General features: G+C 61.9%; 43 protein-coding genes and 1 riboswitch (1 of these 44 cut by a window edge). Of the genes, 22 read left to right on the top strand and 21 right to left on the bottom strand.

Translation table 11 applies throughout. The features are described 5' to 3' along the window. The 3 genes from G4923_RS05250 to G4923_RS05240 all read right to left on the bottom strand — a co-directional run. Positions 1–272, bottom strand: a 272-nt coding sequence (locus G4923_RS05250; protein WP_240455259.1) for an Arm DNA-binding domain-containing protein, incomplete at its 3' end; no start/stop codon positions are given. 154 nt (positions 273–426) lie between these two features. Next, positions 427–603, bottom strand: coding sequence for a hypothetical protein (locus tag G4923_RS05245; protein WP_005326732.1), 177 nt, complete (start codon positions 601–603; stop codon positions 427–429). 451 nt (positions 604–1,054) lie between these two features. After that, the gene (locus tag G4923_RS05240) at positions 1,055–2,332 is read right to left on the bottom strand and encodes a cation:proton antiporter (RefSeq protein WP_106885175.1); all 1,278 of its coding nucleotides are present in this window, start codon (positions 2,330–2,332) and stop codon (positions 1,055–1,057) included. 202 nt (positions 2,333–2,534) lie between these two features. On the opposite strand from G4923_RS05240, the gene metH reads away from it, so the two are divergent. The 3 genes from metH to rimK all read left to right on the top strand — a co-directional run bounded on the left by metH (position 2,535) and on the right by rimK (position 8,341). Next, a complete protein-coding gene (gene metH, locus G4923_RS05235) occupies positions 2,535–6,230 on the top strand; it encodes a methionine synthase (protein WP_163135879.1) in 3,696 nt (1,231 codons plus the stop codon). 34 nt (positions 6,231–6,264) lie between these two features. Continuing rightward, the gene (locus G4923_RS05230; RefSeq protein WP_163135871.1) at positions 6,265–7,329 is read left to right on the top strand and encodes a Gfo/Idh/MocA family oxidoreductase; all 1,065 of its coding nucleotides are present in this window, start codon (positions 6,265–6,267) and stop codon (positions 7,327–7,329) included. Between the two features lie 115 nt (positions 7,330–7,444). Further along, the gene (gene rimK / locus G4923_RS05225; RefSeq protein WP_025325466.1) at positions 7,445–8,341 is read left to right on the top strand and encodes a 30S ribosomal protein S6--L-glutamate ligase; all 897 of its coding nucleotides are present in this window, start codon (positions 7,445–7,447) and stop codon (positions 8,339–8,341) included. Positions 8,342–8,472: 131 nt separating this feature from the next. Here rimK and G4923_RS05220 read toward each other — a convergent pair whose 3' ends face one another. Together G4923_RS05220 and G4923_RS05215 are read right to left on the bottom strand one after the other, a co-directional pair. Continuing rightward, positions 8,473–9,702, bottom strand: coding sequence for a sensor histidine kinase (locus G4923_RS05220; RefSeq protein WP_111910745.1), 1,230 nt, complete (start codon positions 9,700–9,702; stop codon positions 8,473–8,475). Positions 9,703–9,731: 29 nt separating this feature from the next. Continuing rightward, a complete protein-coding gene (locus tag G4923_RS05215) occupies positions 9,732–10,400 on the bottom strand; it encodes a response regulator transcription factor (protein ID WP_106885170.1) in 669 nt (222 codons plus the stop codon). A 90-nt stretch (positions 10,401–10,490) separates the two neighbouring features. On the opposite strand from G4923_RS05215, the gene G4923_RS05210 reads away from it, so the two are divergent. After that, on the top strand, positions 10,491–10,907 hold the full coding sequence (locus tag G4923_RS05210; RefSeq protein WP_163135869.1) for a hypothetical protein: 417 nt from the start codon (positions 10,491–10,493) through the stop codon (positions 10,905–10,907). An 85-nt stretch (positions 10,908–10,992) separates the two neighbouring features. Then, a complete protein-coding gene (locus tag G4923_RS05205) occupies positions 10,993–11,463 on the top strand; it encodes a hypothetical protein (RefSeq protein WP_163135867.1) in 471 nt (156 codons plus the stop codon). A gap of 34 nt (positions 11,464–11,497) precedes the next feature. Here G4923_RS05205 and G4923_RS05200 read toward each other — a convergent pair whose 3' ends face one another. After that, on the bottom strand, positions 11,498–13,030 hold the full coding sequence (locus tag G4923_RS05200; RefSeq protein ID WP_163135865.1) for an aryl-sulfate sulfotransferase: 1,533 nt from the start codon (positions 13,028–13,030) through the stop codon (positions 11,498–11,500). An 87-nt stretch (positions 13,031–13,117) separates the two neighbouring features. After that, positions 13,118–13,231: riboswitch (TPP riboswitch) on the top strand. 267 nt (positions 13,232–13,498) lie between these two features. On the opposite strand from G4923_RS05200, the gene thiC reads away from it, so the two are divergent. From thiC to thiH, 6 genes are all read left to right on the top strand, one after another. Beyond that, positions 13,499–15,493: a phosphomethylpyrimidine synthase ThiC gene (gene thiC, locus G4923_RS05195; RefSeq protein WP_163135863.1), complete on the top strand. Its 1,995-nt coding sequence runs from the start codon at positions 13,499–13,501 to the stop codon at positions 15,491–15,493. Continuing rightward, positions 15,490–17,049, top strand: coding sequence for a thiamine phosphate synthase (gene thiE, locus G4923_RS05190; RefSeq protein WP_163135860.1), 1,560 nt, complete (start codon positions 15,490–15,492; stop codon positions 17,047–17,049). Before thiC ends, thiE begins: the two co-directional genes overlap by 4 nt. After that, entirely contained in the window at positions 17,039–17,812 is a 774-nt protein-coding gene (locus G4923_RS05185; protein ID WP_163135858.1) for a HesA/MoeB/ThiF family protein, read from the top strand. The genes thiE and G4923_RS05185 overlap by 11 nt, the downstream gene beginning before the upstream one ends. After that, positions 17,809–18,009, top strand: a complete 201-nt coding sequence (gene thiS, locus G4923_RS05180; RefSeq protein WP_163135856.1) for a sulfur carrier protein ThiS — start codon at positions 17,809–17,811, stop codon at positions 18,007–18,009. Before G4923_RS05185 ends, thiS begins: the two co-directional genes overlap by 4 nt. A gap of 1 nt (position 18,010) precedes the next feature. After that, entirely contained in the window at positions 18,011–18,778 is a 768-nt protein-coding gene (locus G4923_RS05175) for a thiazole synthase (RefSeq protein ID WP_111910738.1), read from the top strand. Between the two features lie 113 nt (positions 18,779–18,891). After that, positions 18,892–20,031 (top strand): 2-iminoacetate synthase ThiH, encoded by a 1,140-nt coding sequence (gene thiH / locus G4923_RS05170; RefSeq protein WP_338120437.1) that lies wholly within the window; start codon positions 18,892–18,894, stop codon positions 20,029–20,031. A 553-nt stretch (positions 20,032–20,584) separates the two neighbouring features. Here thiH and G4923_RS05165 read toward each other — a convergent pair. Both G4923_RS05165 and G4923_RS05160 read right to left on the bottom strand, forming a co-directional pair. After that, on the bottom strand, positions 20,585–22,318 hold the full coding sequence (locus tag G4923_RS05165; protein ID WP_163135852.1) for an ATP-dependent nuclease: 1,734 nt from the start codon (positions 22,316–22,318) through the stop codon (positions 20,585–20,587). A 410-nt stretch (positions 22,319–22,728) separates the two neighbouring features. Beyond that, positions 22,729–23,364: a Vat family streptogramin A O-acetyltransferase gene (locus G4923_RS05160; protein ID WP_163135850.1), complete on the bottom strand. Its 636-nt coding sequence runs from the start codon at positions 23,362–23,364 to the stop codon at positions 22,729–22,731. A 224-nt stretch (positions 23,365–23,588) separates the two neighbouring features. On the opposite strand from G4923_RS05160, the gene G4923_RS05155 reads away from it, so the two are divergent. Further along, positions 23,589–24,176, top strand: a complete 588-nt coding sequence (locus G4923_RS05155) for a penicillin-binding protein activator LpoB (protein ID WP_163135848.1) — start codon at positions 23,589–23,591, stop codon at positions 24,174–24,176. Between the two features lie 121 nt (positions 24,177–24,297). On the opposite strand, the gene G4923_RS05150 is transcribed toward G4923_RS05155, so the two are convergent. Beyond that, on the bottom strand, positions 24,298–24,714 hold the full coding sequence (locus G4923_RS05150; RefSeq protein ID WP_163135846.1) for a GNAT family N-acetyltransferase: 417 nt from the start codon (positions 24,712–24,714) through the stop codon (positions 24,298–24,300). Positions 24,715–24,877: 163 nt separating this feature from the next. On the opposite strand from G4923_RS05150, the gene G4923_RS05145 reads away from it, so the two are divergent. Beyond that, a complete protein-coding gene (locus tag G4923_RS05145) occupies positions 24,878–25,768 on the top strand; it encodes a sensor domain-containing diguanylate cyclase (protein WP_139746187.1) in 891 nt (296 codons plus the stop codon). 109 nt (positions 25,769–25,877) lie between these two features. Here the strand turns inward: G4923_RS05145 and G4923_RS05140 are convergent, their stop codons facing one another. After that, on the bottom strand, positions 25,878–26,516 hold the full coding sequence (locus tag G4923_RS05140) for an exopolysaccharide biosynthesis protein (RefSeq protein ID WP_106885159.1): 639 nt from the start codon (positions 26,514–26,516) through the stop codon (positions 25,878–25,880). Between the two features lie 244 nt (positions 26,517–26,760). Between G4923_RS05140 and G4923_RS05135 the strand changes: the two genes are divergently transcribed. Both G4923_RS05135 and G4923_RS05130 read left to right on the top strand, forming a co-directional pair. After that, positions 26,761–27,357 carry an outer membrane beta-barrel protein gene (locus tag G4923_RS05135; RefSeq protein WP_205597055.1) on the top strand — a complete coding sequence of 199 codons (597 nt, stop codon included), beginning with the start codon at positions 26,761–26,763 and terminating at the stop codon, positions 27,355–27,357. A 45-nt stretch (positions 27,358–27,402) separates the two neighbouring features. Beyond that, positions 27,403–27,942 (top strand): GNAT family N-acetyltransferase, encoded by a 540-nt coding sequence (locus G4923_RS05130; protein WP_163135842.1) that lies wholly within the window; start codon positions 27,403–27,405, stop codon positions 27,940–27,942. Here G4923_RS05130 and G4923_RS05125 read toward each other — a convergent pair. After that, entirely contained in the window at positions 27,923–28,228 is a 306-nt protein-coding gene (locus G4923_RS05125; RefSeq protein ID WP_163135840.1) for a monooxygenase, read from the bottom strand. The two genes, G4923_RS05130 and G4923_RS05125, sit on opposite strands and share 20 nt — an antisense overlap. A 119-nt stretch (positions 28,229–28,347) precedes the next feature. Here G4923_RS05125 and G4923_RS05120 point away from each other — a divergent pair, with 119 nt between their 5' ends. Further along, the gene (locus G4923_RS05120; protein ID WP_163135838.1) at positions 28,348–28,725 is read left to right on the top strand and encodes a winged helix-turn-helix transcriptional regulator; all 378 of its coding nucleotides are present in this window, start codon (positions 28,348–28,350) and stop codon (positions 28,723–28,725) included. Here the strand turns inward: G4923_RS05120 and G4923_RS05115 are convergent. The 3 genes from G4923_RS05115 to G4923_RS05105 all read right to left on the bottom strand — a co-directional run bounded on the left by G4923_RS05115 (position 28,697) and on the right by G4923_RS05105 (position 32,633). After that, positions 28,697–29,731: an acyltransferase family protein gene (locus tag G4923_RS05115; RefSeq protein WP_163135836.1), complete on the bottom strand. Its 1,035-nt coding sequence runs from the start codon at positions 29,729–29,731 to the stop codon at positions 28,697–28,699. The two genes, G4923_RS05120 and G4923_RS05115, sit on opposite strands and share 29 nt — an antisense overlap. 173 nt (positions 29,732–29,904) lie before the next feature. Beyond that, positions 29,905–30,528: a PepSY-associated TM helix domain-containing protein gene (locus G4923_RS05110; RefSeq protein ID WP_106885156.1), complete on the bottom strand. Its 624-nt coding sequence runs from the start codon at positions 30,526–30,528 to the stop codon at positions 29,905–29,907. A gap of 62 nt (positions 30,529–30,590) precedes the next feature. Further along, positions 30,591–32,633: a TonB-dependent receptor gene (locus G4923_RS05105; RefSeq protein WP_163135834.1), complete on the bottom strand. Its 2,043-nt coding sequence runs from the start codon at positions 32,631–32,633 to the stop codon at positions 30,591–30,593. Positions 32,634–32,895: 262 nt separating this feature from the next. On the opposite strand from G4923_RS05105, the gene G4923_RS05100 reads away from it, so the two are divergent. Beyond that, a complete protein-coding gene (locus tag G4923_RS05100) occupies positions 32,896–33,375 on the top strand; it encodes a GNAT family N-acetyltransferase (RefSeq protein WP_163135832.1) in 480 nt (159 codons plus the stop codon). An 86-nt stretch (positions 33,376–33,461) separates the two neighbouring features. Here G4923_RS05100 and G4923_RS05095 read toward each other — a convergent pair whose 3' ends face one another. After that, positions 33,462–34,520: a porin gene (locus G4923_RS05095; RefSeq protein WP_163135830.1), complete on the bottom strand. Its 1,059-nt coding sequence runs from the start codon at positions 34,518–34,520 to the stop codon at positions 33,462–33,464. Between the two features lie 218 nt (positions 34,521–34,738). Here G4923_RS05095 and glpX point away from each other — a divergent pair, with 218 nt between their 5' ends. Beyond that, on the top strand, positions 34,739–35,749 hold the full coding sequence (glpX, locus tag G4923_RS05090; protein WP_041206766.1) for a class II fructose-bisphosphatase: 1,011 nt from the start codon (positions 34,739–34,741) through the stop codon (positions 35,747–35,749). A gap of 162 nt (positions 35,750–35,911) precedes the next feature. Then, the gene (locus G4923_RS05085) at positions 35,912–36,163 is read left to right on the top strand and encodes a YkgJ family cysteine cluster protein (protein ID WP_025325492.1); all 252 of its coding nucleotides are present in this window, start codon (positions 35,912–35,914) and stop codon (positions 36,161–36,163) included. A gap of 202 nt (positions 36,164–36,365) precedes the next feature. Here G4923_RS05085 and G4923_RS05080 read toward each other — a convergent pair whose 3' ends face one another. Genes G4923_RS05080 through hemC form a run of 4 tightly spaced genes read right to left on the bottom strand, consistent with a single transcriptional unit; the run spans position 36,366 to position 40,323 of the window. After that, complete coding sequence (locus G4923_RS05080; RefSeq protein ID WP_163135828.1) at positions 36,366–37,529, bottom strand: heme biosynthesis HemY N-terminal domain-containing protein; 1,164 nt, start codon at positions 37,527–37,529, stop codon at positions 36,366–36,368. A 10-nt stretch (positions 37,530–37,539) separates the two neighbouring features. Further along, positions 37,540–38,616, bottom strand: a complete 1,077-nt coding sequence (locus tag G4923_RS05075) for a uroporphyrinogen-III C-methyltransferase (protein ID WP_163135826.1) — start codon at positions 38,614–38,616, stop codon at positions 37,540–37,542. After that, complete coding sequence (locus G4923_RS05070; protein WP_163135900.1) at positions 38,613–39,347, bottom strand: uroporphyrinogen-III synthase; 735 nt, start codon at positions 39,345–39,347, stop codon at positions 38,613–38,615. The genes G4923_RS05075 and G4923_RS05070 overlap by 4 nt, the downstream gene beginning before the upstream one ends. Positions 39,348–39,393: 46 nt before the next feature. Continuing rightward, the gene (hemC, locus tag G4923_RS05065; protein ID WP_163135824.1) at positions 39,394–40,323 is read right to left on the bottom strand and encodes a hydroxymethylbilane synthase; all 930 of its coding nucleotides are present in this window, start codon (positions 40,321–40,323) and stop codon (positions 39,394–39,396) included. A 322-nt stretch (positions 40,324–40,645) separates the two neighbouring features. Between hemC and G4923_RS05060 the strand changes: the two genes are divergently transcribed. Beyond that, positions 40,646–43,165, top strand: a complete 2,520-nt coding sequence (locus G4923_RS05060; protein WP_106885148.1) for a class I adenylate cyclase — start codon at positions 40,646–40,648, stop codon at positions 43,163–43,165. Positions 43,166–43,257: 92 nt separating this feature from the next. On the opposite strand, the gene G4923_RS05055 is transcribed toward G4923_RS05060, so the two are convergent. Together G4923_RS05055 and cyaY are read right to left on the bottom strand one after the other, a co-directional pair. Further along, on the bottom strand, positions 43,258–43,911 hold the full coding sequence (locus tag G4923_RS05055) for an alpha/beta hydrolase (protein ID WP_163135822.1): 654 nt from the start codon (positions 43,909–43,911) through the stop codon (positions 43,258–43,260). Positions 43,912–43,925: 14 nt separating this feature from the next. Next, positions 43,926–44,240 (bottom strand): iron donor protein CyaY, encoded by a 315-nt coding sequence (gene cyaY / locus G4923_RS05050; protein ID WP_106885146.1) that lies wholly within the window; start codon positions 44,238–44,240, stop codon positions 43,926–43,928. Between the two features lie 73 nt (positions 44,241–44,313). Here cyaY and lptM point away from each other — a divergent pair, with 73 nt between their 5' ends. Both lptM and lysA read left to right on the top strand, forming a co-directional pair. Then, positions 44,314–44,520: an LPS translocon maturation chaperone LptM gene (gene lptM, locus G4923_RS05045; RefSeq protein ID WP_139746205.1), complete on the top strand. Its 207-nt coding sequence runs from the start codon at positions 44,314–44,316 to the stop codon at positions 44,518–44,520. A 20-nt stretch (positions 44,521–44,540) separates the two neighbouring features. Continuing rightward, positions 44,541–45,049: the 5' end (the start) of a diaminopimelate decarboxylase gene (gene lysA / locus G4923_RS05040; RefSeq protein ID WP_042649014.1), read on the top strand. 742 nt of this gene lie beyond the right edge of the window; only the first 509 of its 1,251 coding nucleotides appear in the window; it begins with the start codon at positions 44,541–44,543; its stop codon lies off the right edge, out of view.

Genomic DNA, 45,049 nt, shown 5'->3' with positions numbered 1-45,049 from the left:
GGATTTAGTTGACCACTACATAGCCATCCTTTGCACTGTTCTGTCTTTCGACGAGCTTCTTCAAGGTCGATCCCTGCGTTGTTGTTGGTGAACTTCCCCAGGGTGACTTCCAGATTTTTGCCATCGAAGCGATAGCGAAAGACAAAGCTTACCTTTCCGCTCGGATGCCAGAACGCATTCAACCCATTTCCGCGGTCAACCTTCCGGATCGGCTTGGAGCCATCATGCTTGGTGCCAAGCATTTTTCTGAGCGAGGTGATCCCTAGTGCCATTTTAAAACCCCACTAAACCCCATAAAAAACCCCACATATGTATCCCTAACTGATATCACAACCAATCACAAGATAGGACGATGATTCTCACTGGGCCTTATATATCATGGGGCTTTAGGAGGCAAGGCGGGTTTTCTTTGGACGAGGCGAAACGTCAGTTGAGCTCTTCGATGGAGAACTCGCCAGGGATACCATCACAGGAGATGGCGAAGCCACCGCTGGAGCGGGTGCTGAACTGGATCAGAAACGCATCATAGTCATGCTCTTGCACGGGCAGGTTGATGGGTTTGCTGCGACGCAGGGGTTTGTGTGTCTGTACGGCTTTCATCATGGTATTTCTCTATATAAATTAAATAGTTGCTCCTTGTTTGGCAAATGTTAGGTCAATAGACGCGGTCAGAATCCGCGCAGGAATACCCAGCCCGAATCACGGGCGTCTGCACTATCAAGGAATATGCGGATGCATAGTTCAAATTGGGTGGGCAGATCGGGTCTGCACCGTGAGAGCCGGGCAACGCAGGCAGACAGCCTGACGGTTCTCAAGGCGAGTAAATCAGAGGAAGGTTATGTGGGTACTGGCAGGATTCATCTAACGTTGAAGCATTGCGAACATAAACAGGGCTGATTAACTAGCCGGCGCGCATTCTCTCCTCGAAATGAATAAAAAGCAAACACTAATTGTGTGATGTCGTGACGGTGGCGCATTTTTCACTGCCACGCCGCCAACGAAAAGGGCTCCCGAGGGAGCCCTTCTGCTTTGCCAGTCACGGCCTGCGGTTGACTCAGTAGTCGCCGCTGGCCTTCTTGGCGGCGGTGATCATGGGGGTGATGGTCATGCCCTGTACCACTATGGAGAACATCACCACAGAGTAGGTCATCACCAGGATCACCTCCCGCAGATCGACGCCGTGCTCCGGCAGCACCATGACGCCCGAGGGCAGCGCCAGTGCCATGGCCATGGCCAGACCGCCGCGCAGGCCGCCCCAGGTGAGGATGCGTACCGAGAAGCGGTTGTAGCTGCGGAACTTGCGGAAGGCCACATAGGGCAGGGAGACGCTGATGAAGCGGGCGGCCAGGCAGAGCGGCACCGCGATGACCAGCAGGATCCAGTCTTGCCAGGCGAGGTCCAGCAGCACCAGGGCCAGGCCGATCAGCAGGAACAGCAGGGCGTTGAGGAACTGATCCATCAACTCCCAGAAGTGATCCAGGTGGTGGCGGCTCTGCTCGGAGAAGCCGGACTGGCGGGTCCAGTTGCCTATCATGATGCCGGTGACCACCATGGCCAGGGCGCCGGAGACGCCTATCATGTTGGCAAAGGCGAAGCCTGCGGTCGGGATGCAGAGGGTCAGCAGCAGCTCCAGGGAGCCGTCGTCTGTGGCGCTGATCATCACGTGGGCGATGAGGCCCAGCACGGCGCCGAACAAGATGCCGCCGAGGGCCTCATGCAGGAACAGGCCGGCCACGCTGGTGAAGGTGGGCTCGACACCGCCAAAGGCCACGGCGAAGACGGTGGCGAAGATCACCAGGCCGACCCCGTCGTTGAACAGGGACTCCCCTTCGATCTGGATGGCGATCTGGGGCGGCGCCTTCATCTTCTTGACGATGGCGAGCACGGCAATGGGGTCGGTGGGGGAGATCAGGGCACCGAACAGCATGCAATAGACCAGCGGCAGCTCCCAGCCCAGCAGCTTGGCGATGAACCAGAAGCCATAGCCGATGATGAAGGTGGAGAGCAGGGTCGCCGCTATGGAGAGAATGGTGATCTCCCACTTCTGGCTGCGCAATGCCTTCAGATTGATGCCGAGACCGCCGGCAAACAGCAGGAATCCGAGGATCCCCTTCAGCAGGAAGTTCTGGAAGTCGATGCTTTCCATGGTCTCGACGGCCAGAGGTTCCAGATTGAACCAACCCAACTTACCAAACAGCACCATCAGGGCGGAGATCAGCATGGATCCAGCTGTGATGGCGATGGTGGTCTGGATCTTCACGACATACTGGTTGGCAAAGGCGATGAAGATCGCCAAGGCTGCCAAGAAACAGAGTGTGTAGTAGACGCTCATAGTTATTTTTCTCTTTAGTAAACAGCAAGCACGTATCCCCGTTGAGGACGGGCATAGGGTACTCTCGGGCCACATCTTACTCATTACCCATTTGTGAGTATATGCTCGAGATTTCGGACAGATAGACGGCTAGATTTCCATTTGATTTTTTTGCTGCTAGGATGGAGCTCACGCAGTTGCATGGATGTAAGGGGTAGAAGCGGTGTCGAGCATAGAGTCGAGCAAGAAGTCGGACGTAACAAAGAAACTGGAAGCCTGTCTCAAGGAGCGGATCCTGATCATCGACGGTGCCATGGGCACCATGATCCAGGGTTACAGGCTCGGTGAATCGGATTACCGCGGCGAGCGCTTCGCCGACTGGCATACCGACATCAAGGGCAACAACGATCTGCTGGTGCTGACCCGGCCGGCGGTGATCCGCGAGATCCACGATCAATACTGTGCCGCCGGGGCCGACATCCTCGAGACCAACACCTTCAACGCCACTCGCATCGCCATGGCCGATTACGAGATGGAAGCCTTCTCCGCCGAGATCAACCGCGAGGCGGCCCGTCTGGCCCGCGCCGTGGCGGACGAATGGACGGCCAAGGATCCCGCCAGGCCGCGCTTCGTGGCAGGCGTCCTGGGCCCCACCAACCGCACCTGCTCCATCTCGCCGGACGTCAACGATCCGGGCAAGCGCAACGTCACCTATGACCAGCTGGTGGCCGCCTACACCGAATCCACCCACGCCCTGATCGAGGGGGGCGCCGACCTCATCCTCATCGAGACCATCTTCGATACCCTGAACGCCAAGGCGGCTGCCTTCGCGGTGGATCTGGTGTTCGAGGAGCTGGGCTACAGCCTGCCGGTGATGATCTCAGGCACCATTACCGACGCCTCGGGCCGCACCCTCTCCGGCCAGACCACGGAAGCCTTCTATCACTCCCTGCGTCACGTCAAACCCGTGTCGTTCGGCCTCAACTGTGCGCTGGGCCCGGACGAGCTGCGCCAGTACGTGGAGGAGCTGTCGCGCATCAGCGAGACCTTTGTGAGCGCCCACCCCAACGCCGGCCTGCCCAACGCCTTCGGCGAGTACGATCTCGATGCGGGTGAGATGGCAGAGCATATCCGCGAGTGGGCCCAAAGCGGCTTCCTCAACCTGGTGGGGGGCTGCTGCGGTACCACCCCGACCCATATTCGTGCCATGGCGGACGCTGTGGCGGGCATCAAGCCGCGCCCCCTGCCCGAGCTGCCGGTGGCCTGCCGGCTGTCCGGCCTCGAGCCCCTCATCATCACGGCGGAGTCCATGTTCGTGAACGTGGGGGAGCGCACCAACGTCACCGGCTCGGCCAAGTTCAAGCGCCTCATCAAGGAGGGGCTCTACGACGAGGCGCTGGATGTGGCCAAGCAGCAGGTGGAGAGCGGCGCCCAGATCATCGACATCAACATGGACGAGGGCATGCTGGACGCCGAGGCGGCCATGGTGCGCTTCTTGAACCTCATCGCCGGCGAGCCGGATATAGCCCGCGTGCCCGTGATGATCGACTCCTCCAAGTGGGAGGTGCTGGAGGCGGGCCTCAAGTGCGTGCAGGGCAAGCCGGTGGTCAACTCCATCTCCATGAAGGAGGGGGAGGCCAAGTTCATCGAACAGGCCAAACTGCTGCGTCGCTACGGCGCCGCCGTCATCGTGATGGCGTTCGACGAGGTGGGACAGGCCGATACCCGCGCCCGCAAGTTCGAGATCTGCCAGCGCGCCTACCGGATCCTGGTAGATCAGGTGGGTTTCCCGCCGGAAGACATCATCTTCGACCCCAACATCTTCGCGGTGGCGACCGGCATCGACGAGCACAACAACTACGCGGTGGACTTCATCGAGGCGGTGAAGGACATCAAGGAGCACCTGCCCCACGCCATGATCTCCGGCGGTGTCTCCAACGTCTCCTTCTCCTTCCGGGGCAACGAGCCGGTGCGGGAAGCGATTCACGCCGTCTTCCTCTACCACGCCATCCAGAACGGCATGGACATGGGGATAGTCAACGCCGGTCAGCTCGCCATCTACGAAGACATACCGGCGGAGCTGAAGGCCAAGGTCGAGGCCGTGGTGCTCAACTTGAGTGACAGCGCCACCGAGGATCTGCTGGCCATCGCCGAGAAGTATCGCGGCGCCGGCGCCCAGGCCGAAGATCCCCGGGATCAGGAGTGGCGCAGTTGGCCCGTGGGCAAGCGGCTGGAGCATGCCCTGGTCAAAGGGATCACCGACTTCATCGAAGAGGACACCGAAGAGGCGCGGGCCGGGGCCGAGAAGCCGCTGCACGTGATCGAAGGGCCGCTGATGGACGGCATGAACGTGGTGGGCGACCTGTTCGGCGCCGGCAAGATGTTCCTGCCCCAGGTGGTGAAGTCGGCGCGGGTGATGAAGCGGGCGGTCGCCTACCTGCAACCCTACATAGAGGCGGAGAAGTCCGGCGGCTCCAGCAACGGCAAGATAGTGATGGCCACCGTCAAGGGGGACGTGCACGACATCGGCAAGAACATCGTCGGCGTGGTGCTGCAGTGCAACAACTACGAGATCGTCGATCTCGGGGTCATGGTCTCCTGCGAGACCATCCTCAAGACGGCGCGGGAAGTGGGGGCCGACATCATAGGCCTGTCCGGCCTCATCACTCCGTCACTTGACGAGATGGTGCACGTGGCGAAAGAGATGGAGCGCCAGGGCTTCAAACTGCCGCTGCTGATCGGCGGCGCCACCACCTCCAAGGCCCACACAGCGGTGAAGATAGAGCAGAACTACTCCGAACCCGTGGTCTATGTGTCGAACGCCTCCCGCGCGGTCGGGGTGGCCCAGAGCCTGCTCAACCCCGAGCTCAAGCCCGCCTTCGTCGCCCGCATCGACAAGGAGTACGAGATAGCGCGGGATCAGCATGCCCGCAAGCAGCCGCGCTCCAAGCCGGTTTCCCTGGCCCACGCCCGCGCCAACCGCCAGCAGCTGGACTGGGTCGGCTATGAACCGCCCAAGCCCCGTGTGCCGGGCGTGCAGACCTTCGAGGACGTGCCCGTCTCTGTGCTGCGCCCCTACATCGACTGGACGCCGTTTTTCCTCAGCTGGGAGCTGGCGGGCAAGTATCCGCGCATCCTGGAGGACGAGATCATAGGTGAAGAGGCGACCAAGCTGTTTGCCGATGCCAACGCCATGCTCGACCAGCTGGAGCAGGACAAGAGCGTGCGCTGCGCCGGCATCATAGGCCTGTTCCCCGCCAACGGGGTGGGGGACAGCATAGAAGTCTACAGCGACGAGTCCCGCACAGAGGTCATCAAGGTGCTGCACCACCTGCGCCAGCAGAGCGAGAAGCAGGGCTTCCCGAACTACTGTCTGGCGGACTATGTGGCACCCAAGGAGAGCGGCAAGGCGGACTGGATCGGCGCCTTCGCGGTAACCGGCGGCATCGGCGAGGAGGCTATAGCGCAAGCCTACAAGGCGGATCACGACGACTACAACGCCATCCTCATCCAGGCGGTGTGCGACCGTCTCGCCGAGGCCTTCGCCGAGTACCTGCACGAGCAGGTGCGCAAAGTGCACTGGGGCTATGCCCCCGATGAAGCGCTCTCCAACGAGGAGCTCATTCGCGAGAACTATCAGGGCATCCGCCCGGCGCCCGGCTACCCGGCCTGCCCTGAGCACACCGAGAAGGGCAGCATCTGGGAGCTGCTGGGTGTGGAGCAGGCCATCGGCATGAAGCTCACCGAGTCCTACGCCATGTGGCCGGGGGCGGCGGTGTCCGGCTGGTACTTCTCCCACCCCGAGAGCAAGTATTTCGCGGTGGCGCAGATCCAGCCCGATCAGGTGGAAGACTATGCCCAGCGCAAAGGCATGACGCTGGTGGAGGCCGAGCGCTGGCTGGGGCCGAACCTGAATTGATCCCGCTGAACTGGCCCAAGCAAGCTGAGGTGCTATGAAGATTGGATTCGTTGGCCTGGGGGCCGTGGTGGAGACCGCCTATCTGCCGGCATTGCGCACCCTGGCGCCAGAGATGGCGATCTGGGGATTCGACCCCGCCCGCAGCCTGCCGGGAGTGAGATCGCTGCCGACCCTGGAAGCCCTGCTGGCGCAGCCCCTGGATCGGTTGGTCATTGCCACCCCCTCCCTGCTGCACCTGCCGGTGCTGGAGCAGGCGCTAGCAAGCTCCATTCCCTTGATTTTAGTGGAGAAGCCTGTGGTAGCTACTCTGGCCCAGCAGGTTCGCCTGCAGGCCCTGCTGGTGGATCCCGAAGTCGCCCCCCGGGTGCTGGCGCTGGATCACTGGATGGCCCGCAACGCCGTCCAGCGGCTGCTCAGCGGCGAGCTGGGGGATGATTGGCGGCCGCAAGCCGGGCAGACCGGCCCCATTTCGCCCCTCACCCTGGCCGACGTGGCCTCGGTGGAGGGCTTTCTGCTGGAGCCCTGCGGCTTTGACGAGCAGGGGCACCCCTATGCCCTCAACTTTGCCACCGGCGAGCCGGATCGGCGGGTCCTGCGTCATCCCGACGGGGTGATCCTCGACATCGGCACCCATCTGCTGGCGATGATCCGCGAGCTGCTGGCGGCCCTCGGCGGGGATGACAGCTTGACGCTGGTGGCTGAAGGGGTAGCCGACAGGCTGGGCCAGCCCATCCCCAGTGGTGATCTCGAAACCGCCGAGGGGCGCGCCTGCCTGCGCGGCGAGGCGGCCGGGGTGCCCCTGAGGCTCTGGCTCGACAAGTACGCAGGAGCCGGGGTCGAGAAGAAGGGGTTATGCCTGCATCTCAAGGATGGGCGGCGCATAGAGCTGCTTCGCAGCGGCAATCTGGAGTGGCTGCATTTTCACGGCGTCGATGGTATGCGGGGCTGGCAACATGAGGGGCCCCTCTATCGCGACTGCATAGCCCAAACCCTGCTGGCGCCCTTGCCTGTCGCGGGCTGGGCCGGAGTCACTGCGCGCCGGTTGCAGGAGGTGGCGCTGCTGCTGAGCCTGCAGCAGGAATTACGTGGTCCTCATTGAATCTGGTATTCAGCGGTTCTTGCAGAACGCCGAATGGTGAGGGGAAAGGATTGGCGTTGCCAGTCGTTCATGGCACCTTATACTCTCCAGTCCGATTATCAGGTCTGTCATTTCCATGAATATTGCCATTTTATCCCGCGAGCCCAACAACTACTCCACCCGCCGTCTGGTCGAGGTGGCGCAGGCGCGCGGGCATCAGGTCGAGGTGCTCGACACCCTGCGCTGCTACATGAACATCGCCTCCCACAGCCCCTCCATCCACTACGAAGGACGGGAACTGGAGAGCTATGACGCCGTGATCCCGCGCATCGGTGCCAGCATCACCTTCTATGGCACCGCCGTGCTGCGCCAGTTCGAGATGATGAATACCATGGCCCTCAACAGCTCGGTGGCCATCAGTCGCTCCCGGGACAAGCTGCGCGCCATGCAGCTGCTCTCCCGCCACGGCATAGGCCTGCCCATCACCGGCTATGCCCACAGCACCCACGACGTGCCCGACCTCATCACCATGGTCGGCGGGGCGCCGCTGGTGGTGAAGCTGCTGGAGGGGACCCAGGGGATAGGCGTGGTGCTGTGCGAGACCCAGAAGGCGGCGGAGAGCGTGATCGAGGCCTTCATCCAGACCAACAACAACATCCTGGTGCAGGAGTATATCCGCGAGGCCAATGGCGCCGACATTCGCTGCGTGGTGGTGGGTGGCAAGGTGGTGGCGGCCATGCGTCGTCAGGCACAGCCGGGGGAGTTTCGCTCCAACCTGCACCGTGGCGGCGAGGCGTCGGCCATCAAGATCACCCCGGAAGAGCGGGCGACCGCGGTGCAGGCCGCCAAGATCATGGGGCTGGACGTGGCCGGGGTGGATATCTTGCGCAGTGCCCGTGGCCCCCTGGTGTTGGAGGTGAACTCCTCCCCCGGTCTGCAAGGGGTCGAAGCCGCTTCCGGCAAGGATGTGGCGGGCAAGATCATCGATTTTCTGGAGCTCAAGGCGAGTCGCAAGCACAAGCCGGCGGAATAAGCCGCCCTCCCGTCCTCTGCAAACAAGGCGCCCTCGGGCGCCTTGTTGTTATCTGGCTTGTGGGCTTGCCGGGGAGTGCCTGTTGCCTCCCTTCTCCCCTTGCGGGAGAAGGGTCGGGGATGAGGGGGAAACTATGCCTGCGTGAGGTCGGGGGCGTTCATCGCCAGCCGGGCGCTGAAAACGCCATCCTCCAGCCGGGTCTCTATCTGCCAGCCCAGCTTCTCGCAGATGCGCTGTATGATGGTGAGGCCGCAGCCGTAGCCCAGGATCTGATCCGGCGCCGCCGCGGTGGGATTGCTGATGGTGAGCACCTGCCCCTGAAGCGCGATCTCGATATGACCCTCGGCGTAGCTCAGGGCATTCTTCAGCAGGTTGCCAAGGGCGATGGCGAGCAGGGAGAGAGGGGCCTGCACCTCGCTCTGCTCGTCCAGATTGAGGCGGATATCCAGGCTCTCGCGCTGCAGCAGGGGGGCTAGGCGCGCCAGCTCCCGCTGGATCAGCGGTGCCACCCATTGCGGGGGGCGCTCGACTTCCTCCTTGCGGCCCAGCAGCAGGAAGGTCTCGGTGAGCAGGGCCATCTCGTCGCTGGCGGCCCGAATGCGGCTGGCGGCCCGGGCGGCGGGGGCGGGCAGGTCGCTCACCTTGCCGAGCAGGGCGGCCGAGCCCTGGATCACCATGTTGGGGGTGCGCAGCTCATGGCTGGCGAAGCGGCTGAACTCCTGCTCCCGGGCAAACACGGCGGCCACCTCATGCTTGCCCGCCAGCAGCGCCAGCTCGATCTCCCGCAGCTCCTGCCAGGGGGCGTCCGGCACGAAGTCGACCTGATCCGGGGTGAGGTGGGCGACGCGCTGGCGCAGCCTGTCCAGAGGGCGGGTGATGTGGCGCACCAGCCAGATGCCGAACGCTATGCAGCCGAGCAACAGGGCCAGCCCGATCAGCCGGGTGACCAGGTGCAGCCTGTCTTCGTAAGGATCCAGGTAGTCGTCGGCGTCGTCGTTGAACACCAGATAGAGCAGGCCCTGGCCCGAAGGGTGGGCGCGCACCAGGAAGTGTTTGTCCTCCTCCCCCAGCTGGTGCTCGAAGAAACCGGGGGTCTGGTAGGGTTTGAGCCAGACGGGCAGGCGTCCCGCCTCTGTCCAGTAGCTGGAGAACTGGCGCGGGCTGGGGGCGGGTGCCGCCTGGCCGAGCCGCAGCCAGTCATCGTTGTAGCGGGTGACCTCGGCCTCCAGCCAGTGGCGCAGGCTGAGCTCCTCCATCTTGTTCTCGGCCACCACCATCAGCAGGCTCAGGATCAGCAGCAGCAGCAAGCCGGCCCCGCCCAGCGCCAGGATCAGGCGCTTGCGCAGGCTCGGCAGGTTCAAGGCTGGCTGGCTCGGGGAGGCCGGGGTGCTCATGGTTTGACCAGCCGGTAACCCTGGCCGTGCACTGTCTCCAGCATGGGGCTGGGGAAGGGCTTGTCCAGGGCGTTGCGCAGGGCATAGATGTGGCTGCGCAGGGCGTCCGAGTCGGGCTCTTCATCCCCCCAGACGGTGTCGAGCACCTCCTGGCGCGTCACCAGCTGGGGGGCACGCCTGACCAGCAGAGTGAGGATCTGGAAGGGGATCTTGCCGAGCTTGAGCTCCACCCCGGCGCGGGTGGCGCGGCCCGCGCCGGGATCCACCGCCAGCTCGCCGAACGCCAGCGCTCCCATATCGCTGCGGGGGCCGCGCAGGGCCAGGGCCTGCAACCGCACCTCCAGCTCCTCCATGGCGAACGGCTTGACCAGGTAGTCGTCGCCCCCCGCCTTGAAACCTGCCAGCTTGTCGTCCAGGCTGTCGCGGGCGGTGAGAAAGAGCACAGGGGTGGCGATGCCGTCCGAGCGCAGCCGCTCGACGGTGCGCAGGCCGTCGAGGCGCGGCATCATGACGTCCATGATGATGACGTCGAAGCGCTGCTCCGCCAGCAACTGCAGGGCGGCCTGGCCGTGATAGGCGCAGTCCACCCTGTGCCCGGCCAGCTCCAGATAATCCATGACGGTCTCAGCCACCTGGGGACTGTCTTCCACCACCAGTATTTTCATGCTCTGATCTCCTGGTTTGGGCCGAGATTTCACGGCCATTTCACACCGGATGAGACATCCTGTGTGCCAGTGTAACCCCGAGGATCCCCGATGAAGAAGTCTCTCTGCGCCCTCTGGCTATTGATTTTATTGCCCTTTGGTCTGGTGCAGGCGGCCGAGTTCAAGCTGACCGGCCGCACCAGCTGGCAACTGGGCCAGTTGATGGTCAACGGCATTCCCTTCGTGATCGATGAGCAGACCCGCTTCAAGGACGGTCTGGACGAAGACGATCTCGGCGGCACCTGGGTCGATCTGGAAGGGGTGATCGAGGGAGACAGGCGGCTGGTCCGCGAGGTGGAGCCGTTGGAAGAAAAGCATGAGATGGAGCTGGAAGGGCCTGTGGAGCAGGGGCGGATCTGGGGTTATGTCACCTCGGACGACAGCCTGGCCCCCTTCGAGGGGCGCTGGCTGGAGCTGGAGTGCCGCTTCGACGGCATGCGTCTGAGCCGCTGTCGGGAGGACGACTGAGCCGCCGCACCAGTGAACCGGAAAAATTGCCCGTCCAGGCCCATAGTTAAACCTCCTCGCTGGGTTGACCATGGGCCTGCTTGCTATGACTAGAACCGCATTGTTCCTGCTGCTCTCCTTTCACGCCCTTGCCGACGAGCCCGAACTCTGGCTGGTGGAGCTGGAGCACAACGATGGCCTCCGCCTGCAATTTCAGGGGGCCGAGCTCGAGCTCGGCAGCGCCGCCCTGGTCGGAGCGGCGCAGTTTGATGATCTCAGGCCCGGCATGCACCTCGCCATCCAGAGCCGGTACGGCGTGGCCGAGCAGATCCGGGTGCTCGCCACAGCGCCGGATCCGGCCCAGAGCAGCCAGTGGTTGCGGGCGGATGACAGGCTGGTCGCCACCGCAGGAGAGAGCCTGCTGATGCAGCAACTGGGTGTGCTGGTGTTTGATGCAGGCACCCGCTGGGTGAACGGCAGCCTCGCCGATCTGCAACCGGGCCGCAGGCTGGTGCTGAGCCGGGATGATGAGGGCCGTCTGACCGAGATCCTGATCCCCAACCCGGAGGATGACTAGGGAGCTAGCGCCACGGGTGGCGCTAGCTTGCTGTCTATTGGAAGTGAATGTTCTCGAGCGGAATCTGGATCGCGTTCCATGAGGTGGCGCAGGGGGTTGGGCTTGGGTAGGTAAACTCGAACAGTTTCTGTTTATCATTGCTGACCCCCTGAATGATGAGGCGGGTTCTGCTGTCGGCGGCGGCGTAGTTGATCAGAAAGTCCCCTTGGTCAGATAACTGGTCCTGATAGATGCTCGAGCAGATATCCGAATAAATACCATCGTCAAAACTCCAAATCATCTGGCCAGTTTTGTTATGACTATCAATATCGAAGATGGCTGTCTGGCTGGTTGCGAGGTCGATGCCAGCAGGGGTGCCAGAGGGATGATTGAAACTCTTCAGCCCGTTGTTGAACAGCATCAATTTCCCTTCTTTGGTGATAGATACAGCATGCTGCCCTATAGGCACTTGCCCTGAGGAGAGTGACAAGGCCAACTTTTGTAGAGAAGGGTAGGAGTACCAGTGTTTAGTTTCATCTCCCAGTAACCAGATGATTTTCCCTGTGTTGTAATCCAGTTTTACCACGAAGTTTTCACGGCTGGAGACCAGCAAGGTGTCATCGGCTGGATCATAAGTAGCTGCGTTCATATGGAACCAGTCCACCCCGTTTCTAACAAAGTTGCTGGGGTCATCCCCCTCCTGCACCATATATTCAGAAAATATCTTGCCGAGATCCCACTCTTTAATCACATTGCCTGACTCGTCTATTTCACTTAAGAATGACTCTATTTTTAACACACCGTCAGTTGTGCCATCGAGTTCAATCAATATACCTTGTTTACCAAAATCTATATTATGATGAAAATAAGCATCGCTACCCATTGCTGTACCATTGATGTGCAAGACATCAGACTTTCCATATAGAGACAGTACATCAATGGCGGTGGCTGTACCTTTGATAGTCCCTGTCCAGAATGCATTGTTTATAAAAGCAGATGAGCCTGATGCTCTTTTAATGTTTGCATCCCAACGGACCTCACCATCGACATCCATTATGATCGGAGATTTCAGTACCCCTTTCAGATAAAAATAACTGTAACTCGGTGTGACGGTGGGCTTGATGCTGATGCCAACGTTGTCATAAATACCCGCACTATCAACATAGGTGGCCGCAGGGATCACCTTCTGAAATGAGTAGATGCTGTCATCGATATACTGAATGTCTATCGTGAGCTGATTCAGGTAGTTGTTGTAGAGGCCAAATATCGGAACTTGGACACTGTTATTTGTAGCGTCAAATAGTCCATTGTTGGATAGATAGCTCCAATCATATGTGGCAGAGACTGGCTTGGCAAAATTGCCATCTTTTGTCCTTATATGGAAGGAGATGTTTTTTATCTTGCCAGTATCCAGTCCATTCATATTTAATGCCGAAATAAACACTGATGTATGCTGATCATCTTCAATAACCTGTGTTGCAGGGTCATAAGCAGATTGCTCAGCCAGAGTCTTGCTGTCATTGCTACTGTCGCATCCATATAAGCCGAAGCAGCACATGCCAAGAATAAGTGTCTTTTTGTGGTTCATAATAAACATCATCCCTATGTTAATGAACAAGGTTCATTGTAGTGAAAAAATCATGGTTGAGTTAAAAGATAGGCCGTATATACTGGCGCCATCTTGTCGGAGTGCTGACCGTCGAACGACGCAAAGCTGAGACCGTTAATTCGGGATCCGTGGAACCTGATCAGGTTAAGACCTGCGAAGGGAAACAAGGGTAACTTGCGAGTTGCCGCGCCGGGGGAGTAGCCACTTCCCCCTTGCCTTGAGGGGAGCCCCCGGGCAAGGGCTGGCGCACAGGAGGGAGATCGTCCCGCCGCTTGCCCGTCAGGGCGGCGAATGTCCCCACAAGGGGGACGGGACGGCAGAGCAGGGATGATCCATCCCGCGCTCGCTCCCTCCTGAGAGCGCACCCAGACCGCAAGTTCATCACTTCTCCTCGAACTCCAGACAAGCAAACACCCATAACTTCAACCAGTTAATGTGAGTTTTGCTATGTCTACCTCTTCTGAAAACAGCAAGTCCGTGCCCGCCAGCCGCCGGGAGCAGCGCTCCAGTGCCCAGGCCTTTATCGACAACCTCAAGGGCATGGCCCATCCCAACTCCAGACGCATCTTCATCCAAGGTTCCCGTCCCGATATCCGGGTGGGGCTGCGGGAGATCGTCCTGGCCGACACCTTGGTCGGCGGCAGCAAGGAAGCCCCCCAGTTCGAGCCCAACGATCCCGTGCCCGTCTACGACACCTCGGGGGCCTATGGGGATGAGAGTGCCGAGATAGACGTGCGCCGCGGCCTGCCGCGCCTGCGTGAAAACTGGGTGCTGGAGCGGGGCGACACCGAAGCGCTCGAGGGTCTGAGCTCCGCCTTCACCCAGGAGCGCCTCGCCGACGAGGGGCTGGATCACCTGCGTTTCGATAATTTGCCCAAGCCACTGCGTGCCAAGCCGGGCCGCCGGGTGACCCAGCTGCACTATGCCCGTCAGGGGATGGTCACCCCGGAGATGGAATTTATCGCCATTCGCGAGAACATGGGCCGCGAGCGGGTGCGCTCCGAGCTGCTGCTGCGCCAGCATCCGGGTCAGGGCTTCGGCGCCCGCCTGCCGGAAAGCATCACCCCCGAATTCGTGCGCGATGAGGTGGCCGCCGGCCGCGCCATCATCCCCAGCAACATCAACCACCCGGAAGCCGAGCCCATGATCATCGGCCGCAACTTCCTGGTGAAGATCAACGCCAACATAGGCAACTCGGCGGTCACCTCCAGCATCGAGGAAGAGGTGGAGAAGCTGGTCTGGTCCACCCGCTGGGGCGCCGACACCGTCATGGATCTCTCCACCGGCCGCTACATCCACGAGACCCGGGAGTGGATACTGCGCAACAGCCCTGTGCCCATAGGGACAGTGCCCATCTACCAGGCCCTGGAGAAGACCAACGGCATCGCCGAGGATCTGACCTGGGAGCTGTTCCGCGACACCCTGCTGGAGCAGGCCGAACAGGGGGTGGACTACTTCACCATCCACGCAGGCGTCTTGCTGCGCTACGTGCCCATGACAGCCAAGCGCCTCACCGGTATCGTCTCCCGTGGCGGCAGCATCATGGCCAAGTGGTGCCTGTCTCACCACAAGGAGAACTTCCTCTACCAGCATTTTCGCGAGATCTGCGAGATCTGTGCCGCCTATGACGTGGCCCTCTCCCTCGGGGACGGCCTGCGTCCGGGCTCCGTCTATGACGCCAACGACGAGGCCCAGTTCGCCGAGCTGCATACCCTGGGGGAGCTCACCAAGATCGCCTGGGAGTACGACGTCCAGGTGATGATAGAGGGGCCGGGCCATGTGCCCATGCACATGATAGAGCGCAACATGACGGAGCAGCTGGAGCACTGCCACGAGGCGCCCTTCTATACCCTGGGCCCGCTCACCACAGACATAGCCCCCGGCTACGATCACTTCACCTCCGGCATAGGCGCCGCCATGATCGGCTGGTATGGCTGCGCCATGCTCTGCTACGTCACCCCCAAGGAGCACCTGGGGCTGCCGAACAAGGAGGACGTGAAGCAGGGCCTCATCACCTACAAGATCGCCGCCCACGCCGCTGACTTGGCCAAGGGTCACCCGGGCGCCCAGATCCGCGACAACGCTATGTCCAAGGCGCGCTTCGAGTTCCGCTGGGAGGATCAGTTCAATCTGGCGCTGGATCCCGAGACCGCCCGCGCCTACCACGACGAGACCCTGCCCCAGGAGTCCGGCAAGGTAGCCCACTTCTGCTCCATGTGCGGCCCCAAGTTCTGCTCCATGAAGATCACCCAGGATGTGCGCGACTACGCCGCCAAGCTCGAGGCGGTGGAGATCAAGCTGGTGGGCATGGATGGCCAGCAGGAGCGAGTGGTGGCCGAGGTGGAAAGCGGTATGAACCGTATGGCTGAGACCTTCAAGGAGAAGGGGGGCGAGCTCTACCATCAGGCGGCGGCCCTCAAAGAGGAGCGGGAAGAAGCATGAGCACCAAACCCATCGTCTGGACCATAGCCGGTTCCGACTCGGGGGGCGGTGCCGGCATCCAGGCCGATCTGCATACCATGCACGCCCTCGGCGTGCACGGCTGCTCCGTCATCTCCGCCATCACGGCCCAGAATTCGGTGGCGGTGAAGATGGTCGACCCCGTGCTGATGCAAAGCTTCTGCGCCCAGATCGACGCCCTCGGCGTCGACTTGCCACCCGCCGCCATCAAGATCGGTCTGCTGCCGACCCGGCTCCATGTGGAGGTGCTGGCCCGGCGGCTCGATACGATAAACGCCCCCTTCGTGGTCTATGACCCCGTGGCCATCGCCAGCACAGGCACCCCCATGGCGGAACCCAACATGCTGGCGGCGGTGCGCGAGCACCTGCTGCCCCGCCTCTCCCTCATTACCCCCAACGGCCCCGAGCTGGAGGCATTGACTGGCATTCCGGCGACCAGCCCGGCGTTGGTGCGGGCAGGGGCGGTGCGACTGCGGGAGCTCGGCGCCCGCGCCGTGCTGGTCAAGGGGGGGCACCTTGAGTGGAGCGGGGATCACTGCCTCGACTACTACCAGGATGCGCATCAGGAGTTCTGGCTGGCCGCGCCGCGCCTGGCGACCCGCCACGGCCACGGCACCGGCTGCTGTTACGCCAGCGCCATCGCCGCCGTCCAGGCGCTGGATTACCCGGTGGAAGACGCCATCACCCTGGCTCGTGCTTATCTGCAGCAAGGGCTGGCAGGGGCGCAGGGGGTGGGGGCAGGCCCTGGCCCCATCGCCCATCTCGGCTGGCCCGGGGATCTTGCCCACTTCCCCCGCGCCGTGCTGGCAGGGTCAAGCCTGGATCGCCGCTTTGGTCTCTATCCTGCCAGCGAGGCTCGCCTGCCCCAGGGGTCTTTTGCCCCCACCGAGCACCACCTCGGCCTCTATCCGGTGGTGGATTCGGTGCAGTGGCTGGCGCGGCTGCTGGAAGCCGGGGTCAAGACACTGCAACTGCGTATCAAGGATCTGTCCGCCGATGAGGTAGCACCAGCCATTGCCGAGGCGGTGGCCCAGGGTCGCCGCTTCGGGGCGCGGCTCTTTATCAACGATTACTGGCAGCAGGCCATAGCCGCCGGTGCCTATGGGGTGCATCTGGGGCAGGAGGACATGGAGACGGCAGATCTCGCCGCCATTCAGGCCGCCGGCCTGCGCCTCGGCATATCCACCCACGGCTACTTCGAGCTGATGCGAGCCCGGGAGCTGGCCCCTTCCTATATAGCCCTGGGTCATATCTTCCCCACCAACACCAAGCAGATGCCCTCCCGCCCCCAGGGGCTGGTGCGGCTGCACCACTACCGCGCCCTGATGCAGGACTGGCCCACTGTCGCCATCGGCGGCATCAGCGAGGAGCGCATAGCGGCGGTGAAGGCGAGCGGGGTGGGCAGCATTGCCCTGGTCTCCGCCATCACAGGGAGCGACGACTGGCAGGGGGCCACGGCCCGATTGCTGACGGCAGTGGGGGCCGGGGATCCGGCGCGCTCCGCCATAGCGGTGCAGGAGGTGGCACATGCGCTCTGACGAGGCGTCTCTTCGTGACGAAGAGTATCTGCGCTACGGCAGGCAGCTGATGCTGGCCGAGATAGGGGAAGAGGGGCAGGTGCGGCTGAAAGCCAAGTCGGTGCTGATCGTCGGCCTCGGCGGCCTCGGCTCGCCGCTTGCCCTCTATCTCGCCGGAGCCGGTGTGGGCACCTTGTGGCTGGCCGATGGCGACACGGTCGATTCCAGCAACCTGCCGCGCCAGATCCTGTTCGATGGGGAGGGGCTGCGCCGATCCAAGGCCGAGCTGGCACGGGAGCGGTTGGCGGCTCACAACCCCCACGTCGAGCTGATCGCCATCAACCAGCGTCTCGACGCCCATAGCCTGCCAGCCTTCGTGGCCGAGGTGGATCTGGTGATCGACTGCTGCGACAACCTGGCCAGCCGCCATGCCATCAACGCCGCCTGCGTGGCCCAGGGGAAACCCTGGATCTCCGCCGCCGCCGTCGGCTGGCAAGGGCAACTGATGGTGCGAAGCGCGCCTGAACATGCCTGCTACGCCTGTCTCTACCCGGCGGACACCGAGATAAAGGAGAGCTGCCAGAGCAGCGGCGTCACAGGCCCGCTGGTGGGAGTGATGGGTTCCCTGCAGGCGCTGGAGGCACTGAAACTGCTGCTCGGGCGCCCCAGCCCGGTGGCGGGCACCCTGCGCCGCTTCGATGCCCTGGCCCATGAGTGGCAGTGCCTGCAGTTGCCCCCCGATCCCGCTTGCCCGGTGTGTGGCAGCCATAAGGATGACCAATGAATATTCGATTGAACGATATCGAGCTGACGCTGTCCACCGGCCAGCGCCTGACCGAGCTGCTGGTGGTGCAGGAGATTGCCCCCCAGGGGGTGGCGGTGGCCCTCAATGGCGCCGTGCTGCCCCGCAGCCGCTGGCCAGAGACCCGCCTCAATGACGGGGACGAGATCCACCTTTTCACTGCCATCGCCGGAGGCTGAGATGCTGACCATTGCCAATCACACCTTCTCATCGCGCCTCTTCACCGGCACCGGCAAGTTTGCCCACCCCGAGCTGATGGCCGCCGCCATAGCGGCGAGCGGCTCCCAACTGGTGACCATGGCCATCAAGCGCCTCGAGCCCGGCAAGCGCCACGACGACATCCTCACTCCGCTGCTGGCCCTCGGGGTCAAGCTGCTGCCCAACACCTCCGGTGCCAAGACAGCCGCCGAGGCGGTGTTTGCCGCCCACCTGGCCCGGGAGGCGCTCGGCACCAACTGGCTCAAGCTCGAGATCCACCCCGATCCCAAATACCTGCTGCCGGATCCCATAGAAACGCTGAAAGCCGCCGAACAGCTGGTGAAGGAGGGCTTCGTGGTGCTGCCCTACTGCGGCGCCGATCCCGTACTCTGCAAGCGGCTCGAAGAGGTGGGCTGCGCCGCCGTCATGCCGCTCGGCGCTCCCATCGGCTCCAATCAGGGGCTGGTGACCCGGGAGTTCCTCTCCATCATCGTCGAGCAGGCCCGGGTGCCCGTGGTTGTGGATGCGGGGATCGGGGCCCCCAGTCACGCGGCGGCGGCCTTCGAACTGGGTGCCGACGCCGTGCTGGTGAACACGGCCATTGCCGTGAGCGGGGATCCGGTCGCCATGGGCCGCGCCTTCGCGCTCGCCTGCGAGGCCGGTCGCAGCGCCTATGAGGCGGGCCTCGGGGCGCGCGGCAGCCAGGCCCAGGCCTCCAGCCCCCTGACCGATTTTCTGGGGGCGTTATGAGCCTGGGTTTAGAGGTGATAGATGCTGCAGCTATAGGTTCTGTACCACAAGCTCAGCCAAGTGTTTGCCCCCCTCTCCCTTTGGGAGAGGGGTTGGGGGTGAGGGAGTCGGGGGTGAGGGCGCAGGAAGCCGACCCCTCCTTTATCGATCGCTGGCGCGAGCTGGAGTGGGACGACGTAGGCATGCAGATCCGCGCCAAGACGGCCCTGGACGTGGAGCGGGCGCTGGCCAATCCGCGCCGCACCCTGCAGGACTTTATGGCGCTGATCTCCCCGGCTGCCGAGCCCTTCCTGCCCCGGATGGCGGAGCTGGCGGAGTGCCTCACCCGCCAGCGTTTCGGCAATACGGTGGGTTTCTATGTGCCCCTCTATCTGTCGAACCTGTGCGCCAACGATTGCAGCTATTGCGGTTTCTCCATGAGCAACCGCTTGAAGCGCAAGACCTTGAATAGCGAGGAAATCGAGCGCGAGTGCCTGGCCCTCAAGGCGCGCGGCTTCGACAGCGTGCTGCTGGTGACCGGCGAGCACGAGACCAAGGTGGGCATGGACTACTTTCGTGAGCAACTGCCGCGGATCCGCCGCCACTTCAGCACCCTGGCGATGGAGGTGCAGCCCCTGTCGCAGGCCGAATACGCCGAGCTCAAAACCTTAGGCCTCGATGCCGTCATGGTCTACCAGGAGACCTATCACGCCCCGGCCTACGCCCGCCATCACCTGCGCGGCAACAAGCAGGATATCGAGTGGCGCCTCGCCACCCCGGATCGGCTGGGGCGCGCCGGTATCGACAAGATTGGCCTGGGCGCGCTGATCGGCCTGTCGCCGGACTGGCGCGCCGACAGCTACTTCGTCGCCGAGCATCTGGCCTGGATGGAGCGTCACCACTGGCAGAGCCGCTATTCCCTCTCCTTCCCGCGGCTGCGCCCCTGCACCGGTGGTCTGCAGCCCGAGGTGACCATGACGGACCGCCAGCTGGTGCAGCTGATCTGTGCCTGGCGCCTCTTCTCGCCGACCCTGGAGTTGTCGCTCTCCACCCGGGAATCCCCGGCGTTTCGCAACGGCGCCCTGCGCCTTGGCATCACCCAGATGTCGGCGGAATCGCGCACCCAGCCCGGCGGCTATGCGGAAGGGGACAAGGAGGAGCTGGAGCAGTTCGCCATCCACGACGACCGCCCCCTGGGGGAGGTGGCCGCTGCCGTGCGGCAGGCAGGGTTGCAGCCGGTGTTTAAGGACTGGGAACCCTTCTTGGGCCGATAGGGGCGGCCACGCCCCCCTTGGCTGGGTTGCCGCTCTGCATGGCGGTGAGGGGGAGTTCGGCCAAACTCCGTGCCTGTGGTGAGAGGCACGGCTGTGCCGTGCAATCGTAGGGTCGATTAGCCGTCAGGCGTAATCGTCCGCTTTGCAGCTTTAGGGAATTGTGGATGGCACGGCTTCGCCGTGCAGGACGCGAGGCCGCTGGCCTCGAAGGGGTTTCGCCCGCCCTTCGGGCTTGGGCGAGTAACTTTTCTTTGCGTGGCCAAAGAAAAGTCACCAAAAGAAAGGCCACCCCCGCTTATTCGCCCGACTTACGTCGGGTGCCTGCGGCTCACCCGCTTGTCCGACGGCACGCGCCGACGGGCCATCCATGGCCCGGCGCCGCTTGCTCGACATCCTGTCTCGCGGCCTGGACAAGCGGTCTCTCCTCAGCGAATTAGAGGGGGAACCAAAACCGTGCCCGCCATAACCTCAGGGCGTAGTCGGAGGGTGCAATAAGCAGAGCGCATTGCACCACCAACAAACAGGTTTGTGATGGAATCTGAATCCCCTGTTTCTAGTAGTTGATAATCTCACGTAGGTATTTCATGAAAGGTACCTTGTCAAAGTCAGCATGTTCCCTATTTGGCTGAAGGATATTTTTCCAGTAGAGATTTGCGTTTAGTGGCTTGCCCTGTGCTTGTTCTTTATATCTTAATACTTCCGGAATTTGTTCATCTTGGTGAGCAGGTTCAAATGTCGTGTGATGAGCTCTCATTAGACCACTTATTCCTTCACGTTTATCAATAACAAACTGTTCGCTTATTGATTTTTGTATGTGAGTTGAGAAGTAAGGGTTCTGTTCTTTATCATGGTCGGTGATTTCTCTACCATCAGTGTCACACACAATGTGATATTTTATTTTAAATCTAGAGAATATTTTTTGGTAAAATGGGATATTATTAACTGTGCCACAGTTTAAGATAAACAAGTCTTTCTCTGAATCATATTCTTGAAGGAATGCTCGAGCAATAATTTCCTCTGTGGGCCCCTCAATTAACAAAACTTCATCAGCATAGAAAGATTCGCAAATATAAGGGTTAAATCGAAGAATTTCATTCATCTCTTGTTTTAATTCTTCATTTGTACTAATTCCTTTTGCTTCTTTTAGAAATGAGTCATTTATTTGATGAGTAAGGGTTCCTGTGTTGGACTTTGTAAGTCTAATAATGGATGATTTTGGTTGTGATATATCGATCATCGATGGTGAGTGTGATGCGCACAAGACTTGATATGGGAGGTCATCAATACTTACTTTATATATCAAATCTCGCAATTCTTTTATGATTTTAGGGTAAAGGAACAGCTCTGGCTCTTCAAATAAAACCATGTAATCCTTTCTACCTGGCTGGCGTTCAAATTTTTCTGCAACATCTTTCATTAGTAGAAGAGTAAAAATTGCAGTCCGGATCGTTCCATGCCCTACTGTGTCAGAAGATGAGGGAATAGATATGTCTGGTTTGCCTTCTTGGTCAGTTTTGAAAAAATCAATGCTAAAATCTTTCCCTAGCTTATTTTCACTCCATACTAAGCGATCCTTTGACTCTTTGAAGATTAATGTAGTATCTGAGAATATCTGAGAGAAATAGGAATTAACAGAATCTTGATAGCTTTTAATTATTTCTGGGTTATACATTTTATCTTGTAGTTCTTGAATCTTTGCTTTGGCTTCGTGTAATGCAATAAGGTCTTCAGATTTTAAGGTGTTTTCCGCCATGCTTTTTAGAATGACGTTTAATATTTCCTTGGCCTCATCTTCTGTCGGCATGGCTTTTATAAAAATGGGCTTTGGCATACAAGACTGGAATACAGTATGCAATCCGATACTAGCGTACCCCACATCCTCATATTTTTTATCTAGATAGTTATATGTCTGATTTTTTTCTTTTATTGCACCTTTGTCATCAGATAACCATGTTTTCTTGATTTTTATCTTATCCTCGAAGAGATATTTCTTATACGATTCTTTTTGTTTTGCTGCTGTGGTTTCTATACGGTCTTTATCAAGTTGCTGTAAATAAACCTCGATTTCGAATTCAATGTTGTTTTTTATTTCACATTTATAGAAATCATTTTTAGATGGTTTTTCGTTTTGATAGAAAAACTGATATGCCTTTAAGAAAGTAGACTTCCCAACATTATTTTGACCATATACAAACAAGGTGTTGGTATTTTCAAACGTTATTTTGTTGCTTTCCAAACCACCTGATATTCCTCTGAAATTATTTACAGAAAAGAAATTTATTTTCATTCTATCATCTCCATTATATTGGTGATTTTAATAAGCATCTATTAATAGTGAATTGCTGAGTGACAGGTGTCATGCAATTTATATATTTTGTGCTGTTTGATAGCACTTAATAAAGACACTTTTTGGATGTACTTTCTAGATGTCTGATTTAGTATTTTAAATAACTGGCAAGATGATGCTTTGATATGTATTTTGAGTTGCATCAAAGTTTTGGGAACGATCTAAAATGCTAAAGAAGAACGTATCTTTTAAACATTAACTTTATTGGCACAATAGGCGTTAATTTTAGTCAGTGTACCTTTGACTAGGTTTTATCTGAAACTGAAGTTGCTGATAATGTGAGCTGCCTCAGCTTTGATATACAGGCAGAGCCTTTGGATTTTCTTCCTCAGTATTACCGTGGTTGAATTCTATAAATCCCCCTTCTCCAACTCACCAATTTCCCCACCGGCAATCAACTGCAAATTCCGGCTGATTTGTTCCACCGGCCAGTCCCACCAAGCGAGGGTGTTGAGGCGGGCAATGGTGTCGTCGTCGAAGCGGTAGCGGATCAGCTTGGCGGGGTTGCCGCCGACGATGGCGTAGTCGGGTACGTCGCCGGTGACCACGGCGCGGGCGGCGATGATGGCGCCGTTGCCGACTTTGACGCCCGGCATGATCAGGGCGTCATAGCCAATCCAGACGTCGTTGCCAATCACCGTATCCCCCTTGTAAGGGAGGCTGCCCGGTGCGGGGGCGGCGCTTTCCCAGCCGTTGCCGAAGATAAAGAAGGGGTAGGTGGAGAAGCCAGAGCTCTGGTGGTTGGCGCCGTTCATGATGAACTTGACCCCGCGGGCGATGGCGCAGAACTTGCCGATGATCAGCTTGTCGCCGATGAAGGGGAAGTGGTAGAGGACGTTGCGCTCAAAGCCTGCGGAGTCTTCCGGGTCGTCGTAGTAGCTGTAGTCGCCCACCTCGATATTGGGTCCCTTGATGGTGTTCTTGATAAAGCACACCTGGGGGAAGCCCTTCATGGGGTGGGGGTTGGCGGGGTCGGGTCCGTGCATGGGGTGCTCCTCTGGGGTCTGGGCTCAAGCTACCCTAACGGAACCGGAAGGACCCTTGCCACCTTTTTGTACGCCCCGGTTCGCCAGCCTTTGTCGCCCCCGGTCCATGTGCGCATCGACCCGGAGCCGGTTTGTCTCTAGCATGGGAGGGATGCGGGGCTGGTGCTCCGCCCCCACGGGCTTTTGGCGAAGTCCGTCCTGCGGACTTCTGGTGGAGAGAAAAGATGAAGCTGCGTTCCTTGTTGATGGTGGGTGCCCTCTTGCTGGGCGGCTGTGCGGTCAATCCCTATGGAGGCACCCCGGCGCCGGTCGGCGAGCCGGACAAGCCGGTGAGCCAGCCAGAGAAACCTGTGGCCGAGCCCGACAAGGCAGAGCCTGTGCCTGCGCCCGAACCCGTGGCCCCGACCGGGCTGGCGCTCGCCATGGCGGATGCCTTTCTGAAGGCCCCCGAGGTGCAGGCACTGAGCCAGGATGGCAGCCCTGTGCTGCTGCTGATGGCGCCCCAGAACGGCACTGGTGAGCCCTTCAGTACCCAGCCCATGGCGGTGGCCATGAGCCAGCGCATTCAGGCAAACAGCGGCTTTCGCTTCGCCGATCCCGGCCAGGTGGCGGCCATCACGGGTCAGCTCGAGTACCAGCAGGGGGGCATGAACCCCGCCTCTTTGGTGCGTCTGGGTCGCCAGACCGGGGCCGGTTACATGCTCTACGGGGATCTTCTCTCCGAGGGGAGCCGCTACCGCCTCGCCATGAGCCTGATGGATCTGAAGAGCGGCGAGCTGCTCTGGAGCGGGAGCCGCTCCGCCAGCCGCTGATCCCGTCATCCCGGCCACCGAAAACGCCATCGAACCCCTCTCGATGGCGTTTTCGTATCAAGGCACCGGAGCCCGGAGAAGGGCAAGGCGCGCCCCTTGACGCTCGGCGTCCCCTAGTGCCCTAGTCCTGCCGCTTCTTCAGGAAGTAGGTGATATGCCCGGGCGGCATGTCCGACAGCTCGCCGAACACGGTGTAGCCCTGTTTCTGGTAGAAGGGCAGCGCCTGGAAGCTGGTGGTTTCCAGGTGGACATTGATGATGCCCTTGCTCCCGGCATACTGCTCCATGCTGGCGAGCAGGCGGCCGCCCCAGCCCTCCTTGCGAATGCGCTCGTCTATCCAGAGCCAGTCGATGTGCAGCCAGCCCCACTTGATGTCGGCGAGTATGCCGCCCAGCACAAGCCCCTGTTCATCCTTGATAAAGCTGGCTACCTGCTCGCGCAGATGGCTGCCGGCAACCGCCTGGTTGTAGCCTGACAGGCCGATGCGCAGGGCGTCGAGATCCCGCTCAATCGGGGGCAGGGGTGGGGTGAGTTTCATCTAGGGGCCTCCTGGGGCAGGCAAATCCCATTAATATCCAAACGGCATCCACCAGGTCAAGGCTGGCGGCGGTTCGCCACGGCATTCTGGCCGTATGCGATACTGAACGGGTCGTGTATAACAGACAACACAGGGCCCTCCCCGCAGATAAAAAGGAGCACCTATGGCTCTCTCAGTGGCACAACTCTATGAAGTGATGACCCAGTTGCCCGACCCCGTCTTCATCCTCAGTGAAGATGGTCACTACATCGAATACATAGGCGGGGTGGAGCAACAGTCATATCAGGATGGCAACCCCCTGATCGGCAAGCGGTTGTTCGATGTGCTGCCGGCAGACAAGGCGTTCTGGGTGATGGAGCAGGTGGCGCGCGCCCTGGCCGGCGGCCAGGTGCAGGTGGTGGAGTACGATCTCTCCCCCGCCGAGGTGGAGGGCATAGATGCCGAGGCGGGGCCCCAGGGGATGCAGCGCTTCGAGGGCAAGATAGCGCCGCTGCCCTCTCTCTACGACGGCAAGCGGGCGGTGGCCTGGATGACCCGCAACATCACCCGCCAGCACGAGCTGCAACTGCGGCTCAAGCGGCTCGGCGAGACGGATCAGCTGACCGGCCTCTACAATCGCCACTTCTTCTTCGATCAATATCACCAGAGGGTGCAGGGCCAGCCGCTCACCGGCCTCATCATGCTGGATCTCGATCACTTCAAGCAGATCAACGATCGCTACGGTCACCAGACCGGGGACAGGGTGCTGTGCCGCGTCTGCGACTGCGTCTCTGCCCAGCTGCGGGGGGAGGATCTGTTCGTGCGCAGCGGCGGCGAGGAGTTTCTGATCCTGCTGCCGCAGATAGACGAGGGGATATTGCTGAAGGTGGCGGAGCGGATCCGCGCCGCTGTGGCGGCCATGGCGCCGGATCCGGCCCCCGTCACAGTCAGTCTGGGCACCACCCTGATCCGGCCGGGGGAGGAGCTCAGCGCCGTGCTGGCCCGGGCGGACGAGTGGCTTTATCGGGCCAAGCGGGGGGGGCGAAACCAGGTGGCCCACGACGGGGATCCCTGAAGAGTGCCCTGGCTTGCAACGAACGAGGGCGACACTGTGTCGCCCTCTTTGTTATCTGTCGCTACCCGGCCTTGGCCAAAGTGTTGCCTTGGCGCTTGTCTGCCGAGCCTTAGCCAAACAGGGTCGAGATGTTCTGGCCCGCCATCAGCAGACCTATGGCCAGCACGCTGAACCAGACCAGGGTGGCGCTGACCAGGGCGTAGCCGAGGGCGACGAAGAGACCGTCCCGTTGCAGCATGCCGATGGACAGCAGCAGTATGGCCCAGGCGGGCATGGCGTTGGTGAAGGGAATGGCGCCGAGCGGCAGCATCAGCAGCAGGGCCGCCAGCATGATCAGCAGGCCGTTGCAGCGATTGATGGCGGAGCTGCCGGTCAGCAGCAGCAGGCGCGGCCGGATGAGACGATCGATGCGGGCAAGCAGATCGGCCCCCTTGTGCAGGGCCGGTTTGAGGTGCTCGGCGGCGAAGCGGCGCTCCATCAGGACGGCGGGCAGCCAGGGCACCCGGTTGAGGGTGATGCCGATGCCGATAAAGAGGATCAAGAGCCCAAAGGGCGTGCTGACGCCGGGAATGGAGACAGGCAACAGGAAGGGGACTGTGAGCAGCACGCAAAACAGCAGCATGCCCTGCTCGCCCACCAGGGCCAGCATCTCCCTGAGGCTGATGTGGCTCTCCTCGATGGCGTGGGCGGTGGCCCGCAGGGTATCGGAGAGCGTGCTTTGTGGGTCGTTGAGTTGCGCGGCAACCATTCCTGAGATCCTCGTCCTGTTAACGCCACCGCTGTGGCGCCGTCAGCTTACGTGGCAGAGGTTAATCCCAGATGAATAATGTGAGCCGGCGCAAGCTTTGCTGGAAATCGAGGGCAGGGAAGGGGGGCGGGTCGCCAAAATGGGGCGATACAGCCCCCGTCAAGGGTCGGATGGAACAGGCTCTGATATGCTTTTGACGCAATCCATGCCAACCGGGGAGAAGAGCGTGACGCGAGCGATCATGATGCTGCTGGGACTGTGCTTGCCGCTGACGGGCGGGGCGGCCGAGCCCGCCGCCTCGGGCTGGCAACTGACCCCTTTCCTGGGTTACAGCTCCTCCATCGACTTCGAGGCCATGGATGAACCTGCCCCCACGCCGCACTCGACCGGCATCGACTCACTGCAAGGGGAGAGCTCGGGCAACTGGGGCCTCTTCATCAGCCGGGAGGTGGATGATCCCGGCATGGTGGAACTGCTCTACAGCCATCAGTCCACCCCCATCTCCCCGGATCAGCCTGACAGGCTGACGGTGGATATCCTGCACTTCGCCGGTGCCCTCACCCTCTCGGACAACCTGATGGCGCCCTATATAGGTGCCGGGATCGGGGTGACCCGCTTCGATGCCTATGACAGCGAGACGGCCCCCTCCATGTCCCTAGCGCTCGGGGTGCAGCCGCGCCTGGGGGAACATCTGGCGCTGCGGGCCGAGGTGCGCGGCTACGGCTCTCTGCTCAATGACGACAGCGCCTTTCTCTGCAACCCAGAGGTCTGCGCCTTCCGGGTGCGGGGGGATCTGCTCACCCAGTGGCAGGCCAATATCGGCTTGACCCTGAGGTTCTGAGCCCCATGATGGGGCTCCCTTAAACAGACAAGGCGATGTGATCCTGTGCCACCCCTGCCCCGCGAATTGCCCATTCTGCTTACTCCCAGGCTGCTGCTGCGCCCGCTCGATGGGCGGGACGACACCGATCTCTTCGCCATCTACGGGGATCCCGAGGTTATGCGCTTCGTCGGCGAGCCTCCTTTTCCGTCCCTCGCCACCGTCTCGCAGATGCTGGCGAGCGTCGAACGCCTGCTGGCGGCGGGAGAGTCTCTGGAATGGGGCCTGATGGCGCGCGGCAGCGGGCGCCTTGTCGGTACCAGCGGCCTGCACAGCTTCGCGGCCGACCCGGTGCAGGTCGGCCTGCGTCAGGCTGAAGTGGGCTGCATGCTGGCTCGCAGCCACTGGGGTCAGGGCCTGATGGGGGAGGCACTGACCGCTGTGATGGGGTATGCCGGGGAGCTGGGCATTCATACCCTGCTTGCGGATATTGAGCCGGGCAATCTGCCCAGCCAGCGACTGTTCCGGCGGCTGGGCTTCGTCTGGCAGCAGGGCACCCTCTATCGGTTGGAACGGCAGGAGGGGATCAGGAGATGCCCTTGGTGATGCGGCTCAGGGGCTCGTTGACGTCGAATACCTTGAACTGCACCGCGCTGGCACCCATGGCGAGCACCCGCTGCTCGTGCATGGTGGCGTAGGCGAGGGCGCTCTCCTCATCCTCGAACAGATAGATGCCCCCCGCCTCGCCGGTGCGCGGATTCTCGGTCCAGATCTTGGAGATAAGGCCCGGCTCCCGGGTGATGGACTCGGCCAGCGGCAGGGCGGCGGCGGTGAGGGCCGGCCCCATCATCTCGGCGGGGAAGGTGAAATGGATCTGCAGCAGGCTGGGCATGATGAACCTCTTGGGCGTTGAATGACGGAGTCCGCATCATAGGAAGCCGGCATTTTGGCTGCAAGAAGGCACATTTTGGTGGCATAGTTACCCCAAAGTAACCAGTCGCGAGCCATCCTTTGTCCCCACTCCCTTGCCCCGCCTATCAGGTGCTGCGCCTGCTCGCCGGTAAATGGAAACCGGCCATCCTGTTTCATCTGCGCGCCCAGACCCTGCGCTTTGGCGACCTGCGCCGCTGCCTGCCCGAGGTGAGCCAGAAGGTGCTGACCGCCCAGCTCAAGGAGCTGGAGGCGGACGGCGTCATCCTGCGCACTCTTTATCCCGAGGTCCCGCCCCGGGTCGAATATGCCCTGAGCCCGCTCGGGGTAGCCCTTCTCCCTCTGCTGCAACAGATGCACGACTTCGCCCTCGCCCACGCCGACCTGCTGGCCGGTAAGAGCGGATCCGCAGCGGCCAGCGCTAACCCCCTCAGCGAGCCCGCAGCAGCCAGCCACTGATCCGGTTCGTCGCCAGCAGCCGGCAGGCGAGCAGGGAGAGCACCAGCAGCACCGGCACCTTGACCAGCTCCCACCACAGCAGCTTGCCCTGGGGGCCGAAGATCATCAGCCAGACCACCAGCATCATATGCAGGCAGTAGAGACCCAACACTTTGGGGGCCTGGCGTTCCAGCCAGCTGCCCTTGCCCCAGTTTGGGTTTGCCAGCAGCAGGCCAAACAGGCCGAGTGCCCAGGGCAGGGAGCCCAGCAGGAAGTCATGACGGTTGAGGGGCACGGCGGCGAAACGCAGCAGGCCCGCGGCCTCCAGGGCATAGAGACCCATACCCGCCACCATCAGCAGGGCGCTGCGCCGGGCATCGGGTTGCCAGCCACGCAGGCGCAGCTCGGCGCCAAGGGCCACGAACAGCAGCGAGAAGAAGGGGCCGTTGCGGGTCAGCAGGGCCCACTCACCCCCTAGCAGCGAGCCATAGGAGCCGCCGATCAGGGCAAGCCCGTAGAGCAGGGCGCCCGCCACCAGGGCCAGTCGGGGCAGACTGACCAGCCAGCAGAGGGCCAGCAGCAGGACGGCCAGCATCAGGGCGGGCAGGAACCAGAGGTGGATCATACCGCCCACCCACCAGGCGTTGAGGGGATCCCCCAGCTGCATCTGCCACTGGCCCGCCATGGCGGGCAGATAGCCTTCCGCCATGGCCGCGACTGGGTTGAAGGGCACCAGCAGATAGAGCAGGCTCCAGGCCAGCCAGAGCCCCAGCAGGGGGCGGCAGTAGCGCAGCGCCACCGCCATAGGCTTGCCTGCGGCCAGGGCGGGTTGCAGGAAGTAGCCGGCGCACAGGAAGAAGAGCGGCACCGCGAAGCGGCAGAGCTGGTTGATGGCGCCCCCCAGCCAGAAATAGAGGGAGTCATTCCACAGTGTGGGATCGAACGGATTGCTGAAGGGGGAGAGGTGAATGGTCATCACGGCCAGGATGGCCAGGACTCGCCCGCACTCGATGCTGGAGATGCGCATTATGGTTTCCGACGGCTGAAACCCGGCACCCTAGCAGCCGGACACATGCCCCTTCCAGTCAGGGGGTCGCCAACTGTGACCCCCATCGGTGGCCGGTTACCCTTTGTTACCCTGGGGGAGGGCAGGGTTACCCCGGGTGGGAGGCGGATCCCGTTTTGGTGTCGGTAAAAGCCCTAGAGCAGGGCGACCAGCGCCGTCGCGACGGCGCCCGTCAGCAGCAGGGCTATGCCACGGCCGGCCGGGCCGTGCAGCTTGTTCCACATCAGCAAACTGGTGAGGGCCAGCAGCAGCATGGCCAGCGCCGCCAGATCGCCAAACAGCTGCCAGGCCAGGCCGGTACCCATGCCGCGATGCAGCCGGTTGAGGCTGGCGGCGACGTTGGCCCGTTGCAGCTCGGTCTGCACCAGCAGGGTGCCTTCCACATAGCTGGCGGTCAGGCTCTGGCTCAGGGTAACGCCGCGCAGCTCCCAGCGTGCCGGCAGGGTGAGGGGGCCTGTGGGGGTGGGCAGGGTCCGGGCCGGGGTGATGCTGAGCCGCCCCTCCTCCAAGCCCTCAGGGTAGTGCTGTTGCAGCAGGGCTTTCAGGGCGTCCGGGCTCGCCAGCGGCGCGGCCAGCGTTATCTCCTCGCTCGACTTTTCGGTGTGGGGGCCGGGCAGGGGCAACACGGCCCTGTGCTGGAGCCAGAGGCCGGTCAGGCCGTAGAGCAGCATCAGGGTGAGGGTGGCAAAGCCGGCCCAGGCGTGGATGCGGCGCACCCACTTGTTGTTGTGAAGGGGGAGTCTCTTGGGTTTCTTCATGGTGGTGCGTCATAAAAAACTGGCCAGCAGAGGCTGGCCAGTGGGGTTGTGGACAAGGGGGATCAGAAGCGGTAGGCGGCGGTGAGATTCAGCTGACGGGGGCTGCCCGGCATGATCTGGGCCGCGCTGGTGGCGCTGACGAAGTAGTCGTGGTCGGTCAGGTTCTCCACGCTGAGCTGGGCATCCCACTGGGACCAACGGTAGCCGGCGCGGGCGTCATAGCGGGCGTAGCCGGGCAGCGTGGTGGTGTTGGCGTTGTCGGCGAAGCGATCCCCCACCGCCGTCACCCCGGTTTCCCCATACCAGCCCTGCTGGCCATTCTGGTAGCCGGCGAACAGCTGGCCGTTCTCGCGGGAGACGTTGCTCGGCCGCTTGCCCTGCAGATCCGCGTCCGCCTTGACCTGCTCCGCATCCTGGATGGCGATGCCGCCATGCAGGTAGAAGGCGTCGGTCAGCTGGGCGCGGGCGCTCAGCTCTATGCCCTCGGTGCGTTGCAGGCCGGTGAGGATCACCTTGGTAGGATCCAGCGGATCCTTGCTGCGCTTGTTGTACATCTCCAGCCGGTAGAGGGAGAGGGTGGTGGCCAGGCGACCGTTCAGCCAGTCACTCTTCACGCCCCCCTCGTAGAGCCGGGTGTGCTGGGGATCCAGCTTGTTGTTCTTGTCTCCCGGGGTGATGCCGATCAGCTCCCCGCCCACAGGGGTGAAGGTCTTGCTGTAGGAGGTATAGAAGGCATGTTCCTCTATGGGGTTCCACACCAGGCCCAGGCGCGGGCTCAGGCTGGTGACCGAGAGGGTCTCCTCCTTGTCGAGATCGTTGCGGCGGCTGGTGACGGTGAACGCGTCCCGGCGCAGGCCGCCGAGCAGGTGCCAGTCACCCAGACTGAGCTGATCCTGCAGATAGAGGCCGACCCCGCGCACCCTGTGCCTGGCGTCGCTGGAGAGCTTCATGGTGCCGTTGTAGCTTGGCAGTGAGCCGGGGTCGTACAGATCCCCCGGGGGAATAGGAGTGGCGTTCTGGTAGAGCTTGGGAGTGCGCTCCTGCCAGCCCTGCTCCAAGCCCACCAGCAGGCGATGGGCGACGGGGCCTGTCTGCAGCTGGCCCTCGGCCTCTGTGTTGCTGGTGAGGCTGTTGGCCTTGAGATCCTGCTGCCAGCGGGCACGGGTCACCTTGTCACCCTTGACGGCGGTGACATAGGTGTTGTCGAACTGGCTGTCGAGGCTGGTGTAGCCGAGCTGCTGGCGCAGTTGCCACTGATCGTTGATGTCCCAGCTAAGGCGGGATCGGGTGGACTGGGCCAGATCGTCGATGAAGTCCCGGCTGGTGTCGCTGTAGACGCTCTCGATGGGGACGTCGGCGGGACGGCCATCGACCCCGGGGATGCCGCGATCCGGGGTGCGGTCGTGCTCGTTGCGCTCGTACTGCACCAGCCAGTTCAGGCTGTCGCTTATCTCCCAGTTCACGGCGGGGGCCAGCAGGGTGCGCTTGCTGGTCACGTCGTCACGAAAACTCTCCTTGTCCTCCTGGGCCAGGTTGAGGCGCAGTTGCACCCGCTCCCCCGCCTCGGCGTTGAGGTCGGCGGCGAAGCGTCGGCTGTCGAAGCTGCCGACCCGGGCGCTGACGCTGGAAGCCTGCCCGCGCTGGGGCGTCTTGCTGACCCTGTTGATGATGCCCCCCGTGCTGCCACGGCCGTAGAGCACGGCGGCCGGTCCCTTGAGCACCTCGACCCGCTCTATGTTGCCGAGATCCCGGGTGTACTGCATGTCGTCCCGCAGGCCGTCGAGGTAGAAGTCGTTGCTGGCGTTGAAGCCGCGGATATTGACGCCGTCGAAGCGGGTGTCGCCGCTGGCGTTGACCCCGGGAATGCCGGTCAGGGCCTCGCTCAGGGTGGGCTGGCCGTAGGCGGTCAGCTCGCTGGCCTTGACGCTCTCTATGGTCTGGGGCACCAGCTTGGCCGGGGTGGCGGTGCGGGTCGCGGTGGCCACTTCTTCGTGCTGGCTGCGTTTGCCGACCACGGTCAGGGTCTCGTCTTCGGCGCGGGGGCTGGCACAGAAGGCCAGCAAGGCGACGCCCAGCAGGGCGCGCGGGGAGTTGGGGTTATGCATCTGGGTGTGACTCTTATCGACCTGTTGGCCTGAACTTATTGATTTATTTGTAGTTATTGGTGTCTCTCGTTTCGAGAGGGCGCTAATGATATTGATTTTCATTTGCCTTGCAAGGGAAAGATGTAAGAAAACCACATCGATGGAAATGGGCGCAGTCAGACGGCACCGGCCGGGTTCATGCCCCGGTTTGGAGATGGGTGAGCGGCGGGGTTACCATGGCCAGAACGCGCCATGGCGCATCACTGATGGAACAGGAAGGGACATGGCAGAGATCATCAGGGCGGATCTTCATAACCGACACCATGGCGAGGCGCTGGTGGCGCTGCTCGACGCATACGCCAGGGACGAGATGGGCGGCGGCGCCCCCCTGGCTGACGAGGTGAAGTCCAATCTGGCGCAGGCCCTGGCGGCGAGAAGTGGTGCCCATGTGCTGCTGGCCTGGGTGGATGACCAGCCGGTCGGGGTGGCCACCTGCTTCGAGGGATTTTCGACCTTCGCCTGCCGGCCCCTGCTCAATATCCACGACCTGGCGGTGCACCCGGCCCATCGTGGCCGCGGCATCGGCAAGGCGTTGCTGGCCGGGGTGGAGCAGCTCGCCCGGGAGCTCGACTGCTGCAAGCTGACCCTGGAGGTGCTGGAGGGCAACAAGGTGGCGCAGGCCGCCTACAAGGCCAGCGGTTTCGAGGGTTATGAGCTGAACCCGCAAGTGGGCCGGGCCCTGTTCTGGCAGAAGAAGCTCTAGCCTCTGGGGCTCAGCCCCAAGGCGGGAGGGGAGAATGAAAAACGGCGCGCAGAGGGATCTGCGCGCCGTTTTGTCTGGGGCTGGAGTTAGAAGTCGTAACGGGCCGCCAGCTGGAAGTCATCCTTGGTGTTCAGCTTGCCGCTGTCATTGCTGTCCAGGTTGTTGATGCGGTACTCGCCGATGACCCTCAGGTTCTTGTTGAACTTGTACTGGGCACCCAGGGTGTAGTAGTCGATGGAGTCGTAATCGCTCTTGCCGCTCTGCTCCACCTTCTGCTTGTTCCACAGGGCCATCAGGCCGAAGCCGCTCTCGAAGTTGTAGCCGAGCGCCCCTTCCCAGCCGGTGTGATCCTTGCCGGTGGCCAGGAAGTCGCTGCCGTCGGCGTAGCTCAGGGCGGCATAGACGGCCTTGTTGTCGTACTTGGCGGAGATCAGCCACAGCTTGGCATCCTCTTCACCGCTCTTGTCGCGGATACCCACGTTGTAGGCGGTACCCAGGGCCAGGTTGAACGGGAAGGTGTAGGCCAGGGCGGCGCCGTAGGCTGCATCGCTGTCCTTGCTGGTGGTCTCTTCGGTGTCACCGCCGTCGAACTTGTAGCTGGTATCGACCTGGAAGCCGTTGAACAGGCCGGAGTATTTCAGCACAGAGCCGGCACGGTTGGTGGCGAAGGTGTCGGTCTTGGCGCCGAGGGCGTCGTTGCCGTAGCCGTCGGAGAGGGAGACGTCAGTCCAGTCGGCCAGCAGGCCGGGGGCGCCCTTCTGGCGACCGAAGGTGACATTGCCCCAGTCAGCGCCCACACCGGCGAAGGCCAGGCGGGTGCGCATGTTGTCGGAGTTCTCGCTGACGGTCTTCTCGCTGTCATTGACGTAGATCTGCAACTCATACTGGGCCAGGGCCTTGAGACCCGGGTTGATCTCGCTCTCTACCTTGGCGCCCAGGCGGACAAACTGGTTGGCGCCCTGCTTGTCGCTGTATTCGTTCTTGATGTCACCATTGGCATCCAGCTCCTTCTTCTCACCGAAGAACTGGCCGGCGTAGATGCGGCCATAGAGATCGAGCAGAGTGGAGTCTTTTTTATAGACTTCGACGGCTTGAGCCTGGAAGGCGGCGGTGAGAGCCAATGCTACTACTGTCAGCTTTTTCATCATGATCCCTTGTGTTGCAAGCTTCTGTTTTAAAAGACGGGGCCATGCTAGGAGGGGCAGATGACAGCGGGGTGACCGGGGGGTGAACAAACCGTGGCGGTTTCATGTCAGCGGGATGAAAACCGCGATTTATGTGGCGAGCCGCCACTTTTGCGCGCAAAGGTTTGCCCTTGTGGTAGAATGCCGCCCGTTTTCGAGCTCCTAAGGTTGGATATGCGATGAGACGTGAACTGGCAATCGAATTTTCCCGAGTGACGGAAGCGGCTGCACTGGCTGGCTACAAGTGGCTCGGACGTGGTGACAAGAATATCGCCGATGGCGCGGCCGTTGCGGCCATGCGTCACATCCTCAATCAGATCCAGATCGATGGCGAGATTGTGATAGGCGAGGGCGAGATCGACGAAGCCCCCATGCTCTACATCGGCGAGAAGGTGGGCACGGGTCAGGGCGACGCCGTGGACATCGCGGTCGACCCCATAGAGGGCACCCGCATGACTGCCATGGGGCAGTCCAATGCCCTGGCCGTGCTGGCTGTGGGCGACAAGGGCTCCTTCCTCAAGGCCCCCGACATGTACATGGAGAAGCTGATCGTGGGTCCGGGTGCCAAGGGTGCCATCGATCTCGATCAGGCCCTGGAGCTGAACCTCAAGGCCGTGGCCAAGGCACTCGGCAAGCCCCTCTCCCGCCTGACCGTCATCACCCTGGCCAAGCCGCGTCATGACAAGGCGATCAAGGAGATGCAGGGGCTGGGCGTGCGGGTGTTCGCCATCCCCGACGGGGACGTGGCTGCCTCCATCCTCACCTGCCTGCCGGACAGCGAAGTGGACATGCTCTATGGCATCGGCGGCGCCCCTGAAGGGGTCATCTCGGCGGCGGTGATCCGCGCCCTGGACGGCGACATGCAGGCGCGCCTGGTGCCCCGTCACCAGGTCAAGGGGGACAGCCCCGAGGTGCGTGCCCTGGGCGAGCAGGAGATTGCCCGTTGCCAGGAGCTCGGCATCGACGTGAGCAAGGTGCTCAAGCTGGAAGATCTGGCCAAGAATGACAACGTCATCTTCTCGGCCACCGGCATCACCAAGGGTGATCTGCTGGAAGGCATCACCAGCAATGGCGTCATGGCGACCACGGAGACCCTGCTGATCCGCGGCAAGTCCAGAACCATTCGCCGCATCAAGTCGATCCACTTCCTGGATCGCAAGGACAGTGTGGTACGCGACATCATTCTCTGATGCGCGAAAGCCCTGTCACTGAAAAGCCCGACCGCTGCTGCCGTCGGGCTTTTTGTTGCCCACGCGCCGGGGCCTGGACTATTTCGAGGAACAGGACGGATAAGGCTAAGGGGAATCGGGGCCCTTTGATAGACTGCTTCGCCATGCACAGGAATGCATCATATGGAATGTCGTCAAGGTTGCGGTGCCTGCTGCACAGCCCCCAGTATCAGCAGTGCCATCCCCGGCATGCCGGAGGGCAAGCCGGCTGGCGTTCCCTGTGTTCAGCTCGACCAGTGGTTGGGCTGCAAGATCTTCGGCCAGCCCGAGCGTCCTGCGGTGTGCAGCAGCTTCAGGCCCATGCAGGACGTATGCGGCTCGCACCGCCAGGAGGCCGTCTGGCTTATCGGCGAGATGGAGCGGCTGACGGCCTAGGCTAGTCAGGACCCCTCATCCCCTCCCCTTCTCCCGCGAGGGGGGAAGGGAGAAAAAGCGTGACCCCTTCATCTTCGCCCCTGCTCCCGCTTATTTGAAAAGAAGGGGAGAAGGGGGCGGAGAGACATCCCGAACCAACGCGGGACACCGGAATAGAAAAAGGCCGCAATTGCGGCCTTTTTGGTTTTCTCTGTCACTCGGTTCAGACGTCGGCCAGTTGCAGGGCCTGACGATAGTACTCGTTGGCCTTGTTGGTGAGACGGCGCTTGTCCATCACCTGCCCGAGGGCATGGTAGAGGGCGGCATCCGGCGCCTTTGCCACTTCCTGCTCCAGCAGGCGCTGAGCCTCGTCCAGCTGGCCGGCCAGCAGGTAGACTCGTGCCAGTGCCGCCTCGGCGCCCGGCTGATCCTGGATCTTCTTGAGCAGGGTCAGCATGGGCTGATAGTCATCCAGCCTGAGCTTGGGCAGGCGGGCGAACAGCTCTGGGGAGGGATCCTTGCGCAGGGCCTCCAGCCAGAGGTCGGCCGCCTCGCTGTCGGCACCGAGCCGGCGCAGACGATCCCCGTAGCTGGCCAGCAGTGCGGGATCCTGACGCAGCTTGCGGGGCAGCGCCTGCCACACCGGGCGCAGGGTCTCGAGGGCGCCGCTGGCGGCCTCGAGACGGCCGGTCCAGGCCTGGTGCAGCAGCGCCTCTTCCTGCACCGATGTCAACTTGCCCACCTTGCGCAGGGCCGGAGCCAGATCGATCAGGGCCGCCCAGTCCTCCCGGGCCAGATAGACCTGGCGCAGTTGATCCAGCACCATGGGGTGGCGCGGGTGCAGGGCGTAGACGGATTCGAGCCGGCCGAGGGCGCTGTCGTACTGGCCCTGCTCTATCTGCAGCTGGGTCTGGATCAGGGTCAATGCCAGCTCGGCCTTGGGGTTCTCCTCCTGCGCTTTTTGCAGGTAGTGATCCCGGCGCACATCATCGCCCCTGGCCTGGGCCACCTTGGCGGCACTCAGGTAGTTGAGCAGCGGGGTGTCGCTGTTGTCGGCCCCCTTGATCAGCAGCTTCTCGGCCTGGTTGTAGTGCCCCTCGGCCATGGCCAGGGTGGCATTCACCGTTTGCAGGTTTGCCTTGCGGCGACGGCGCGAGCCGAACCAGCCCTGGGTCTTGCGGCGCAGGCCGAAGACCCGGCCCAGCACCCACTCGACAATGAGCAGGGCGCCGTAGAAGAGTACCGCCAGGATCACGGCGCTGGTGACCGAAGACTCCACCGTGTAGTTGCCGAGCGAGATGAGCACATAGCCCTTGTTGCCGGACGCTTCGGGGCCGAAGATCAGGCCCGCGACCATCACGGCCACCACGACGATCAGACGAATCATGGTCTCCTCCTCAGTTGCCGGCCAGGATGCGTTGCAGGCGCTCGGTCAGCACCTGTTCCAGCATGGACTGGGTCTTGAACTGATCCGGGTAGTCAAACTGGATCTGCTCGCCTTTGAGCTTGTCGAGCTCGGACTGCATGTATTGGGTGGCGCTGTTGTCGGTGTCGAAGTACTGGGTCAGCCAGCGCTGGGCCTTCTCCAGGCTGTCGGTATAGAGCGCCTGCTGCTCGCGATAGACGGCGAGCTGGGCCTGCAACAGCTTGGTCTTGAGGTTCTCGCGCAGGAAGATCTCCTGCTGGGGGGAGAGCAGGGCCTCCACGGCCCCGTCGCGGCGACGTATGGTGATGAAGTTCTCGGTGAACTTGACCCAGTTCTTCTTGAGATTGCTCTCCCACTCGTCCGGATTGGTACTGACTGCCTGATCCGGTTCGGCCTTGGCTTGTGGCATGCTCACGGTGGAGAGGGGCAGCAGCTCTATCTGGTCGGAGAGCGCGGCCAGCTTCAGGGTCAGCCCCTCGCGATCGACCCGCGGCATCCCCTTGAGCTGGGCTATGTCTTCCGCCAGCGCCTTGCGAATGGGCATCAGGCTGGGATCGTTGAGCGCCTTGATCCGCTCGTCGGCGTTGCCGAGCAGGGTGATGGCGGAGACGATATCATGCTCGAGCCACAGCTTGCGGCCCGCCATGCGCACCAGGTATTCGGATTCGGCCAGCATCCAGTCGTTGGGGCGCTTGTCGTCGAGATCCAGCACCTTGTGCTGCAGGGCGTCCAGCGCCTCCTGCTGCTGTTGCTGGCTCTTGCCGAGGGCGCTGAACTGTTCGGCATCCTTGCTGTTGTTCTGATCCAGCTTGCCCATGGCCTCGGCCAGTTGCAGCTTGAGGGCGCCTAGTTCGGCCTGCTGGGCGACGGCATTCTGGTGGCCGTGCAGATAGAGGCCGCCGGTCAGCCCCAGGGCCAGCAGTATGGCAACGCCACCGAGGACGACGCCGGCGCCACCCTTCTTGTTGCCGACGGCCTTGTGCTCGGGCTTGTTGTTGTCGGCCGCGGGGGCCGCAGCACTCGGCTGGACTTCTTGCTGTTCAGTCATTCCATCTTCCTCAGTTCCAGGGCGGCCACCAGAGCCTGGTTGGATGCACCTTGGGCAATCACGATACGGGTAAAACCAGCTCCCTCGGCCATCTCGGCCACCCGGGGACTGGGCACCACCAGCAGGCGGTCATAAAGCCAGGGTCGCTGCGGGCCGGGCACCAGTGCCAGCAACCGCTGCAGGAGTTCACCACTGGTGATGAGCAGGCTGTCGAGGCCGGCTGCCTGCCAGTGGCGGGTCAATGCGTCCCCGTCGAGCTCGGGGTAGTGGCGCTCATAGGTGGCACAATAGTGCACCAGTGCGCCGCGTGAGGCCAGCGTCCGGGCGATGAGATCCCGCCCGTCGTTGCCGCGCAGGATCAGCACCCGCTTGCCGCTCACCTGTTGCAGGGTGGGTAGGGCCAGCAGCCCTTCGCTACGTGGATCGTCAGGGCAGCTCGCCTCTATACCGACTTCGCTGAAGGCATCCGCGCTGGCCTGACCGACCGTAAAGTAGTCAATATGTGGCCAGGTCAGACCAGTTTGCAACAGAAAATGATGAGCAAATTTAACGGCATGGGCGCTGACGGCGATGACGATGTCCGTTTGGGGCAGCAGTTCGGGCAGGCGGGACAGCTCGTCGCCCGGCCGGATTTCCAGCAGCGGGCAGCACAGCGGTGCATGGCCCTGCTGGCGCAGCAACTGCACCAGCAGGGCGGCCTGGGCGGCCGGGCGCACCACCAGGGGGACCATCAGGTGGCGTTCCGGGGTGGTGACCATGAGCCGGCCAGGACAGCACTCATGCCCGGTAGACCTCGGCCAGAATTGCGTCGGCGCCAGCGGCCAGCAGACGCTGGGCCAGGGCGTGGCCGAGCGCCTCGCCGTCCGCCAGGGGGCCGCGGATCTCGTCCCGGATCACCTGGGTGCCATCCGGGCTGCCCACCAGGCCGCGCAGCCAGACCTCGTCCCCCTGGACCAAGGCATAGGCACCGATAGGCACCTGACAGCCCCCTTGCAGGGCGCGGTTCATGGCGCGCTCTGTCAGCACCCGGATGCGGGTCTCTGCGTGCTCCAGGGGTGCCAGCAGGGCGTGCAGCTCGTGGTCGTCCTGGCGACACTCGATACCGACCGCCCCCTGGCCGTTGGCGGGCAGGCTCTGCTCCGGCTCGATGAAGGCGGTGATGCGATGGGCCATCTCCAGCCGTTTCAGGCCGGCGGCGGCGAGTATGATGGCGTCGTACTCACCGGCATCCAGCTTGGCGAGGCGGGTGTTGACGTTGCCGCGCAGGTCGCGGATCACCAGATCCGGGCGGGCGGCCCGCAGCTGGCACTGGCGGCGCAGGCTTGAGGTGCCGACCACGGCTCTCTGGGGCAGCTCGTCGATCTGCTGGAAACGGTTGGAGACGAAGGCATCGCGCGGGTCTTCGCGCTCGCAGATGGTGTGCAGGTCTAGCCCTTCCGGGAACTCCACCGGCACGTCCTTCATGGAGTGGACGGCGATGTCGGCCCGCCCTTCCAGCATGGCAGTCTCCAGCTCCTTGACGAAGAGTCCCTTGCCGCCGACCTTGGCCAGCGGCGTGTCCAGGATCTTGTCACCCTGGGTGCTCATGGGAACCAGTTCGACTCGCAGATCGGGATAGAGGGCTTCCAGCCGATCTTTTACAAAGTTGGCCTGCCACAGGGCCAGTGGGCTCTTGCGAGTGGCAATTCTCAGGGTTCGGGCTGCCATATCAATCAGTTGTTTCATCTTTAGTGAGGAAAACGATCTTACCACCCTTTGCAGGGGCTTTCATGGCGCAGCCGGCAAAAGCGGGGCCAAGCTCAAAAAGGGTCGCTGAAATTAATTTTCATTCGCTCATTATATGATGGCAACTAATTGAAAATATTATTTTTTATTGCTTTCCGCTGATACCGTTACGGGGCGTGCCAGAAATAATCCGGTGATTGTGTGCGGGCTTGTTTACCACTGCTGTTTGCATTGTTAACATGATCACACTTTTTTGACGTCTCCCCGTTTTGGTGCGTCATTTATCTTCCCCATAGGTAGGGCATTGCTGGTAAAACTCGACACGCTGGTGGCGCGCTACGACGAGCTGAATCGTCTCAAGACGCAACGAGCGTTGGATCTCATGAGTCGCTATGGGCAGCAGGTCTTCCAACTGCTGCCTGTCATGCTGCACTTCAATCATCCTCTTCTGCCAGGTTATGTGGCAGGGGACGTGCCTCATGGTATCTGGAGTTTCGTCGCCAACGAGGCTCAACAAGCCTTCATCCAGGATCTGTGTCAGAACGCCAACTGTCAGGGCGGCCTCAGCACCCACGACAAGTCGATCCAGGGCCTCTACTCCATGGGCAGCACCTCCTCCATCGGTCAGTGCTGCCACTCGGATCTCGACATCTGGGTCTGTCACGTGGCCGGTTTGTCCCAGGAACGCCTCGCCCTGCTGGAGCAGAAGTGCCAGCACCTCTCCCTGTGGGCCGAGCAGCGCGGGGTCGATCTCAACTTCTTCCTGATCCCCGAAGACAAGTTCCGCCAGCGCAACGATGCCCAGATGCAGGGGGAGAGCTGCGGCAGCGCCCAGCACCTGCTGCTGCTCGACGAGTTCTACCGCAGTGCCATGCACATCGCGGGCAAGCGGCTGCTCTGGTATCTGGTGCCTGCGGAATATGACGATCACTACGACGACTATGTGAATGGCCTGTTTGCCCACGGCAAGTTGAGCCAGGATGACTGGCTCGATCTGGGGGGCTTTGACCGCATTCCCGCCGAGGAGTACTTCGGCTCCGCCCTGTGGCAGCTCTACAAGGGCATAGATTCCCCCTACAAGGCGGTGCTCAAGTCGGTGCTGATGGAGGCCTACTCCCACGAGTATCCCAACACCCGGCTGCTGTCGGTGACCAGCCGCGACTGGTTCCAGCACAACGAGGGGATGCACTACCGGCTCGACAACTACTGCCTGATGCTGGACAAGGTGACCAACTACCTGAAATCCATCGGCGACATGCAGCGCCTGGATCTGGTGCGCCGCTGCTTCTACCTCAAGGTGTGCGACGGCCTGAGCCACCCGAAGGAGGAGCACTCCCCGGACTGGCGCCGGGAGCAGATGGCCCAGCTGGTGGCTTACTGGGGCTGGAGCCCGGAGCGGCTGCATCACCTGGATCATCGCCAGGAGTGGAAGGTCGAGGACGTCAAGGTGGCCTACGCCGAGTTGCTGGAGGCCCTGATGCAGAGCTACCGCAACCTCATCCAGTTCGCCCGCCGCAACAACATCAGCGAGTCCATCAACCCGGAAGATATCGGCATACTGTCGCGCAAGCTCTATGCCGCCTTCGAGAGCCTGCCGGGCAAGGTGCAGCGGATCAACCTCAAGATAGCGCCGGATCTCGGCGAGCCGGATCTCAGCCTGGTGCAGGTGCCCCACGGCCGCCTGAATCGCGCCGGCTGGTATCTCTACAAGCACTCTCTGGAGCCCGCCGACATCATAGGTCGGGCGCCGCTCGAATATAACGGCTACATCAGCAAGCTGGTGGCCTGGGCCTACTTCAACGGCCTGCTGACCCCCCAGTCCAGGGTGCACCTGTTCAATCAGGGCTCGGATCTGCACATCGACAACCTGCACCAGTTTTGTCGCGATCTCTCGGGGACCTTCCCGGTCAAGTACCCTCGCGCCACCAACCTGGCCCTGAGCCGCCCCTGCGAGATCCACCAGCTCTCCATCTTCCTCAACCTGGAGACGGACCCGTCCAGCCACTGGGTGGGCCAGGTGATCGAGTTCGACGCCAATGCCGCGGACGTCTTCTCCTTCGGTCGCAACCAGGAGTGTCTGGTGGGATCCGTGGATCTGGTCTATCGCAACTCCTGGAGCGAGATCCGCACCTTGCACTTCCAGGGGGAGGAGGCTGTGGTCGATGCCCTCACCACCATACTCGGCAAGATGCACCAGGATGCCGCCGCCCCCGAGATGATAGAGGTGTTCTGTTACAGCCAGCACTTCCGCTCCCTGGTGCGCACCCGCTTCCAGCAGCTGGTGGCCGAATGCATAGAACTGCGTCTGGCCCGCGACAAGCAGCAGCTGGTCAAGACGCTGGCCCTTGGCCGGGAGAAGTACGGTATCTTCTTCGAGCGGCGCGGGGTCTCGGTGAAGAAGCTGGAAAACGCCATCGACTTCTACCGCCACATCTCCCACAACAAGCTGGATCACCTGCCGCTGCGGCTCGACAAGACCCACAGCCAGCACCTGCCCGGCATAGTCGACACCTACGCCAGCGAGGGGCTGGTGCAGTTCTTCTTCGATACCCGGGATGCGGGCACCAACATCTATATCCTGGACGAGGCGAACCGGGTGGAGATCTACCAGCACTTCGCCGGCAACAAGGATGAGCTGGTGCAGGGGGTGAACCGCTTCTACACCTCGGGCCACGAGCGTTTCAGCGATGCGGGTCAGTTCAGCAACTTCAACCTGCCCCAGTATTATGAAATCGTGCAGATGGGCGACAAGCTGGAGGTGATCCCCTACCGCAGCCAGAATCCGCAGCGTGACAATCCGGGGGCGGCTCGGGAAGTAGGGTGATGGAAGCGGGGTGATGTGCCGGGCACATCGCCAACGGGATGAAAGCAAACGGCCTGCATGATGCAGGCCGTTGTCGTATTTGTGGTGCTACATCAGGCGCCGAGGCGCGCCAGCAGCCAGTGGCGGATGTCGGCGAGCTGGGGTCGGCAGATCTCGTGGCGCATGGGGTATTCGTGCCACTCCAGGCTGAGGCCCGCCGCCTCCAGCCGGTTCTTGGCATCCCAGCCCATGGAGAGGCTCACCACGTCATCATAGATGCCGTGCATGTAGCAGATGGGCAGGGCGCGGGCGGCCTCGCTCATCTCCTCGACCAGTTGCTCGGGTGCCGCCAGATAGGTGGACATGCAGAGCAGGCCCGCCAGTGGCGCCGGATGGCGCAGGGCGGTGAAGGAGGCGATGACGCCCCCCTGGGAGAAGCCCGCCAGCACTATGTTGCCTGGGGCGAAGCCCTCGGCCACCAGCCGATCCAGCAGGGCGGCGATACGATCGGCGGACTCGCGTACATGGGACTCCACGGCGCGGTCCGCCGGGTCGTCGAAGCTCTTGATGTCGTACCAGCCGCGCATCTTGTAGCCCATGTTGATGGTGATGGGCCGCTCAGGTGCATCGGGCAGCAGGTGACGGACCGGCAGGGTGGCGGGCAGCGCCAGGGCATCGACCAGGGGGGCGAGCCCGGCGCCGGAATCCCCCAGCCCGTGCAGCCAGATCACCGCATGACGGGCGCCCTGGGGATGCAGATCCATCATGGGAGACTCTGTCATCATGGGAACTGGACGGGCTCGCCCGCCTGGGTGGTGCAGGCCCGGGTCAGCAGGGCCTTGAGCTCGTCGCCGAAGCGGTTGTCGATCCAGCTGTCACCGCGCAGCTCGAAGTGGAAGCCGTTCTCGCGGGTGGCCACCCAGATCTGGTGCAGGGGCTCCTGCTTGTTGATGATGACCTTGGTCTTGTTCTCGAAGCTTAAGGTCAGCACACCGCCTGCTCGCTCGCAGTCGATATCCGGATACCCCTCGTCGATAACGTCTTCCACATACTGGAAAAAGGCGTCGGTCAGGGCGTGATACTCGTGATCCTTCATCGGTTTATCCTGTTGCTTTTAACAATGTGAGTGCGATTATAGAGGGCCAAAAATTTTTTCGCAGCGAACCATTATGATTACCCAGTTTACCAAGTGCCTGTTTGCCGCGTCGCTGTCGTTCGGGTTGGCCGCCTGCGGCCTGACGGGGCCACTCTACATGCCACCGGCCGAGCAGCCCGCCGCCACTGAGCAAGCACCGGCACAGCCCAAGACAGAGAGTACACCTCAAGCCGCCTCGCCTGCGACCGCCACACCGGCCTCCGAGGCCGCGCCGCAATAATCTAGGAAGGAACCGCCCCCTTGGATCACTTTAACTACGACGCCGACGGCCAGCTTCAGGCCGAGCAGCTTCCCCTGCAACAGCTCGCCGACCAGTACGGTACCCCGCTGTATGTCTACTCCCGCGCCACCCTGGAGCGCCACTGGCACGCCTTCGATCAGGCGGCGGGGGACATTCCCCATCTGATCTGCTACGCGGTCAAGGCCAACTCCAACCTGGCGCTGCTCAACCTGCTTGCCCGCCTGGGCTCGGGTTTTGACATCGTCTCCGGCGGGGAGTTGTCCAGGGTGCTGGCGGCAGGGGGAGATCCGGCCAAGGTGGTCTTCTCCGGCGTTGCCAAGAGCGAGGCCGAGATGCGCCTCGCGCTGGAGAAAGAGATCCTCTGCTTCAATCTGGAGTCGGAAGCCGAGCTGGAGCGCCTGAACCGGGTCGCTGGCAGCATGGGCAAGAAGGCGCGCGTCTCGGTGCGGGTCAATCCCGACATAGACGCCGGCACTCACCCTTATATCTCCACCGGTCTGAAACAGAA

Source organism: Aeromonas rivipollensis (assembly GCF_010974825.1).
Classification (GTDB): Bacteria; Pseudomonadota; Gammaproteobacteria; order Enterobacterales; family Aeromonadaceae; genus Aeromonas; species Aeromonas rivipollensis.
The sequence above is the reverse complement of the archived record's forward strand: the minus strand, read 5'-3'. Positions and strand labels throughout refer to the sequence as shown.

Excerpts from the sequence above, each read along its gene's own strand:
- G4923_RS05245 (WP_005326732.1), bottom strand. The coding sequence starts at position 603 with ATGATGAAAGCCGTACAGACACACAAACCCCTGCGTCGCAGCAAACCC.
- G4923_RS05240 (WP_106885175.1), bottom strand. The coding sequence starts at position 2,332 with ATGAGCGTCTACTACACACTCTGTTTCTTGGCAGCCTTGGCGATCTTC.
- G4923_RS05230 (WP_163135871.1), top strand. The coding sequence starts at position 6,265 with ATGAAGATTGGATTCGTTGGCCTGGGGGCCGTGGTGGAGACCGCCTAT.
- rimK (WP_025325466.1), top strand. The coding sequence starts at position 7,445 with ATGAATATTGCCATTTTATCCCGCGAGCCCAACAACTACTCCACCCGC.
- G4923_RS05215 (WP_106885170.1), bottom strand. The coding sequence starts at position 10,400 with ATGAAAATACTGGTGGTGGAAGACAGTCCCCAGGTGGCTGAGACCGTC.
- G4923_RS05210 (WP_163135869.1), top strand. The coding sequence starts at position 10,491 with ATGAAGAAGTCTCTCTGCGCCCTCTGGCTATTGATTTTATTGCCCTTT.
- G4923_RS05205 (WP_163135867.1), top strand. The coding sequence starts at position 10,993 with ATGACTAGAACCGCATTGTTCCTGCTGCTCTCCTTTCACGCCCTTGCC.
- G4923_RS05200 (WP_163135865.1), bottom strand. The coding sequence starts at position 13,030 with ATGAACCACAAAAAGACACTTATTCTTGGCATGTGCTGCTTCGGCTTA.
- thiC (WP_163135863.1), top strand. The coding sequence starts at position 13,499 with ATGTCTACCTCTTCTGAAAACAGCAAGTCCGTGCCCGCCAGCCGCCGG.
- thiE (WP_163135860.1), top strand. The coding sequence starts at position 15,490 with ATGAGCACCAAACCCATCGTCTGGACCATAGCCGGTTCCGACTCGGGG.
- G4923_RS05185 (WP_163135858.1), top strand. The coding sequence starts at position 17,039 with ATGCGCTCTGACGAGGCGTCTCTTCGTGACGAAGAGTATCTGCGCTAC.
- thiS (WP_163135856.1), top strand. The coding sequence starts at position 17,809 with ATGAATATTCGATTGAACGATATCGAGCTGACGCTGTCCACCGGCCAG.
- G4923_RS05175 (WP_111910738.1), top strand. The coding sequence starts at position 18,011 with ATGCTGACCATTGCCAATCACACCTTCTCATCGCGCCTCTTCACCGGC.
- G4923_RS05165 (WP_163135852.1), bottom strand. The coding sequence starts at position 22,318 with ATGAAAATAAATTTCTTTTCTGTAAATAATTTCAGAGGAATATCAGGT.
- G4923_RS05160 (WP_163135850.1), bottom strand. The coding sequence starts at position 23,364 with ATGCACGGACCCGACCCCGCCAACCCCCACCCCATGAAGGGCTTCCCC.
- G4923_RS05155 (WP_163135848.1), top strand. The coding sequence starts at position 23,589 with ATGAAGCTGCGTTCCTTGTTGATGGTGGGTGCCCTCTTGCTGGGCGGC.
- G4923_RS05150 (WP_163135846.1), bottom strand. The coding sequence starts at position 24,714 with ATGAAACTCACCCCACCCCTGCCCCCGATTGAGCGGGATCTCGACGCC.
- G4923_RS05145 (WP_139746187.1), top strand. The coding sequence starts at position 24,878 with ATGGCTCTCTCAGTGGCACAACTCTATGAAGTGATGACCCAGTTGCCC.
- G4923_RS05140 (WP_106885159.1), bottom strand. The coding sequence starts at position 26,516 with ATGGTTGCCGCGCAACTCAACGACCCACAAAGCACGCTCTCCGATACC.
- G4923_RS05135 (WP_205597055.1), top strand. The coding sequence starts at position 26,761 with ATGCTGCTGGGACTGTGCTTGCCGCTGACGGGCGGGGCGGCCGAGCCC.
- G4923_RS05125 (WP_163135840.1), bottom strand. The coding sequence starts at position 28,228 with ATGCCCAGCCTGCTGCAGATCCATTTCACCTTCCCCGCCGAGATGATG.
- G4923_RS05115 (WP_163135836.1), bottom strand. The coding sequence starts at position 29,731 with ATGCGCATCTCCAGCATCGAGTGCGGGCGAGTCCTGGCCATCCTGGCC.
- G4923_RS05110 (WP_106885156.1), bottom strand. The coding sequence starts at position 30,528 with ATGAAGAAACCCAAGAGACTCCCCCTTCACAACAACAAGTGGGTGCGC.
- G4923_RS05105 (WP_163135834.1), bottom strand. The coding sequence starts at position 32,633 with ATGCATAACCCCAACTCCCCGCGCGCCCTGCTGGGCGTCGCCTTGCTG.
- G4923_RS05100 (WP_163135832.1), top strand. The coding sequence starts at position 32,896 with ATGGCAGAGATCATCAGGGCGGATCTTCATAACCGACACCATGGCGAG.
- G4923_RS05095 (WP_163135830.1), bottom strand. The coding sequence starts at position 34,520 with ATGAAAAAGCTGACAGTAGTAGCATTGGCTCTCACCGCCGCCTTCCAG.
- glpX (WP_041206766.1), top strand. The coding sequence starts at position 34,739 with ATGAGACGTGAACTGGCAATCGAATTTTCCCGAGTGACGGAAGCGGCT.
- G4923_RS05085 (WP_025325492.1), top strand. The coding sequence starts at position 35,912 with ATGGAATGTCGTCAAGGTTGCGGTGCCTGCTGCACAGCCCCCAGTATC.
- G4923_RS05080 (WP_163135828.1), bottom strand. The coding sequence starts at position 37,529 with ATGATTCGTCTGATCGTCGTGGTGGCCGTGATGGTCGCGGGCCTGATC.
- G4923_RS05075 (WP_163135826.1), bottom strand. The coding sequence starts at position 38,616 with ATGACTGAACAGCAAGAAGTCCAGCCGAGTGCTGCGGCCCCCGCGGCC.
- G4923_RS05070 (WP_163135900.1), bottom strand. The coding sequence starts at position 39,347 with ATGGTCCCCCTGGTGGTGCGCCCGGCCGCCCAGGCCGCCCTGCTGGTG.
- hemC (WP_163135824.1), bottom strand. The coding sequence starts at position 40,323 with ATGGCAGCCCGAACCCTGAGAATTGCCACTCGCAAGAGCCCACTGGCC.
- G4923_RS05055 (WP_163135822.1), bottom strand. The coding sequence starts at position 43,911 with ATGATGGATCTGCATCCCCAGGGCGCCCGTCATGCGGTGATCTGGCTG.
- cyaY (WP_106885146.1), bottom strand. The coding sequence starts at position 44,240 with ATGAAGGATCACGAGTATCACGCCCTGACCGACGCCTTTTTCCAGTAT.
- lptM (WP_139746205.1), top strand. The coding sequence starts at position 44,314 with ATGATTACCCAGTTTACCAAGTGCCTGTTTGCCGCGTCGCTGTCGTTC.